This window comes from Halorubrum californiense DSM 19288, from assembly GCF_000336875.1.
GTDB classification, from domain to species: domain Archaea; phylum Halobacteriota; class Halobacteria; order Halobacteriales; family Haloferacaceae; genus Halorubrum; species Halorubrum californiense.
Genome location: NZ_AOJK01000069.1, coordinates 1 through 54,844, shown reverse-complemented (window position 1 = coordinate 54,844; position 54,844 = coordinate 1). Strand labels below are relative to the sequence as shown.

Annotated in this window: 57 protein-coding genes and 6 pseudogenes; 36 read left to right on the top strand and 27 right to left on the bottom strand. The window is 64.3% G+C overall.

The window, feature by feature from the left end:
• Positions 1 to 300: 300 nt before the first annotated feature.
• The 3 genes from C463_RS14515 to C463_RS14505 form a co-directional block, all read right to left on the bottom strand.
• Positions 301 to 999: a hypothetical protein gene (locus tag C463_RS14515; RefSeq protein WP_008445157.1), complete on the bottom strand. Its 699-nt coding sequence runs from the start codon at positions 997 to 999 to the stop codon at positions 301 to 303.
• A gap of 88 nt (positions 1,000 to 1,087) precedes the next feature.
• Positions 1,088 to 3,139, bottom strand: coding sequence for a type II secretion system F family protein (locus C463_RS14510; RefSeq protein WP_008445156.1), 2,052 nt, complete (start codon positions 3,137 to 3,139; stop codon positions 1,088 to 1,090).
• On the bottom strand, positions 3,136 to 5,547 hold the full coding sequence (locus tag C463_RS14505; RefSeq protein ID WP_008445155.1) for a type II/IV secretion system ATPase subunit: 2,412 nt from the start codon (positions 5,545 to 5,547) through the stop codon (positions 3,136 to 3,138). Before C463_RS14505 ends, C463_RS14510 begins: the two co-directional genes overlap by 4 nt.
• A 418-nt stretch (positions 5,548 to 5,965) precedes the next feature.
• Here C463_RS14505 and C463_RS14500 point away from each other — a divergent pair, with 418 nt between their 5' ends.
• The 5 genes and pseudogenes from C463_RS14500 (at position 5,966) to C463_RS14480 (ending at position 10,773) form a co-directional block, all read left to right on the top strand.
• On the top strand, positions 5,966 to 7,048 hold the full coding sequence (locus C463_RS14500) for a sulfite exporter TauE/SafE family protein (protein WP_008445154.1): 1,083 nt from the start codon (positions 5,966 to 5,968) through the stop codon (positions 7,046 to 7,048).
• Positions 7,049 to 7,166: 118 nt separating this feature from the next.
• Positions 7,167 to 7,519, top strand: a pseudogene (locus C463_RS14495) (alcohol dehydrogenase); the annotation flags it as partial.
• Between the two features lie 124 nt (positions 7,520 to 7,643).
• Positions 7,644 to 8,633: a S49 family peptidase gene (locus tag C463_RS14490; protein ID WP_152422426.1), complete on the top strand. Its 990-nt coding sequence runs from the start codon at positions 7,644 to 7,646 to the stop codon at positions 8,631 to 8,633.
• The gene (locus C463_RS14485) at positions 8,630 to 9,658 is read left to right on the top strand and encodes a DUF4350 domain-containing protein (RefSeq protein WP_008445148.1); all 1,029 of its coding nucleotides are present in this window, start codon (positions 8,630 to 8,632) and stop codon (positions 9,656 to 9,658) included. Before C463_RS14490 ends, C463_RS14485 begins: the two co-directional genes overlap by 4 nt.
• A 74-nt stretch (positions 9,659 to 9,732) precedes the next feature.
• On the top strand, positions 9,733 to 10,773 hold the full coding sequence (locus tag C463_RS14480) for a zinc-dependent alcohol dehydrogenase family protein (RefSeq protein WP_008445147.1): 1,041 nt from the start codon (positions 9,733 to 9,735) through the stop codon (positions 10,771 to 10,773).
• 132 nt (positions 10,774 to 10,905) lie between these two features.
• Here C463_RS14480 and C463_RS14475 read toward each other — a convergent pair whose 3' ends face one another.
• Positions 10,906 to 11,391, bottom strand: a complete 486-nt coding sequence (locus C463_RS14475; RefSeq protein WP_049905995.1) for a DUF7529 family protein — start codon at positions 11,389 to 11,391, stop codon at positions 10,906 to 10,908.
• 81 nt (positions 11,392 to 11,472) lie between these two features.
• Between C463_RS14475 and C463_RS14470 the strand changes: the two genes are divergently transcribed.
• The 8 genes from C463_RS14470 (at position 11,473) to C463_RS14440 (ending at position 20,719) form a co-directional block, all read left to right on the top strand.
• Positions 11,473 to 14,205 (top strand): dipeptide ABC transporter ATP-binding protein, encoded by a 2,733-nt coding sequence (locus C463_RS14470; protein ID WP_008445144.1) that lies wholly within the window; start codon positions 11,473 to 11,475, stop codon positions 14,203 to 14,205.
• A gap of 92 nt (positions 14,206 to 14,297) precedes the next feature.
• Positions 14,298 to 16,022, top strand: a complete 1,725-nt coding sequence (locus C463_RS14465) for an ABC transporter substrate-binding protein (RefSeq protein ID WP_008445141.1) — start codon at positions 14,298 to 14,300, stop codon at positions 16,020 to 16,022.
• Positions 16,023 to 16,072: 50 nt separating this feature from the next.
• The gene (locus C463_RS14460) at positions 16,073 to 17,086 is read left to right on the top strand and encodes an ABC transporter permease (protein ID WP_008445139.1); all 1,014 of its coding nucleotides are present in this window, start codon (positions 16,073 to 16,075) and stop codon (positions 17,084 to 17,086) included.
• Entirely contained in the window at positions 17,083 to 18,000 is a 918-nt protein-coding gene (locus C463_RS14455) for an ABC transporter permease (RefSeq protein WP_008445138.1), read from the top strand. Before C463_RS14460 ends, C463_RS14455 begins: the two co-directional genes overlap by 4 nt.
• A complete protein-coding gene (locus tag C463_RS14450) occupies positions 17,993 to 18,340 on the top strand; it encodes a DUF7268 family protein (RefSeq protein WP_008445132.1) in 348 nt (115 codons plus the stop codon). The genes C463_RS14455 and C463_RS14450 overlap by 8 nt, the downstream gene beginning before the upstream one ends.
• A gap of 276 nt (positions 18,341 to 18,616) precedes the next feature.
• Entirely contained in the window at positions 18,617 to 18,790 is a 174-nt protein-coding gene (locus C463_RS19300; protein WP_167539453.1) for a hypothetical protein, read from the top strand.
• 134 nt (positions 18,791 to 18,924) lie between these two features.
• Positions 18,925 to 19,959, top strand: coding sequence for a hypothetical protein (locus tag C463_RS14445; RefSeq protein WP_008445131.1), 1,035 nt, complete (start codon positions 18,925 to 18,927; stop codon positions 19,957 to 19,959).
• Positions 19,960 to 20,434: 475 nt separating this feature from the next.
• Positions 20,435 to 20,719, top strand: coding sequence for a hypothetical protein (locus C463_RS14440; protein WP_049905993.1), 285 nt, complete (start codon positions 20,435 to 20,437; stop codon positions 20,717 to 20,719).
• A gap of 25 nt (positions 20,720 to 20,744) precedes the next feature.
• Here C463_RS14440 and C463_RS14435 read toward each other — a convergent pair whose 3' ends face one another.
• Positions 20,745 to 21,113, bottom strand: coding sequence for a VOC family protein (locus C463_RS14435; RefSeq protein WP_008445129.1), 369 nt, complete (start codon positions 21,111 to 21,113; stop codon positions 20,745 to 20,747).
• A 107-nt stretch (positions 21,114 to 21,220) separates the two neighbouring features.
• On the opposite strand from C463_RS14435, the gene C463_RS14430 reads away from it, so the two are divergent.
• The 4 genes from C463_RS14430 to C463_RS14415 all read left to right on the top strand — a co-directional run bounded on the left by C463_RS14430 (position 21,221) and on the right by C463_RS14415 (position 23,405).
• Complete coding sequence (locus tag C463_RS14430; RefSeq protein WP_049905991.1) at positions 21,221 to 21,895, top strand: class I SAM-dependent methyltransferase; 675 nt, start codon at positions 21,221 to 21,223, stop codon at positions 21,893 to 21,895.
• The gene (locus C463_RS14425) at positions 21,892 to 22,158 is read left to right on the top strand and encodes a hypothetical protein (RefSeq protein ID WP_008445127.1); all 267 of its coding nucleotides are present in this window, start codon (positions 21,892 to 21,894) and stop codon (positions 22,156 to 22,158) included. Before C463_RS14430 ends, C463_RS14425 begins: the two co-directional genes overlap by 4 nt.
• 68 nt (positions 22,159 to 22,226) lie before the next feature.
• Entirely contained in the window at positions 22,227 to 22,412 is a 186-nt protein-coding gene (locus tag C463_RS14420) for a hypothetical protein (RefSeq protein WP_008445126.1), read from the top strand.
• 48 nt (positions 22,413 to 22,460) lie between these two features.
• Entirely contained in the window at positions 22,461 to 23,405 is a 945-nt protein-coding gene (locus tag C463_RS14415; RefSeq protein WP_008445124.1) for an ABC transporter substrate-binding protein, read from the top strand.
• A 6-nt stretch (positions 23,406 to 23,411) separates the two neighbouring features.
• On the opposite strand, the gene C463_RS14410 is transcribed toward C463_RS14415, so the two are convergent.
• Positions 23,412 to 23,870: a hypothetical protein gene (locus tag C463_RS14410; protein ID WP_008445122.1), complete on the bottom strand. Its 459-nt coding sequence runs from the start codon at positions 23,868 to 23,870 to the stop codon at positions 23,412 to 23,414.
• Positions 23,871 to 23,925: 55 nt separating this feature from the next.
• Here C463_RS14410 and C463_RS14405 point away from each other — a divergent pair, with 55 nt between their 5' ends.
• Together C463_RS14405 and C463_RS14400 are read left to right on the top strand one after the other, a co-directional pair.
• Positions 23,926 to 24,993 carry an ABC transporter ATP-binding protein gene (locus C463_RS14405; RefSeq protein ID WP_008445120.1) on the top strand — a complete coding sequence of 356 codons (1,068 nt, stop codon included), beginning with the start codon at positions 23,926 to 23,928 and terminating at the stop codon, positions 24,991 to 24,993.
• Positions 24,990 to 25,856 (top strand): ABC transporter permease, encoded by an 867-nt coding sequence (locus C463_RS14400; RefSeq protein ID WP_008445118.1) that lies wholly within the window; start codon positions 24,990 to 24,992, stop codon positions 25,854 to 25,856. Before C463_RS14405 ends, C463_RS14400 begins: the two co-directional genes overlap by 4 nt.
• Positions 25,857 to 25,914: 58 nt before the next feature.
• Here the strand turns inward: C463_RS14400 and C463_RS14395 are convergent.
• From C463_RS14395 to C463_RS14385, 3 genes and pseudogenes are all read right to left on the bottom strand, one after another.
• Positions 25,915 to 26,382 (bottom strand): annotated as a pseudogene (locus C463_RS14395) (HVO_A0114 family putative DNA-binding protein).
• Positions 26,363 to 26,668, bottom strand: a complete 306-nt coding sequence (locus C463_RS14390; RefSeq protein ID WP_008445116.1) for a toxin-antitoxin system TumE family protein — start codon at positions 26,666 to 26,668, stop codon at positions 26,363 to 26,365. Before C463_RS14390 ends, C463_RS14395 begins: the two are co-directional and overlap by 20 nt.
• 129 nt (positions 26,669 to 26,797) lie before the next feature.
• Positions 26,798 to 27,247, bottom strand: a complete 450-nt coding sequence (locus tag C463_RS14385; RefSeq protein WP_008445114.1) for an acyl-CoA thioesterase — start codon at positions 27,245 to 27,247, stop codon at positions 26,798 to 26,800.
• 135 nt (positions 27,248 to 27,382) lie between these two features.
• On the opposite strand from C463_RS14385, the gene C463_RS14380 reads away from it, so the two are divergent.
• The 10 genes and pseudogenes from C463_RS14380 (at position 27,383) to C463_RS14335 (ending at position 34,299) form a co-directional block, all read left to right on the top strand.
• Positions 27,383 to 28,960: a methyl-accepting chemotaxis protein gene (locus C463_RS14380; protein ID WP_008445108.1), complete on the top strand. Its 1,578-nt coding sequence runs from the start codon at positions 27,383 to 27,385 to the stop codon at positions 28,958 to 28,960.
• Complete coding sequence (locus tag C463_RS14375; RefSeq protein WP_008445107.1) at positions 28,953 to 29,693, top strand: bacteriorhodopsin; 741 nt, start codon at positions 28,953 to 28,955, stop codon at positions 29,691 to 29,693. The genes C463_RS14380 and C463_RS14375 overlap by 8 nt, the downstream gene beginning before the upstream one ends.
• Before the next feature lie 149 nt (positions 29,694 to 29,842).
• Complete coding sequence (tnpA, locus tag C463_RS14370) at positions 29,843 to 30,232, top strand: IS200/IS605 family transposase (RefSeq protein ID WP_008445104.1); 390 nt, start codon at positions 29,843 to 29,845, stop codon at positions 30,230 to 30,232.
• Positions 30,229 to 31,434: an RNA-guided endonuclease InsQ/TnpB family protein gene (locus tag C463_RS14365; protein ID WP_008445103.1), complete on the top strand. Its 1,206-nt coding sequence runs from the start codon at positions 30,229 to 30,231 to the stop codon at positions 31,432 to 31,434. The genes tnpA and C463_RS14365 overlap by 4 nt, the downstream gene beginning before the upstream one ends.
• Positions 31,435 to 31,582: 148 nt before the next feature.
• A pseudogene (locus tag C463_RS14360) lies at positions 31,583 to 31,807 on the top strand (hypothetical protein); the annotation flags it as partial.
• Between the two features lie 287 nt (positions 31,808 to 32,094).
• Entirely contained in the window at positions 32,095 to 32,355 is a 261-nt protein-coding gene (locus C463_RS14355) for an AbrB/MazE/SpoVT family DNA-binding domain-containing protein (protein WP_008445101.1), read from the top strand.
• Between the two features lie 76 nt (positions 32,356 to 32,431).
• The gene (locus C463_RS14350) at positions 32,432 to 32,779 is read left to right on the top strand and encodes a hypothetical protein (protein ID WP_008445100.1); all 348 of its coding nucleotides are present in this window, start codon (positions 32,432 to 32,434) and stop codon (positions 32,777 to 32,779) included.
• Positions 32,780 to 32,873: 94 nt separating this feature from the next.
• The gene (locus tag C463_RS14345; protein WP_008445099.1) at positions 32,874 to 33,407 is read left to right on the top strand and encodes a DUF7342 family protein; all 534 of its coding nucleotides are present in this window, start codon (positions 32,874 to 32,876) and stop codon (positions 33,405 to 33,407) included.
• On the top strand, positions 33,404 to 33,835 hold the full coding sequence (locus C463_RS14340) for a hypothetical protein (protein ID WP_008445098.1): 432 nt from the start codon (positions 33,404 to 33,406) through the stop codon (positions 33,833 to 33,835). Before C463_RS14345 ends, C463_RS14340 begins: the two co-directional genes overlap by 4 nt.
• Positions 33,836 to 34,002: 167 nt before the next feature.
• Positions 34,003 to 34,299 carry a UPF0175 family protein gene (locus C463_RS14335; RefSeq protein ID WP_008445097.1) on the top strand — a complete coding sequence of 99 codons (297 nt, stop codon included), beginning with the start codon at positions 34,003 to 34,005 and terminating at the stop codon, positions 34,297 to 34,299.
• 183 nt (positions 34,300 to 34,482) lie between these two features.
• Here C463_RS14335 and C463_RS14330 read toward each other — a convergent pair whose 3' ends face one another.
• From C463_RS14330 to C463_RS14315, 4 genes are all read right to left on the bottom strand, one after another.
• Complete coding sequence (locus C463_RS14330) at positions 34,483 to 34,746, bottom strand: hypothetical protein (RefSeq protein WP_008445095.1); 264 nt, start codon at positions 34,744 to 34,746, stop codon at positions 34,483 to 34,485.
• Between the two features lie 71 nt (positions 34,747 to 34,817).
• A complete protein-coding gene (locus tag C463_RS14325) occupies positions 34,818 to 35,183 on the bottom strand; it encodes a MarR family transcriptional regulator (protein WP_008445094.1) in 366 nt (121 codons plus the stop codon).
• 326 nt (positions 35,184 to 35,509) lie between these two features.
• The gene (locus tag C463_RS19820; RefSeq protein WP_008445091.1) at positions 35,510 to 35,989 is read right to left on the bottom strand and encodes a DUF3368 domain-containing protein; all 480 of its coding nucleotides are present in this window, start codon (positions 35,987 to 35,989) and stop codon (positions 35,510 to 35,512) included.
• Positions 35,986 to 36,234 (bottom strand): UPF0175 family protein, encoded by a 249-nt coding sequence (locus C463_RS14315; RefSeq protein WP_008445089.1) that lies wholly within the window; start codon positions 36,232 to 36,234, stop codon positions 35,986 to 35,988. Before C463_RS14315 ends, C463_RS19820 begins: the two co-directional genes overlap by 4 nt.
• Positions 36,235 to 36,364: 130 nt before the next feature.
• On the opposite strand from C463_RS14315, the gene C463_RS14310 reads away from it, so the two are divergent.
• Positions 36,365 to 36,595: a hypothetical protein gene (locus C463_RS14310; RefSeq protein WP_008445087.1), complete on the top strand. Its 231-nt coding sequence runs from the start codon at positions 36,365 to 36,367 to the stop codon at positions 36,593 to 36,595.
• Positions 36,596 to 36,680: 85 nt separating this feature from the next.
• On the opposite strand, the gene C463_RS14305 is transcribed toward C463_RS14310, so the two are convergent.
• The 5 genes from C463_RS14305 to C463_RS14285 form a co-directional block, all read right to left on the bottom strand.
• The gene (locus tag C463_RS14305) at positions 36,681 to 37,007 is read right to left on the bottom strand and encodes a DUF5615 family PIN-like protein (protein WP_008445086.1); all 327 of its coding nucleotides are present in this window, start codon (positions 37,005 to 37,007) and stop codon (positions 36,681 to 36,683) included.
• Positions 37,004 to 37,234 carry a DUF433 domain-containing protein gene (locus tag C463_RS14300; protein ID WP_008445084.1) on the bottom strand — a complete coding sequence of 77 codons (231 nt, stop codon included), beginning with the start codon at positions 37,232 to 37,234 and terminating at the stop codon, positions 37,004 to 37,006. Before C463_RS14300 ends, C463_RS14305 begins: the two co-directional genes overlap by 4 nt.
• Positions 37,235 to 37,306: 72 nt before the next feature.
• The gene (locus C463_RS14295; protein WP_008445083.1) at positions 37,307 to 38,134 is read right to left on the bottom strand and encodes an undecaprenyl-diphosphate phosphatase; all 828 of its coding nucleotides are present in this window, start codon (positions 38,132 to 38,134) and stop codon (positions 37,307 to 37,309) included.
• Positions 38,135 to 38,179: 45 nt separating this feature from the next.
• Positions 38,180 to 38,785 carry a hypothetical protein gene (locus tag C463_RS14290; RefSeq protein ID WP_008445081.1) on the bottom strand — a complete coding sequence of 202 codons (606 nt, stop codon included), beginning with the start codon at positions 38,783 to 38,785 and terminating at the stop codon, positions 38,180 to 38,182.
• 54 nt (positions 38,786 to 38,839) lie between these two features.
• On the bottom strand, positions 38,840 to 39,940 hold the full coding sequence (locus tag C463_RS14285; RefSeq protein ID WP_008445080.1) for a DUF4330 family protein: 1,101 nt from the start codon (positions 39,938 to 39,940) through the stop codon (positions 38,840 to 38,842).
• Between the two features lie 108 nt (positions 39,941 to 40,048).
• Between C463_RS14285 and C463_RS19965 the strand changes: the two genes are divergently transcribed.
• Complete coding sequence (locus tag C463_RS19965; protein ID WP_321163654.1) at positions 40,049 to 40,510, top strand: VanZ family protein; 462 nt, start codon at positions 40,049 to 40,051, stop codon at positions 40,508 to 40,510.
• A 34-nt stretch (positions 40,511 to 40,544) separates the two neighbouring features.
• Here C463_RS19965 and C463_RS19810 read toward each other — a convergent pair.
• Both C463_RS19810 and C463_RS19805 read right to left on the bottom strand, forming a co-directional pair.
• Positions 40,545 to 40,712 (bottom strand): annotated as a pseudogene (locus C463_RS19810) (UTP--glucose-1-phosphate uridylyltransferase); the annotation flags it as partial.
• Positions 40,706 to 41,166 (bottom strand): annotated as a pseudogene (locus tag C463_RS19805) (IS5/IS1182 family transposase); the annotation flags it as partial. The pseudogenes C463_RS19810 and C463_RS19805, both read right to left, overlap by 7 nt.
• A gap of 326 nt (positions 41,167 to 41,492) precedes the next feature.
• Between C463_RS19805 and C463_RS18130 the strand changes: the two are divergent.
• A complete protein-coding gene (locus tag C463_RS18130) occupies positions 41,493 to 42,626 on the top strand; it encodes a glycosyltransferase (RefSeq protein WP_080510865.1) in 1,134 nt (377 codons plus the stop codon).
• 32 nt (positions 42,627 to 42,658) lie between these two features.
• On the opposite strand, the gene C463_RS18125 is transcribed toward C463_RS18130, so the two are convergent.
• From C463_RS18125 to C463_RS14260, 3 genes are all read right to left on the bottom strand, one after another.
• Entirely contained in the window at positions 42,659 to 43,453 is a 795-nt protein-coding gene (locus C463_RS18125) for a formyltransferase family protein (protein ID WP_008445073.1), read from the bottom strand.
• Positions 43,450 to 44,385 carry a polysaccharide deacetylase family protein gene (locus tag C463_RS14270; protein ID WP_049905984.1) on the bottom strand — a complete coding sequence of 312 codons (936 nt, stop codon included), beginning with the start codon at positions 44,383 to 44,385 and terminating at the stop codon, positions 43,450 to 43,452. The genes C463_RS18125 and C463_RS14270 overlap by 4 nt, the downstream gene beginning before the upstream one ends.
• Positions 44,386 to 44,851: 466 nt before the next feature.
• A complete protein-coding gene (locus C463_RS14260; protein ID WP_080510863.1) occupies positions 44,852 to 46,114 on the bottom strand; it encodes a flippase in 1,263 nt (420 codons plus the stop codon).
• A 158-nt stretch (positions 46,115 to 46,272) separates the two neighbouring features.
• Here C463_RS14260 and C463_RS18120 point away from each other — a divergent pair, with 158 nt between their 5' ends.
• From C463_RS18120 to C463_RS14250, 3 genes are all read left to right on the top strand, one after another.
• Positions 46,273 to 47,016: a polysaccharide deacetylase family protein gene (locus tag C463_RS18120; RefSeq protein WP_080510862.1), complete on the top strand. Its 744-nt coding sequence runs from the start codon at positions 46,273 to 46,275 to the stop codon at positions 47,014 to 47,016.
• Positions 47,017 to 47,090: 74 nt separating this feature from the next.
• A complete protein-coding gene (locus tag C463_RS14255) occupies positions 47,091 to 48,065 on the top strand; it encodes a glycosyltransferase family 4 protein (protein WP_008445064.1) in 975 nt (324 codons plus the stop codon).
• The gene (locus tag C463_RS14250; RefSeq protein ID WP_008445063.1) at positions 48,062 to 48,640 is read left to right on the top strand and encodes an arsenate-mycothiol transferase ArsC; all 579 of its coding nucleotides are present in this window, start codon (positions 48,062 to 48,064) and stop codon (positions 48,638 to 48,640) included. The genes C463_RS14255 and C463_RS14250 overlap by 4 nt, the downstream gene beginning before the upstream one ends.
• On the opposite strand, the gene C463_RS14245 is transcribed toward C463_RS14250, so the two are convergent.
• A complete protein-coding gene (locus C463_RS14245) occupies positions 48,641 to 49,777 on the bottom strand; it encodes a carboxylate--amine ligase (RefSeq protein ID WP_049905979.1) in 1,137 nt (378 codons plus the stop codon).
• Positions 49,778 to 49,818: 41 nt separating this feature from the next.
• The gene (locus C463_RS18115) at positions 49,819 to 51,171 is read right to left on the bottom strand and encodes a sulfatase-like hydrolase/transferase (RefSeq protein WP_080510861.1); all 1,353 of its coding nucleotides are present in this window, start codon (positions 51,169 to 51,171) and stop codon (positions 49,819 to 49,821) included.
• Positions 51,172 to 51,261: 90 nt separating this feature from the next.
• Here C463_RS18115 and C463_RS18110 point away from each other — a divergent pair, with 90 nt between their 5' ends.
• Entirely contained in the window at positions 51,262 to 52,362 is a 1,101-nt protein-coding gene (locus C463_RS18110; protein ID WP_008445060.1) for a glycosyltransferase, read from the top strand.
• A 162-nt stretch (positions 52,363 to 52,524) separates the two neighbouring features.
• Here the strand turns inward: C463_RS18110 and C463_RS14235 are convergent, their stop codons facing one another.
• The gene (locus C463_RS14235) at positions 52,525 to 53,445 is read right to left on the bottom strand and encodes an IS5 family transposase (protein WP_008445059.1); all 921 of its coding nucleotides are present in this window, start codon (positions 53,443 to 53,445) and stop codon (positions 52,525 to 52,527) included.
• Positions 53,446 to 53,890: 445 nt separating this feature from the next.
• Positions 53,891 to 54,771 (bottom strand): annotated as a pseudogene (locus tag C463_RS14230) (transposase).
• Positions 54,772 to 54,844: the final 73 nt, after the last annotated feature.

The following is a 54,844-nucleotide window of genomic DNA, read 5'->3' as shown; positions in this document are numbered from 1 at the left end:
TCCTCGCTGAGGTGACGGACGATCTCTTTACGGCGATCCCCAGACATAGCTACACATCAAACTCTACCTTCATAACTTCTACTAGGCACTAAGCTCTCGTGAGCCAATCAGAACGCTCCGCGTTCTGATAACGACGCAAGCACCGCAGGGAGCGAACGGAGTGAGCGACCGAGGAGCGCAGCGAGCGTACGTCGCCCTCGCGGCTGGGGCTTTGGGAGTGTTGACCGTCGATCCGCTATCAGCTATTTATAAGCAAGCATCCGGAACTTTGGCGGTGTTCGCCGATCCGCCGTCGGATATTTATAAAGAAACGTCCGTTTCGATATCTTCGGTCGCCTCGCGGAGGCCGTCCTCGCGGGCGTCACTCGCGAGCGACCCCTCGATGTCGGCGTCGGTGAGGAGGTCGCGGAACGCGTCGCGGAAGCGGTCGTTCGCCTGCGTCGCCGTGAGGTCGACGCGCGCGACGGCGGCGTACTTCGCGACTACGTCCGGCTCCGCCCCCAACTCCTCGGCACACTCGACGATGGAGTTCCCGGCGGCGGTGAGCTGCTTCAGATCGGCGTACGCGAACGGCGGGTCGGCGTCGTCGTCGGTCTCGACTTCGCGGTCCGTCTCCCGCACGAGGTGGAGGTCGAGGCGCGCCCTGCGGACGGTCGCGGCGTCGACGCCGTCGGGATCGACTGCGGAGTCCTCCTCGTCTTCGCGCTCGTCGTCCCCGTCGGCCGCCTCTGTTTCCTCCCGGATCGCCGCCGCGATCGCGGCGTCGTCCGCGCCGTCGAACCGGCCGCGGGCGACCAGCGCGTAGGCGGCGTCGTCGAGCGGCGTTGAGAAGCCGTACCGGTCGCGCATCGCGGCGACGAGATCGCGGACCGCGTCGTCGACCGCCTCGTCGTCGCGGTCGACGATGGTCCCCGGCTCCTCGGCCTGCCGCTCGGTGACCGACTCCGATCCGGTCGCGTCGACGAACAGGTCGCGGAGGTCGGCGGTCTTCTCGTCCATGGGTCGAGTTACGCGGGCACGGCAGAAAAGGCTCGTGTCGGCGCGCCGCTCGCTCAGGCGTCGGCCTTCGTCCCCTCGCAGACGAACTTCACACCAGCCCGCCGACGGTGAACACCACGTAACAGCACGCCACCAGCGCGCCCGAGTGGAGCAGCGCGGCGTACCGCCCGCGGGCGGCGGTGCCGGCGAACCACCCGGACGCCAGCACGGTCGCCTGCGTGACGACGTACAGCCGGAACCGCTCCAACTCGGGATACACTCCTTCCGGCTCCGTCACGGCCTCCGACGCGGCGGCTATCTCCGCGAGCCGCGCGGCGTCGACCACCTGCGTGTTCACGACCGCGACGGCGCCGGCGACGAGGACCGCCGCCGCCCAGCCGACCGCGATGTACGGCTGCATCGCCGAGCGGAGCGCGCGCTGCTCGCTGTACAGCCGCCCCACCTCGATCCGGAGCGTCTCGAAGACGGCGTCGGCGTCGCTGCCGGCGTCGAGCGCCCCCGTGACGAGCCCGAGCGTCCGCGCCGCGAGCGGGGTGTCGACGCGGTCGACGAACCGCTCGATGGCGGCCGCGCGGACGTCGACCGCGGCCGATTCCTCGGCAGAGCCGGCCTCCGCACGGGTCGGCCCCTCCGGGGCCGTCGTCGACCGCAGCGCGAACGCGAGATCGGCGACGTCGTCGTCGAGGACGCCGAGGTCGACGTCGCGCGCGACCGTCGCCACCGCCGATTCGAGCGGGCGCCCCTGCGCGACGTGACCGGAGACCGCGTGGACGAAGTCGGCCAGTTCCCGGTCCTTCGCGTCGTCGATCCGGGTGCGCCGCGCGGCGACCAGCCCCACCGGCACCGCGAAGGCCGCGTACCCGACGAGGACGACGTTGACGAGCGTGTAGCCCGCGAGCGCGAGCCACGCCGCGAGCGCGACGGCCGGGGCCGCCGCGACGACCGCGGTACTCGCGGGGTTGCGTCCGGCGGTCGCGAGGACCGCCCGCGGGCTCGCCGGGAGTTCGTAGCTCGCGCGCTGGCTCGGCGGGCGGAGCGTGCCGACCGCGACCGCGGCCGCCAGCCCGAACGCGACGAGGAACGCGACCGCCCCGTACAGCACCACTGCCCGCGTCGGCACCACGCCGACCGGCGTCGAGACCGGCGGGAGTAGCTCCGGGATCACCACCGACAGCGCGGTCGCGCCGATGACGAGGAGCGCCGGCAACACCAGCACGGCGACGAACAGCTCCGTGAGGAGCTCCAGAAAGCGCCGCGCCCGCTTCCGGGCGCGGTCCTGCCGGTGCGAGAGCATCCGGCGCTCGGTCGCGAGGAAATTCGAGAGCGCCTCGTCGCCGGTCGCGGCGTGCTTGCGGAACTTCAGGAGGAAGGGAGCGAGCAGCTCCCGCGAGGGCGTGTCGCGCGCGACCCGACGGAGCCCCTCGTCGAGGCTCCCCGCGAGCCGGGCGGCGTTGAGCGCCTTCCGCAGCGAGGTCGCGGTCCCGCCGTAGGTGTCGCCGTCGGTGGCTTTCCGGAGCATGGCCCGCGGCTCGTCGCTCCCCGAGGAGAGCAGTTCGAGGTACCGCACCGCCCCGGGGAGGGTGCGCTCGATGTCCGTCCTGCGGGTCGCGACCACCCACCGGAGGTGGAGCCCGGCGGCCGCGACCGTCGCCCGCTTCGCGAGGAGCGCGACCCCGAGGGCGACGAGCAGCGCGGCCCGGTCCGTCCGGAGCGGGCCCACGGAGTCCGGCGTCGGCGCGGGCGCCGCCGTCGACCCCGCGGAGAGCAGCGCCGCGCCGAACCGCGCCTCGACCGCGGCCGCGACCGCGGGCGCGGCGCCCGCCGCGACGACCAGCGCCGGGAAGAAGGCGGCGACCGCGACGACCCACGAGCAGGCGTACGCCCGCGAGAGGTACGTCTCGAACCCGACGTCGAGCGCACTCCCGCGGTACCGCTTCCGGTCGGCGTCGTGCCGGCGGTCGCTCGCGTGGCGCGCGAACAGCGCGTAGCAGACGCGGTCGAGGACCGCCAATCGGCCGCCCGCCGCGAGCGCGTCGGTCGCGTCCGTCCCGTTCGGATTCGAACCATCCGCGCTCGCTCCGACCGCACCCGGATCGTCCCCGCCCGATTCGACCGTTCTGGCCGCTCGTTGCCGACTCACGGCCGCCCCCGGTCCGCGGACTCGTCGCGGCTCCCGTCGCCGTCGGGGCTCCCGTCCCCGTCGCGGTCCATCGTTCGGGCGGCGCGCTCGACGGTCGCCGCCTCGTCGGTGCGGAGGTCGGCGAGGAACTCGAACAGTGCCTCGGGGTCGTCGACGCCGTCGCGCACGAGGTACTCCACGTACCGCCGCTTCGATTCGAACTCGGCGGCGACCGCCTCGCGGTCGCGGTCGGTGCGGTTCGCGATCCGGTCGAAGACGCGGAACTGCGGGCCGGCGCCGCTCGATATCTCTCCCCCGTTACCGCCCAGTGCGCCGGGGAACCGGAACGCCCCGTCCCCGTCGCGCCACGCGACCGTGTTGTACCGGAGGGACTCGCCGCCGGCCTCGACGGCGCCCGCGCCGCCCCGCTTCGGGTCGCCGGTCGGGCTCCGTTTCGCCTCCGGGTCGAGGCCGTCGTACGCGGCCTCGGAGAGGGGTTCGATCGCCCGGGAGACGTAGCGCTCGCCGTCGACCTGCCGCGGGAAGACGACGAGGTCGACCTCGCGGAGCAGGCGGGCGGGCAGGTCCCGCTCGCGCAGGCGGTTCGCGAGGGCCTCGACGTCCTCCGCGTGTGTCGTGCCGATCACGCCGTGGCCCGTGTTCAGGCTCTCCGCGAAGGTCGCGAAGCTCTCGGGGGTGTTGATCTCGGCGATGACTTCTACATCCGGGTTCAGATAGTTCGCCTCGGTCATCAGCTCCGCCATCCCCACCGACTTGTAGGCGTCCTCGTGGTCGCGGGTGGTGAGCGAGACGCCCGTCTCGTGCGGGAGCCTGACCTCGCGCGACCCCTCGTCGACGGAGACCGGTCGCGCGTCGAACGGGATGAACGGGGCGTGGGCGTTGAGCAGCGTCGTCTTCCCGACGCCCGTCGGGCCGGCGAAGAGGACGACGCCGCGGTGTTCGTACAGCAGCCACAGCAGCGTCACGAGGTCGACCGACAGCGTGTCGCGCTCGATCAGGTCGACCGGGGTGAGCGCGTCCGCGCGCTGCTTCCGGATCGAGACGTGCGGGCCGCCCTCGGAGATGGCGGGCAGCGCCACCGCACACCGGATCGTCTGCGGCACCCCGTCGAGTTCGAGGTTCACCTTCGCCGAGGGGGTCGAGGCGTTCAGTTCCGTGCCGTCGCGGGCGGCGATCCCGGTGACGACGTCGACGAACGTCGTCTCGTCCTCGAACGCGAGGTTCGTCGGGACCCGCGAACCGGCTTCGGGAGCGGCGTCGCGGTCGCCCGCCGGCGCGTCGCGGTCGCCACCGTCGGGACCGCCCGCGCCGCCCGCCTCGTCCCCCGCTCCCGTGAGCACCGAGGCGCGGGGGACGACCTTCACGCGCTCGCCGACGCGGTTCGCCTCCACGTCCTCCAGGTGCGGGTCGCGGATCGGGACCGTGAGCACCCCCTCGCCGACGAAGTCGCGCAACACGTAGTACGCGAGGTCGTCGAGCCGGTCTCGGGCGAACCGGGAGTCGACCGGCGGCGCGGCGAGCCCGCGGTCCGCGAGCGCGGATCGCGCCCGGTGGACCGCGGCGTCGAGCCACGCGCGGGTGTTGCGCGCGGTGAGCCGCCGCGAGAGGAACCGGCGGGCGCGGGCGGCGACGAACGACTCGCGGTCCTCGATCACGTCGCTCACGGTCGTCTCCCAGATCCGCGACTTACACTCCTCGATGAGTTCCTCGTCGCCGGGCAGCAGGTCCGGCTCCAACACCGCGTACTTCGTCTCGAACGCGTCGGAGCCGAGCAGTCGCTCGCGATAAACGACCACCTCGACCGCGATGCCGGCGAACTCGACGGCGTACTGCGCGAGCCGCTCGGCGGCCACGCGCTCGACGTAGTCGGCGTCGGCGTCGATGCCGGTCTCCAGCGGCGCGAACGTCTCGGTGTGGACGACCAGCTCGCGGTCGTCGCCCACGTCCGCGACCTCGATTCGGTCGTCGAGGGCGACCGGGGTGAGCTCCCCGAGCAGCCGGAACTCCCGCAGCGCGTGGTAGTCGATCCGGCGGCGCGCGGCCGCGCTCGCGTCGACCAGTCGGTCGATCGCCGTCGCGTACTTCGGCTCGAACCCACGCTCGGCGCGTTCGACGACTCCGACTCGGGTGAGCGGGCGGCGGTGCCGCACCGCGGAGAAGCGGTCGCGGACGCGGTCGAGCGCGCGCTCGTCGGCGGGCGACAGCGGCGGCTCGCGCACGTCGTAGCCGAACCGCCCGCCGTCGCGCTCGCGGACGGTCGCCACCACGCCGGGGGCCGCCTCGTACTGCGCGCGCACCTCCGGCGCGTACCACGCCTCCGGATCGTCCGGCGGAACCGGCGCGGGGACCGCGCCGCTGGGGTCGTCGTCCGCCTCGTCGGCGATCCGGAGGGTCGCTCCGTCGCTCACCGCCCCGACCCTCCCGACGTCCGGCGCGCGGCCCGTACCTCCCGTCTCAGCGCTTCAACCGATCGGCTCGCCGCGCTCACTCGGCGATTCGACTCCCGTATCCGCCCGCTCCCCGCTCGCACGGGCCCGCTCGGGTTCCCAGTTCGACTGCGCGCCGCTCCCGGCGCTCCGACGGGCGGGGCGCCGGCGTCTCGTCTGCCCGCCATCGTTCGATCCGCGGGTGACGGACGGCCGCATTTAAGGGTTCTTTTCTCTCAGTGTTCTTTCATTTCGAGGTTCGGAAACGTCTCCGAACCGCCCGACTGCGAGTTTTCCTCTACCACTTTGCGGGTCTGCTAAATTCGATTATAGTTCATCGAGATTATCTCGTGTAAAAACGAATTTATATCGGTCCCCGTAACTCGCGTTCCACGCCTCAATGAGTAGTTCACTGTCGAACGGTCTCCAGCGCACGTTCCTTCGCTATCAGCACGCCGTCGTGTTCCTCGCGCCGCTGTTGTTCGTCGGCGGCGTCTACGCCTTCGCGCCGACGCCGGTCGACGCCGGGGTCGATTACTGGACCGAGCACTGGTGGCTGTTCCTCGTGTTCGTCACCGGCGCGACCATCGTCAACACGGTGGGGATCAGCGGGTCGGCGCTGTTCGTGCCGTTCCTCATCTTCGTGTTCCCGCTCGTCGCGTACCCGTTAGAGCCGACGACGCTCGTGAAGATCGGCCTCATCAGCGAGTCGTTCGGGCTGTCGAGCTCGTCGCTCGCGTTCATCCAGTACGGGCTCGTCGACCGACGCCTCTCGCTGTCGCTCGTGTTGGGCGGCGTCCCCTTCGTGGTCGGCGGCGCGCTCCTCTCGTTCGTCATCCCCGAGCCGCTGTTCCACGCGCTCTTGGGTATCGCGCTCATCGCGGCCTCGTACCTGCTCTTCCGCGCCAACCTCGGGCACGGCGATCCGACGGGAGGCGACGGCGAGGAGGTCGCCACCGACGGCGGCTCGTCGGCAGACCGCCCGGACGACGCGAACAAGCTCGGGCCGGCCGGCGTCGAGACCGACGAGTCCGGCACGGTCACGCGCGTCGACCGCGACGGCGACGACTACACCTACTCCCGCGGCGGCTACCTCGAACGGTTCCTCAACTACAGCGTCGGCGGCGTGTTCCAGGGGCTCGCCGGCTTCGGCATCGGCGAACTCGGGATCATCTCGATGCTCCGCACGCAGGTCCCGGTCCGCGTCGCGATCGGCACCAACCACATCGTCGTCGCGACCACGGCCGTGCTGGCGTCCGTCGTCCACGTGTTCGGCGGCGGCCTGGTCGGCGGGCACACGATGGACCTGGCGACGACGCCGTGGAACATGGTCGTCTGGACCGTTCCCGCGACGACGCTCGGCGGCCAGATCGCGCCGTACGTCTCGACGGCGCTGAACACGCAGACGATCAAGGCGGGCGTCGGCGCCCTGTTCGCGGTCATCGCCGTCGCGCTGTTCGCGATGGCCGCCGGCGGGATCTGAGCGCGGCCGCCCTCGTCGTCGATCGGTCGAACCGCCGTCGCAGTCAGGTTCTTTTCCCTCTCGACCGGAGCGGTTCAATATGGCCGACACCATGCGAGCCGCGGTCGTACCGGAGGCGGACCCGGCCGCGCGGCTCTCCGAGCTGGGCGGCGCGAGCGTCGTCCTCACGACCCCCCCGCGAGCGACGCCATCGAGTCCGTCGTGGGCGGGCTCGGGATCGACGGCTCGGTGATCATCACCGGCATCCCGGGCGAACCCGTGTCGGTCGACGCCCAGCAGCTGGTCGGCACGCGCGGGGCCGTCGAGGGATGGGGGTCGGGGCACGCCCGCGACTCGCAGGACACCCTCGCGTTCAGCGCGCTCCGCGACATCACCCCGGAGGTCGAGACGTACGCGCTCGACGACGTGCGCGCGGCGTACGAACGGATGGCCGACAACGCGGCGCGGTTCCGCGTCGTCTTGGAGCCGTAGTCGGCGCCCGTCTCGTCGGTCGTTCGGTTCTTCCCCCGTCGTTCGGCCGTTTCGCGGGTTGCTCGTCAGCGGTATCGCCGGCTCGCATTCGTTGTTTTTATCATATAGTTCTCGCTCGTACCAGATGGCAATGTCAGCAGACAAGCCCTCCACGGCCCTCACGTCGCGACAGCAGTTGGCTGTCGTCGTGCTGGCCGCGGCTCTGGTCGGCGCCGTGCTCGCTCCGAGCGTGTACGCGGCGACCAACGAACCCAGTGATACCGTCGCCGTCGTCGAGATCGAGGGCCCCGTCACCACGTCCCTCGCCGACGACGTCGAGAGCGAACTCGCGGACGTCCGCGCCAACGAGTCCGTCGGCGCGGTCGTCCTCAAGCTGGACACGCCCGGCGGCGCGCCGGTCGCCTCCGAGCGCATGTACAAGGCGGTCCAGCGGACGAGCCGGGAGATGACCGTCATCGCGAGCGTCCAGTCGATCAGCGCCTCGGGCGGCTACTACGCGATGGCGCCCGCGGACGAGATATACGTGCTGCCGACCTCGACGGTCGGCAGCATCGGCCTGAACGCCCCCGCGCCCCGGACGACGTCGACGCCCCTCGGCCCGAGCGGCCCCGACAAGGCCGGGAGCAACCCGACGCAGACGTGGGCCCAACAGCAGACGCTCGCGGACACGTTCGTCAACGCGATGATGGCGGAGCGCGGCGACGAGTTCGAGATGCCCCGCGAGGAGGTCGCGAAGGCGGACGTCTACCTCGGCACTAAGGCCGTCCAGAACGGCTTCGCCGACGAGATCGGCTCGCTCAACGAGGCGATCCACGCCGCGGCCACCGAGGAGGAGCTCGGCGAGTACACCGTCGACACCCGCGAGACGGGCGGGATCTCCGGGATCCCCTTCCTCGTCCGGACCGACACCGGGATCGTCGCGATCCACGCGAACGACCCCGGGTACGCGGACGTGGAGCCGATGGGGTTCACCTACGTCCACTGGCCGGCCGTCCCGCACGTCGACACGATCGAGCGGTTCTCCGAGACCGACCTCCGGACCGGCGGCGCGGCTCAGTCTGGCGGCGCGACCGGCAATGCGACCGGGCGGCTCGCAGGGGGTGTCGGCGCGTGAGCCGACTCCCGACGCTCGCGGCGGCGTTCGTCGTGACGCTCGCCGCGGTCACCGGCGGCGCGGCGCTCACCGGTTACGTGACCGCCGACGGCGCAGCGCCCGCCCCGGCGATACAGAACGACCACTACCAGAACCCCGACCTGATCGCGAACGACACGCCCGGGCAGGCGACGGTCGAGATGGACGCCACGGCGCGCTCCCAGACCGTCCTCGTCGACCCCGGCGTGGAACCGACGAGCCCGGGCGGGGCGTTCCCCCTCGCCATCCTCGGCCTCGGGAGCGGCGGTGTCGCCGACCGCGACATCCGGCCGCTGGCGAACGCGCTCATCGAGAACGGCCACGAGGTCGGCGTGTACGTCCCCGGGCCGAACCAGCGGCGGCCCGCCCGGCCCGGCGCCGACACGACGACTCAGCTCGGCGAGCGGCTCGCCGATGCCGACGCGTTCGTGACGTTCCGGACCGACTACGAGCCGGACGAGCTCGACGCGATCGAGTCGTTCGTCGACTCCGGCGGCCACGTCGTGCTCGCGACCGAGCCCGACGCGGCGTACTCGGAGCCGGGCGCGGCGTCGCTCGACGCGACGCTCGATGTCACGACCGAGTCCGGTTACGTGTACAACATGGACGAGAACGACCTGAACTACCAGCGTGTCTACGCCGAGCCGACCGGCGAGACGCCGCTCACCGAGGGGGTCGACCGGGCGATGTTCCCGTCCGCGACGCCCGTCGGCACGACCGCGACCGGCGGCGACGTGCTGCGGCCGATCGCGGGTAGCGAGCTCTCGACGACGCGCGCGGCGACCGAGGCCCCGCTCGTGGTCCGCAACGACGACGTCGTCGCGATCGGCGACAGCGACTTCCTGTCGCCGGACAACGCCCGCCGCGCCGACAACGACGCGCTGATCGGCAACCTCGCCGACTTCCTCGTGACGAACGACCGGACGCCGCCCGGCTCCGGCGGGGCGTCGGGACCGACGCAGCCGCCGGGCCCCGGTCAGCCGCCCGCGAACGGAACGGCCGGCTGATCGGTCGCCCGATTCTCGCCCGAACGGGTTCCGTCACCCACTCATTTTTGCCGCGCGCGCCGGAAGCAGATGGCATGCGCGCTGCCGTGTTCAACGCTCCCGGCGAGATCGGCGTCGAGGAGCGACCCCGCCCCGAGATCGAGGCACCGACCGACGCGATCGTCCGCGTCACTCACACCGCGGTCTGCGGCTCCGACCTGTGGTTCTACCGCGGCGACAGCGACCGCGACCCCGGCTCGCCGGTCGGCCACGAGCCGATGGGGATCGTCGAGGAGGTCGGCGACGACGTCACCTCCGTCGCCCCGGGCGACCGGGTGCTCGCGCCCTTCGCGATCTCCTGCGGCGAGTGCGAGTTCTGCCGGAAGGGGCTCCACACCTCCTGCGAGAACGGCGACTCGTGGGGCGGCGACAACGGCGGTGGGCAGGGCGAGTACGTCCGGTCGACCCACGCCGACGGCACGCTCGTCCGCGTCCCCGACCGCCACGCCGACGACGAGGACACCCTCCGCTCGCTGCTCCCCCTCACCGACGTGATGGGCACCGGCCACCACGCGGCCGTGAGCGCGGGCGTCGAGGCGGGGTCGACCGTGGCCGTCATCGGCGACGGCGCGGTCGGGCTCTGCGGCGTCCTCGCGGCGCGCCGACTCGGCGCGGAGCGGATCGTCGCGGTCGGCCACCACGAGGACCGCCTCGAACTCGCCGAGGAGTTCGGCGCCACGGAGACCGTCTCCGAGCGCGGCGAGGCCGCCGTCGAGCGCATTCGAGAACTCACCTACGGCGGGCCGAACCACGTGATGGAGTGCGTCGGCGCCGCGAGCGCGATGAACACCGCTATCGATGCCGTCCGTCCCGGCGGCACGATCGGGTACGTCGGGGTCCCCTACGGCGTCGAAGACGAGGGCCTCGACGTGTTCGGCATGTTCGGCCAGAACGTGACGCTCGCGGGCGGGGTCGCCCCCGTCCGCGCGTACGCCGAGGAACTCATGGACGACGTGCTTCAGGGACCCCTCGACCCCGCGCCCGTCTTCACCGAGACGGTCGCCCTCGACGACGTCGACGAGGGGTACCGCATGATGGACGAACGCGAGGCGATCAAGGTGCTGGTCAAACCGTAGCGACGGCCGAGTCCGACCTCGTAGAACGGTTTTCCTCTCGTCGCTCCATACATGCCAACGCGGAACCCGACGCACACTCCATGGCGTCTGTGACCCTTGTCCGCTTGGCCGCCGCAACTCACGGGGCGGAGTTCACTCGATGGGTTCCGGGAGGAACGGCGCCGGATCGTCGTGAACGAACTGTACGGTGTCGTCGTTCAGTCGCCGACAGAACAGTCGGATGTCTCCCGCTTCCCTGACCGATTCGATCGTCTCCGCCGACTGGCTCGGATCGTAGTACGCGGGGATGAACACGGCCGCTTCGCTCTCCGGGGCGAGTTCGACGACGAGCACGTACACCAACTCGTCGCCCTCCGCCCGGAACACCTCGACGTTTTGAAACCCGCGACTGTCGACGTGCGATTCGAGTTCCTCGAACTCTGGACCGGGGAGGACGACATCGAGACCGGTCCGGCGCTCCGAGTCAACGAGGACCGAATCCCCCGGATGGAGTTCGAGCGTCGTCCATCCCCGCTCTCGGTACTCCGCCGCGGTCGCTTCCATATCTTCCATGACTGCTGACCACCCCTCTCCGACCTGTACGTTCGCGGGTGCGTCGTCACCTGTCGGGTCGCTCATACGGGGAGACGCTCCGGTAGCGGGATAAAAGGTTCCACTGCCCCCAAAGATATTTCTTCGTAAGGCGCGGTACCGCCGGTAGTGACTGACCTCCTCTCGCTATCGGCGCTCCGGACCCAGTTCGGGACCGAACGGGGCGCGGTCAAAGCCGTCGACGGGATCGACCTCTCAATCGAACACGGCGAGACCGTCGGCCTCGTGGGCGAGTCCGGGTCGGGCAAGAGCGTTACCGCCCTCTCGGCGATGGACCTCGTCGACGATCCCGGCGAAATCGCCGGCGGTCGGATTACCCTCGCTGACCCGGCGCTCGCCGCCTCTCTCCTCGACGAATTCGACGACGCGTACGTCCCGTACCCGTCCGAACTGATCGACGCGGTGGCGGCCGTGAGCAGCGACCTCCGTGCCGGCCGACGCGTCTCCGACACGCCGGCGGAGCTTCGGGGGATGGCCGACGACCTCTCTGCCGAAGCGGACCCCGGCGACCTCGCGAGCGATCTCGGGGCTGCGGCCAGTCGCCTCGCGGACAACACCGACCCCGAGACCGTTGGGGACGACCTCGAGGCGGCGCTCGCCGACGCCGTGGACGGCTTCGTCTTCCTCGATGCCGACGCGCGCGAACGGATCCGCGGCGGTGCGGACCCGACCGATGTCGAGATCGACGAAGGGCTCGTCGACGTGACAGCAGCTCCCGAGTCGGCCGTCCGTCGGGTTCGCGGGGGCGAAATGGGGATGATATTCCAAGACCCGATGACCTCGCTCAATCCGGCGGTTACCGTCGGGGAACAGATCGCCGAGTCGCTGCGGCTCCACCGGTACGGTGATCAGAAGACGGACTCGTGGGGCAACGGAATCCGCGAGATCCTCCCGAAGCTCGGGGGCCGCGACGGCGACGACGAGGTGATGGACGAGGTCGTGAGAATGCTTCAGGCGGTCGGCATCCCGGAGGCGAAACAGCGCGTGAACGACTATCCGCATGAGTTCTCCGGCGGGATGCGCCAGCGCGTGCTCGTGGCCATCGCGCTCGCCTGTCGGCCGAACCTCCTCATCGCCGACGAGCCGACAACTGCGCTCGACGTGACCATTCAGGCGCAGATCCTCGATCTGATTGACGACCTACAGGCGGAGTTCGGGATGTCCGTCCTGATGATCACACACGACTTGGGTGTCGTGGCCGAGACCTGCGACCGCGTGGCCGTGATGTACGCGGGCGAGATCGTCGAGGAGGGCCCGGTAGAGGAGATATTCTCCAACCCCAGTCATCCCTACACGTACACCCTGTTGGAGTCGATCCCCACCGAGGAGAAGGAGCGGCTGACCCCGATCGAGGGGAACGTCCCCGACCTGATCGACATGCCCGAAGGGTGCCATTTCGCGCCGCGCTGTCCGTGGGCCGAGCCGCGGTGCCGCGAGGGGGAGATTCCGTACCTCCAGCACGGATCGGACGACATCGACCACCGGTCGAAATGCGTCCACGAGGAGTTCGACAAGGCCGCGTACGGTACCGAAGGCGTCGAGGCCGGCGCGAGGTCCGCCATCGGTGATCCCCTCGTCGAGGTCCGCGGGATGCGGAAGTATTACCAGCAGGAGGACGGCGCCTTCGACCGGCTGTTCGGCGGGGGCGCCCCGAGCGTGAAGGCCGTCGACGGGATCGACCTCGACGTCCGCGAACAGGAGACGTTGGGGCTCGTCGGTGAGTCCGGTTGCGGGAAGTCAACGGCGGGGCGAGCGATCCTCCACTTGGACCCGCCGACCGATGGAACGGTGGTGTTCGCAGGCGAGGACCTCGGGTCGCTCTCGAAGTCGGACCTCCGCAAACGTCGGAAGGACATGCAGATGGTGTTCCAGGATCCGATGTCGAGTCTCGATCCGCGGATGACCGCCGGCCAGACGATCATGGAGCCGCTGAAGATCCACGACCTCGCTGAGGGGCGCCGACGCGAGCGCGCCTTCGAGCTGATGGACGCGGTCGGGCTGGAGCGTGGGCAGTTCGGTCGCTACCCGCACGAACTCTCCGGCGGCCAGCGCCAGCGGGTCGGCATCGCGCGGGCGCTGGCGGTCGACCCCGACTTCATCGTCGCCGACGAGCCGGTGTCCGCGCTCGACGTGTCCGTCCAGGCGCAGATCATCAATCTCTTGGAGGACCTCCAAGAGGAGTTCGGGCTCACCTTCCTGTTCATCGCTCACGACCTAAGCGTCGTCCGCCACATCTCCGACCGGGTTGCTGTGATGTACCTCGGAGAGATCGTTGAGGTCGCCGAGACGGATGAACTGTTCGAGACGCCAAAACCCCCCTATTCCAAGGCGCTCCTGTCCGCGATTCCCGAGCCGGACCCTCTCGCCGACACCGACGATCGGACGATCCTCAAGGGGGACGTTCCGTCCCCGATCGACCCGCCCTCCGGCTGTCGGTTCCGCACCCGGTGTCCGTCGATCATCCCGCCGGCCGACCTGGACATCGAGCAAGAGCGGTACCGCGAGGTGATGTTCTACCGACAGCGGCTGGAATCCGGAGACATCGACGTTGACGCCATCGAGTCTGAGGTCCGGATCGAGAACGACTCTGCCCCGACCGCCGTCGCCGACGGCGGTGCCCACGCGGCGCTCTTCGAGTACTTCTTCGACGGACCGCTCTCTGAAGAGGTGCGTGCGGTCGTCTCCGACTCCTTCGAACACCTAAAGAACGACCGCTGGGAGGAAGCCGAGGCCATCCTACGCGGGACGTTCGAGAGCGTCTGTGAGCGAGAGAACCCCGCGCTCGGTGAGAGCAGTCACCCCGCCGCATGTCATCTTCACGACGAACGGTCGAATAGATAATCAAACACACGACTATTCGAGCGCTACTCGCCCTGCGGATTGTCCTGTCGCTCCACCAGTATTATTTACATCGCCTATATATGCCTCGGTGTATGTCTCCTGACACCACGGAAACATCTCGGCGTAGCTTCCTACAACGGGCAGGCGGCGCGACGGTCGCAACGGCGTCCGTCGCCTCGCTCGCCGGTTGCGGCGGCGACGCTGGTGACGGTAGCGACGGCAGCGACGGCAGCGACGGCAGCGACGGTAGTGACGGCAGCGATGGTAGCGACGGCGACGACGGCAGCGACGGTACCACGACCACGCTCCGCTACGGCCGCGGCGCACACTCCAGCACCCTCGACCCGCAGAACACGACCAGCGGCGAGGTCGCCAAGGTCACGAATCAGGCGTACGAGGGTCTGATCGCGTTCCAGCCCGGAGAGGCCTCGCTCACCGAGTCGCTCGCCACCGACTGGTCGCTCGACGGCGATTCGGTGACGCTCACGCTGCGGGAGGGAGTGAGCTTCCACGACGGATCGGAGTTCACCGCCGACGACTTCATCGCCACGTATCGACGGTTCGTCGACGACGACTACGAGTACAACTTCGAGGACGCCTCCGTGTACGGGCCGTTCACCCTCGGCAACTGGATCGACAGCATCGAGGCGCCGAGCGACTACGAACTCTCGATCACGCTCACCCAGACGTACGCGCCGTTCCTCCGCAACCTCGCGATGTTCGCGGCCGTCGTCATTTCGCAGGACGCGATCGAAGGCGACACGAACCTCGGAGAAGAGATGGTCGGGACCGGACCGTTCCAGCTTGAGACGCTCGACGACGCCAACAACCGAATCCAGCTCACCGCATTCGACGACTACTGGGGAGAGGCCCCGAACGTGGACGAGGTGCTGTTCCTCACTCGCGGCCAGAACTCCACGCGCGCCCAAGCGCTCGTCGAGGAAGAGCTCGACATCATCGACGGGCTCGACCCCGACAGCATGCAGATCATCGAGGGATCTGGCACCGCCGAGAACCGGACGGCGACGGGGATCAACATCGGGTATATGGCGTTTAACCTCTCGCGCATCGAGGCATTCCGGGACCGGCGAGTCCGCCGCGCGATCAGCTACGCCATCGACACCCAAGCGATCGTCGAGAACATCTACTCGGGGATCGCCACGCAGGCCGACCAGCCGATCCCACCCGCGCTGTTCGGCCACAACGAAGACGTTAGTCCCTACGAGCACGACCCCGAACAGGCACAGAGTCTGCTCGAGGAGGCGGGCTACGGCGACGGGTTCTCGTTCTCGCTGACCACATTCCAGAACCCCCGCGGGTACAACCCGGCGCCGCTCCCGACTGCCCAGACGATCCGATCGAACCTCTCGGAGGTCGGGATCGATGTTTCGATCGACGACCGACAGTTCTCCGACTACCTCACATACACCAGTCAGGGAAACCACGACGCGACGCTTGCCGGCTGGGACACTGACAACGCTGACCCGGACAACTTCTGCTACGTCCTCCTCCACCCGCAGACCGACGTGCCGGACGGACAGGACTGGGTCTCGTGGGACACCGAGGGATTCAACACCTCGAACAACGCCGCGTGGGCCAACAGCGAGTATATGGGCGTCGTCGAAGAGGCCCAACAGACGACGAACCAGGAGGCCCGCGCGGAGTTGTACCGCGAGGCCGCTCAGATCGCACACGACGAGGCACCTTGGGTGTTCATCGATTACGCCGACGAGGTCCGCGGCGTGTCCAACGGCGTGAGCAACTACACCGTCGCTGCGATCGGCGGACCGTACCTCGAAGCGGTCGAAGTCGAGTAGCCCGCACCGAGCACAGATTTTTTCAACTTCCCACACGCTCCTTCCCCTGAATGGTCTCCAAGCGGTTCGTGTTGAAACGGCTGCTTATGTTGTTCCCCGTTTTGTTCGGGGTCGCGACGGTCGTGTTCGCCATTCTCCACCTTTCGCCCGGCGATCCCGCAGTGGTTATCGCTGGCGAGCGAGCGAGCCAAGAGTTCGTCAATCAGGTCCGCGCCGACTTAGGACTCGACGACCCGCTCTGGCAGCAGTACGTTCGATTCCTTGGCGAGGTCGCGACGTTCGACTTTGGCCAGTCATACCAGGTGAACCGGGGCGTCGCGGTGAGTCAGATCCTCACGGATCGCCTCCCGATCACGATCGAACTCGCGCTGCTCGGACAGTTCGCCGGCCTCCTGTTCGGACTCCCGCTGGGGATCCTCAGCGCGGTCAAACAGGATACGTGGACCGACCACCTTTCGCGCGTCGGCGCCTTGAGCGGGATCAGCATCCCGATCTACTGGAGCGGTCCGCTTCTCATCCTGCTCTTCGCGCAGTTTCTCGGGGTCCTGCCGACCAGCGGTCGAATCGGGTCCGCGTACTTCGTCGAGCCGGTCACGGGGCTCATTCTCGTCGATACGCTGCTGGCGGGGAACCTCGCGGCGTTCCAGTCCGCGGTCATTCACCTGCTCCTACCGGTGGTCGTCCTCGGGATCTACCAGATGGCGCTGCTCTCGCGGATGATGCGCTCGTCGATGGTGGAGGTGATCCGGCAAGACTACATGCGGACCGCTCGGGCGAAGGGGCAGGGTTCGAAGATCACCGTGATGAAACACGGGCTCCGCAACGCCTTCATCCCCGTCATCACCGTGATCGGCATCCAGTTCGGATCGCTGCTCGGCGGCGCGGTGCTCACGGAGACCGTCTTCGAGATCAACGGCATCGGAACACTGCTCGTCGACGCGATCAACCGCAGCGACTACCCCGTCGTACAGGGAACCGTTCTCGTCTTCGCCGTGCTGTACACGCTGGTTAACCTCGGCGTCGACCTCACCTACTCGGTCCTCGACCCTCGCATCGAACAATGAGCACGGAGACACAGACCGGAACCGTCGACCGAGGCATCGTCGAGCGGCTGCGCGCGAGCCCGTTCCTCTCGCAGCTCCTCTCGAACCGACTCGCGATCACCGGGATCGTCCTCATTCTCGGGGTCGTTCTGATCGCGATCTACGCCCGAATCACCTACGACCTCAGTGACCTCCTGGCAACCCAGTTCGGTACGAACCCGTCCGAGGCCGCCCCCAGCTCGGAGTACCTCTTCGGGACGGACGGGCAGGCCCGAGATATCTTCCCGCGCGTGCTGTACGGGGCGTGGTACGCGGTCCTTTACGGCACGGTTACCGTCATCGCATCGACGTTCCTCGGGGTGGGTCTGGGGATCGTCGCGGCGTACTACGGCGACCTGACGGACAACGTCATCATGCGGACGATGGACGTCCTGCTGTCGTTCCCGTCGCTACTGTTGGCGCTCGCGCTCGTCACCATTTTTCCGGAGGAGTTGGGGCTGTGGCGAGCCGTTGGGGCACTGACGCTCGTCTACACTCCGCGGTTCGCCCGCGTCGTCCGAGGAGCCGCGCTGAAGGTGCTCGAGGACGAGTACACCGAAGCCACGAAAGCGCTCGGCGCGACCGACCCCCGACTGCTCATCCGGCACGTCCTCCCGAACTGTCTCGCGCCGATCACGGTCCAGTCGACGCTCAACTACGGCCTCGCGATCATCGACATCGCCGCGCTGTCGTTCCTCGGCTTCGGTGCCAGTCCGGGAGAGCCGACGTGGGGAATGATGCTCTCGAACGGCGTCGAGTTCGGGCTGTTCTCCGGCGCGTGGTGGTGGTCGTTCTTCCCCGGTCTGCTGCTCGCGTTAACCGTGCTCGGATTCAACCTCCTCGGTGACGGGATGCGCGACGCGCTCGACCCGCGAATGCGAGAGACCGTTGACTGACCGCGATATCCGACCGTCCGGACGAACGGTCGGGCGGTGGATCGGCCTCGGCGGCCTTCTCGGGCTCGTCGTTGCGGGCGTCCTCTTCCCGGTTACCGGGGCGAAGCAGTCGACCGATACTTCGTTCGCGCTCGGTGTGCTCCTGTTCGGCTTCGGCGTCGCTACGTGGGGCGGTGCGGTCGGCTTCGGCGACTCCATGTCGACGGTCCAGAACCACCTCGGTGGCGAGTCGGAGTGGAGCCGCGAGGGGGCACGACAGGCGTTCGCCGTATTGACTTGGATCGGCGCAGGCTGGGCGGGGACCGCGGTCGTGGCTTCGATACTGCTCGTCGGAATCTAAGCGACGATGTCGCCGGCGATTCGAGGCGTGCGAACCGTGTCACCGCCGCACGCTCTGCGTCGTCGTTCAACGCGGTTCGATCAGTTCGGCCGCGTGGCTGTCGCGGTCCTTCGCGAAGGCGGTTCGCGTCTCCCGCCTCCAGCTGGTCGTCCGCGACCGCCGCCTCGGCACCCGAGACGATCTGCCCGTATCGTCGATACTCCCGCTGTGAGGGCGCTCTAACCCGAGGTAGCCGACGTAACGCTTATCAGCGAACGGCCATTGTTAATAGTTGTCATGTGCCATCATTACGACGAGGCGATGACCTGGGAGGAGGTCCAGGCGCGTCACCGGTCCGAGGAGGCGGAGGAACTCGACGACTCCCCCGACGTCGACGCGGTCGACGAGCCGGCGGGCGAGACGGAGGAGCCCGAGCCCCCGGCGGAGCCGCGCGCCCCGGCCGACGACTGACGCGGTCGGGCACGACCCCGCCCCGAACCCCGATTTTCTATCGCACGCTCAGCGTCGAAGAGCGGCGGCGCCGTCTCGCCTCCTCTGGATCCACAAACCACAATTTTACAACCGCTTTTCATCTACTCCGGTCCGTGCCGCCCTCCACCCGAACTCTCGCGCTCCTCGCGCTCCTCGTCGTCGGCGTCGGGCTCAGTTTCTCCTTCCACGCCGCGGCGGGCGACACGCAGATCACCTACGAAGCCACGGCCGTCGAGCCCGGCGAGAATCCGGCGCTGGTTGCGGGCGCGTCGCCGAACGTCACCGACCTCGACGAGACCCTTGCCGACACGCCGGAGGGGTATCGGGAGCCGATCCGGACCGCCGCCGCGGACGCGTCGTTCGACGGGTCGCTATCCCCCGAACTGTACACCGCGATACGCGACGTAGAAGCGCCGTACGTCGCGTACGACGGCGCCTACTACGAGTGGTCGCTCTCGACCCGCGGCGAGACGACGAACGCGACGATCGAGATGCGCGAGACCGACCCCGAAACGGTCTTCGACGCGGTCGCGTGCTCGGCATCCGAGGCGCCGGCCGGCGTCCGGACGGCCATCGACGAAGGCACCGCGAACGCCTCCGGCGCCCGGCCGGGGCTGTACCGACAGAGCGGGGCGTACTACGTCGTCGCGCTCGAAAACGAGGCCGCGGTGTTCGCCCAGTTCGCGGGCGCCCTCGTCGGCTTCGTCCTCACGCCGGTCGGGCGCGGGTACACGGCGGTCGCGGTCGGCCTCCTCGCGTACCGGTACCGGGAGCCGACGCGCGACCGCCTCCTCACCCCGCGTCGGGCCGCCGCGGTCGCCGCGCTCGCGCTCCCCGTCGCGCTCGCCGGCACCGCCGTATTCGAGACCGGTTCGCTCTCCCGGTTCGTCACCGGCCCCGCGAGCGCGACGGTCGTCGCGTCGGGCGTCCTCGCCGGCGTGTTCGCCGCTCAGCGGCGCTGGGCCCTGCTCGCCGCCGCGACGATCGGGATCGGGCTGCTCGCCACGGCGGCGATCGCGGGCGCGCTCGGCGTCGCGGGGCTCTTCTTCGGGCCGCTCGCGATCTGTGTCGGCGTCGTCGCCGGCGTCGTGCCGTTCGGCTACGGCTACTGGTTCGCGCCGACCGCGTCGCGGGAGTCACCCGAATAGCGCGACCCGAATCGGATACTGGAATATGAAACGCCTTCCGTCAGTTTCAGGCTCGTCCTGAACGCCCTTCAGGCGAGAGCCGAAGCGGTTCACAGTGATTTCGAGGGCGGAAGCCCACGAGTTCAGTCGTGGGAGGAAGCCCGACGACATAACTAGTTGGGTACCTTCGGTATGAATTACCACTTCTATGCGGGCAAACGAGCGCCACCACCGTTGCTCCTCAACTGGCCACGGGGGGTTCTCTCATAGAAGAGGCCGCCCGTCAGTCGGCCCGCAACGCTCGGAACTGCCGACCCCAAAGCGAGACAGGAACTCCCTCTCTCGATCTGCGGGCGAAGAACACGAGCAATTACATTGCTGCTTCCGTTTGGCCCTGCGGAACGCCAGCCCACGATTTTAATCGTGGGTAACTGACGCATGAGTCCACTACGCTGCCGCACCGAACCGACGACGTACGCGGGGCCGTGATCACCAGATGAGACGAGCCTCGACCCGTGCCTCAACGCTCGCGGTGGTCCTCGCGCTGCTGCTCGGTGTTGGCGCCGGGTCCACCGAAAGCCCGCTCGCACAGGACGACGGCCACGGAACCGGCGCGTTCCTCGACGAAAGCGGCGTCCCGATCGCCGCCGACCGGCCGATCGACGGCGCTGTCGTAACCGCCGAGCCGGCATTGGTCTCGCTCCAGACGCTCGGTGCGGTCGCGCTCGCGGTCGTCGTCGCGCTGCTCATCGTCGCCGCGGTCCGTCGCGCCGACGGCTAAGCTCCGTGTCACCCTCGTGGCCGGCTCAGAGCGGCTCGATCACCTCGACCACGTGCCCGTCGGGGTCCTCGACGAACGCGACGCGCGCTCCGGCCTCCGGATGGTCGGTCGGCGGCTCCACGACGCCGTGATGGTCGATCTCGTCGAACGCCGCGTCCACGTCGTCGACGCCGACGGCGACGTGGTCGTAGCGGTCGCCGTCCGCGCTCGGCGTCTCGCCCTCCGCGTCCGACAGCTGGAACTCGACGCCGTTCTCGTCGGCGACGTACACGTTTCGCGCGTCGCCGCCCGCGGTCGTGAACTCCCAGGACCGCTCGAACCCGAGCTCGTCGACGTACCAGTCGGCGGCCCGGTCCGCGTCCGCCACGTTCAGGCAGGTGTGGAGAATCTCCATACCGTCTCGTCTCCCGCGGTCGACATAAATCTCGCCGGCCGGTGAGCGTCGCGTCCGCGGCGGCTGCCGGCGGCACAGTCATGAATCTCGCGACCGGATCGATCGATATGGACCGCAACGCGGTGCGCCGCGCGTGGGACGAGGTCGCCGAGACGTACGCCGCCCGCCGCGACCCAGACGGCTCGGACGCGGCGCTGATCGACGACCTGCTCGACTCGCTGGGGGACGACGCCGCAGGTACCGGGGGCGACCCGCTCGTCCTCGACGTAGGCTGCGGCGACGGCGCGCGGACTCTCGCGAACCTCCCGCCGGGCAGCGTCGGGCTCGACCTCTCCCGCCGCGGGCTCGACCTCGCGCGCGAGACGGTGCCCGACGCCCGGCTCGTCCACGGAGAGATGTCGGCGCTTCCGTTCGCGGCCGACCGCTTCGACGCGATAACCGCGTACCACGCGGTGTTTCACGTCGAGCGCGAGCGCCACCCCGCGGTGTACGCGGAGTTCGCCCGCGTCCTCCGGCCCGGCGGCCACCTCCTGCTGACGCTGCCGAGCGGCCGCTTCGAGACGGTCCGCCGCGGCTGGATGGGCGGCCGGATGTTCTTCTCCGCGCCCGGTCGCGAGCAGACGCTCGGCCAGCTGCGCGCGGCGGGGTTCGCGACCGTCGAGACGATGACCGCGACCGACCCGCTGGGGAGCAGCACCGAGTTCGCGTTCGCGACGCTGGACGAGGGGGCGAACGGGGGGACCGACTCGCGGGCGACCGACGCGAAGCCGGACGGTCCGTGACCGACCCCGACGAGGTCCCCCACGACGTTCGCGCGAGCCTCGAACAGCTGCTCGCCGCGGCCGCGACCGCGGCGGCCGAGGGCGACGAGCCGACCGCGCGGGCCGCCCTCGACACGGCCGAGACGGTGGCGACGAACAAGCTCCCGGCCGGCGAGCGTCGCGACCGCGTCCGATGGGGGTGCGCGGCCGCACTCGACGCGCTGCCGAACGGCGACCTCGCGGCCGCGTACGCGACGGCGACCGCGGACGCCGTCGCGGAGTAGCCGCCGCTTCTGCCGAGCCGAATCCCGAAACCACAGCCGGTTTTAGCTGTCACTTTCCATCCCCGGTCATGGACCAGCGCGACGCGCGGTTCATCTTGCTAAGCACGCTGCTCGCCGTCACGCTGTTGAACACGCTCGACGCCCCGATCGCGCCGTGGTTCCAGACGGCGTCGTTCGCGCTGGCGGCCGCGACGCTACTGTACGCCGGCTACGTCGTCTCGAAGCCCCTCCTCGCGTGGCTCCCCGCGCGGTAGCGCGGGTCGGCCCACTCGTTTTTGCCCGTCGAGCGCCTCACTCCGGGCATGCGCGTCGCCTCCCTCCTCCCGTCCGCGACCGAGACCCTGTTCGCGCTCGGCGTCGAGCCGGTCGGCGTCTCCCACAGCTGTGACCACCCGCCCGCGGCTCGCGAGCTGCCGACCCTGACGAGCACGGTCGTCGACCACGCGGACCGCTCGGCCGCCGACATCGACGAACAGATGCGCGAGGTCGACGGCGCGGTGTACGACCTCGACGAGGAGCGCCTCGCGGCGCTGGAGCCCGACCTGCTCGTCACGCAGGCGACCTGCGACGTCTGCGCGGTCGACGCGAGCGAGGTTCGCGCGGCCGCCGAGCGGCTCGACCCCGCGCCCGACGTGCTGGCGTGTGACCCGCACTCCTTCGCCGACGCGCTCGACGACGTGGTCCGGATCGGCGAGGCGGTCGGCGAGACCGACGCCGCGACCGCGCTCCGGGCCGACTTGCGCGAGCGCGTCGACGCGGTCCGCGAGCGCGCCGAGCGAGCGGTCACCGCCGAGGGCCGCCCGCGAACCGCCGTCCTCGACTGGACCGACCCGCCGATCCGCGCGGGCCACTGGGTGCGCGACATGGTCGAGATCGCCGGCGGCGACCCGTCGTTCCAACCTGACGGCCCCTCCGAGCCGGTCGCGTGGGCGGACGTGCGCGAGTTCGACCCCGAGGCGCTCGTCGTCGCGCCCTGCGGGTTCGACCGCGACCGCGCCGTCGACGCGGTGGGCGACCTCGCCGCCCGCTCGGGGTTCGACGACTTGGCCGCGGTCGCCGACGACCGTGTCTACGCGGTCGACGGCAACGGCCTCTTCAACCGCCCGAGCCACCGGCTCGTCGACTCGCTGGAGGCGCTGTTCGCCTGCCTCCACCCCGAGTACGCGGCGACCGAGCCCGGAGAGCTGGACGCCGTCGCCCGCGTCGACGCGGCCGCGACGGCCTCGGTCCGCGCCGACGGCGGGTGAGCCGAGCTACGTCTCGGCCGACTCGCGCAGCCCCGACAGCGTCGTCGCTTCGCGGAGGTTGGCGACAGTACAGTACCACGCGCCGCGCACGCCGTTCAGGTCGTTCTCGACCGGGCTATCGAGCGGCACGAGCTCGTCGAACTCGAAGACGACCGCGACGCGCTCCTCGGAGAACGGCTCGATGAGCGCCGCCCAGTCTGCTTCGTCCATCGGGCCCGGCTCGCCGCGCGTCTGTTCGGTGCGGGCGTCGACGCGGGCGTAGTGAGTGATCGCCGACACCGGCGCGGTCCGGTAGAAGGCCATGTACGCGAACTCGGTGCGAGTGCGGTCGTACGAGCGCGGCGCGGGGTAGAAGCCGGCCCGGCAGCGCTCGAACGTGTCCGGTTGCGTCGCGACGACGCAGACGCGGGCGTCGCCGGGCGCGTCGTCCGCGGGGGCGTCCGTCGCGAACCGGTCGAGGTCCATGCGTTTCGTGGATGTCGAGCGCGGATATATCCCCGCTCGGCCCCTATCGAACCCAATGGCACGGAGCGCGACGAGCGCGCGTGGCGGTCCCCGCGAGCGCGGCGACACGCGGGAAGAACCCGACGACGTATCGCCAGACGAGACGACCGGCCCGCCCGCCCTCGCGGTCGAGGACCTCACGAAGCGGTTCGGCGACGGCGACGACGCGGTGGTCGCGGTCGACGACGTGAGTCTCACCGTCGAGCGCGGGTCGGTCGTCGGCCTGCTCGGCCCGAACGGCGCGGGGAAGACGACGCTGATCAAGTGCGCGCTGGGGATCGTCATCCCCGACGCGGGGTCGGTGCGGGTGTTCGGCAACGACGTGCGCGACGGCCGCCGGGCGGCGTACGCGGACGTGGACGCGATGCTGGAGGGCGCGCGCAACGACTACTGGCGGCTCACGGTCCGCGAGAACCTGCGCTACTTCGCGACGATCAGCGGCGTCGACCCCGACTCCGTGGCGGCGCGTCACGACCGGCTGCTCGACCGCCTCGACCTCGCCGACAAGGCTGACACGCCGGTGCGGGACCTCTCGCGGGGAATGAAACAGAAGGTGTCGCTGGCGAGCGTGCTGGCGGGCGGCGCCGAGCTCGTCTTCCTCGACGAGCCGACGCTGGGGCTCGACGTGGAGAGCGCGCGGACGCTCCGGGCCGAGCTCCGCCGCCTCGCGGTCGAGGAGGGGCTCACCATCGTCGTCAGCAGTCACGACATGACGACGATCGAGGCGGTGTGCGACCGCGTCGTCATGCTGTCGAACGGGCGGATCGTCGCGGACGACACCGTCGAGGCGCTGCTCGGCGCGGCCGCGAGCGACGCGGTGCGCGTGGCGAGCCCGGACCTCGACGCGGAGACAATTTCCGAACTCCGCGAACGGTTCGAGGTCGTCGACGTCGACCGCGACGCGCGCCCGCCCGCGATGACGGTCGCGGCGGGCGGCGACCGCCTCTACGAGATCATGGACGCGCTTCGCGCGGCCGGGGTCACCGTCTCGGACGTCCGCACGGTCCAGCCCGACCTCGAAGAGGTGTTCCTCGAACGTACGGGGAGCGACCTCGGCGCCGGTCGCGGGGGTGACCCGCGGTGAGCGCGGACGCGACTTCCCCGGGAACATCGGGGACCGCGGCCGAATCGAGTGCGCCCACCGACACAGCACGGGCCGAGGACGAGCCGCGGCCGGCCACCTACTACCATCTCGCCCGGGCGGTGCTGTACCGCGAGTTCCTGATATTCGTGCGGTACCCGGCCAACGCGATCGGCGGGATCGTGGTGTCGCTGTTCTTCTTCGCGGCGCTGTTCCTCGGCGGGCAGCTGCTCGCCGGACAAGCGCTGACGGACTCGATCGAGGGGATCGTCGTCGGCTACTTCCTGTGGACGCTGTCGGTGGGCGCGTACTCGTCGGTGTCGAACGACATCGGCAGCGAGGTGCAGTGGGGGACCCTCGAACGCCACATCACCACGCCGTTCGGCTTCGCGCCCGTCGCGCTGCTGAAGGGGGTCGCGAAGGTGGTGCGGACGTTCCTCACGAGCGCGGTGATCCTCGCGGTCATGCTCCTCGCGACCGGAACGCGGCTCAGCCTCGCCCCGGTGACGGTGGTCGCCGTCGCGGGGCTGTCGATCGTCTCGGTGCTGGGACTCGGCTTCGCCGCGGGCGGGGTGACGGTGCTGTACAAGCGGATCGGCAACTGGCTCAACCTCCTCCAGTTCGGGTTCGTCGCGCTGATCTCGGCGCCCGTCTTCGACCTCCCGTGGACGCGCTTCCTCCCCCTGGCGCACGGCAGCGCCATGCTCCAGCGCGCGATGGTCGACGGGATCCGGCTGTGGGAGTTCCCGGTCGCCGACCTGGCGCTGCTCGTCGCGGTCGCGGTCGGCTACCTGCTCGGCGGCTACCTCGTCTTCCAGTTCGCCACGGGGCGGGCGCGGCGGCTCGGCGTGCTCGGCGACTACTGACCGCACGGCGTCGCGTCGCCGCGGCTGGCGGCCTCGAACCCCGCAAACGCCGCGGGTCTCACGCGGACGCGGTCGACTCCGATTCGTCGCCGCGGGGGAGTCCGAACTCCACTTCGATCCGAACCGTCTCGTATGGCACGTACGGCCTCTCCGCGCGGCCGTCGGTCTCGAAGTGGACGATGTCGTAGTCGGCCAGCAGCGACAGGTCGTCGTGGACGGTGTGGACGTCTCGGTCGAGCCGCTCCGCCAGCGCGCGGATGCTCTCGGGCGGCCGTTCCATCACGGCTTCCAAGAGTTCCATCCGCCGGTCGGTGAGCAGGCGACGGAGCCGCGCTCGGTCCTCGAAGTTGACCACGTGGGGGACCGCCTCGCCGTCCTCTCAGCGTTCGGCGCGTTCGATCGCCGCCGCCTGTGCCCGGTCCGCCGGAAGCGACGTGATACGCAGCGTCGACGGGTACTCGGCGTCGCTCGGGTCCGGAATAAACTCGTCGTGGGCGGGGTCGGTGTCAGTCGGTTCGTCTGGCATAGATGTCGTTTACCTCCGATTGGAAGTCGTCGATTAGCGCTGTGAGACCGGTGAAGTCCAGTTTCGTGACTTCTCCCGCCTCGTGCCGATAGTATCTGCCGACGTCCCGGTGGTGCGGCGCGTTGTCGTACCGGAGGAGCGTGTCGCCGTCAGCGTCCATGTACTGGAAGCTGTACTTCAGCCCCTCCGGGTACTCTTCGCTTTCCGGGACCTGCCACGCGACCATCTCGTACCGACTGTCGTCCGATTTTTCGGATTCGTCACGGTACACGACCGTGGCGGGCACCTGTCTTGTATGTTGTGGTGAAGACTCAACAATAATAACGCTTTGCGTTGTGATCTGACTACACCGAACTCCGGAGACATCGGGCTCGCCACGGGGTCGTCGCTATGTTTTCCCGATGGTGGTCGCGGATTATCTGTCCTCGTCCGGCTCCGCGGCGAGCGCCTCGTCGCGGAGTTCGCGGCAGCGCTCGCCCGTAATCTCGAGTTCCGGGACCGGCGTCGGGTTCCCGTCGGCGTCGACGGCGACGAACACGAAGTACGACTCCGTGGTGAGTTCGCGCTCGCCCGTGCGCGGCGACTCGCGGTACGCGCGGATCCGCGTCCGGAGGCTCGTGCGCCCGACCGCGTACACGTACGACTCGATGACGCAGGTGTCGCCCTGCGGCACGGGGCGCTTGAAGTCGAGCCCGTCGATCTTGGCCGTGACGCAGGTCTCGCCGGCGGCGCGCATCGCCGACATGGCGCCGATCTCGTCCATCCACTTGACGACGTTCCCCCCGTGCGCGGAGGCGTAGTTGTTCGTGTGGGTCGGTTGGACGCGCTGGCGGTTCTCGATGTACGTGTCGCTGACGCTGGGCATGCCCGTCCGTGGCGCGGCCGGGGGAAAAACACCAGTCCCGATCCGCCGAAACGCTCGCACCACGTCCGTTTTCGAATCTGGTAATTTGGAGTTCACTCCTAAATAGGGCATCGCGTTCCTCCTGGACGAGAACATATGTTGAACGCGATCACCGCGCGGTACGGCCGCCGGGTCGGCGCGGCCGTCCTCCTGACGCTCGCCGTGACGCTCGGCTTCGTCGCGCTCTTCGCGGGCCACGTCGCGACGGTCGGAACGGCGGACGCCGCGACGGCGGCGCTGGCGTCGGTCGGCGTCGTCGTCACGCTGAACCTCGGGCTGCTGGGAATCGTGCTGATCGGCAACGTCGCGGTCGAGCTCCGGCGGCTGACGGAGACGGCCGAGGCGGTCGGGCGCGGCGAGTTCGACGCGAGCGCCACGTCCGACCGCGGCGACGAGATCGGGCGGCTGTTCGACGCCTTCGACGAGACGCGGCGGTCGCTCCGGGACGCGGTCGCCGAGTCCGAGCGGGCGCAGTCGGAGGCGGAGGCGGCCCGCGAGGAGGCCGAACAGCTGTCGGACACCCTGTTGGAGCGCGCCGAGGAAATCGGCGGCGCCATGGAGGACGCCGCCGAGGGCGACCTCACGCGCCGGCTCCCCGAGGAGAGCGAGGTCGACGCGGTCGAGCGCATCACGGCCGCGTACAACGAGATGACCGGCGGACTCTCGACGACCATCGAGGACATCCAGGCCTTCGCGGGCGACGTGGAGGCGACGAGCGAGGAGATGGCAGCGGAGGCGGACGCGGTCGCCGAGATGAACGCGGAGGTGGCCGACGAGATGCGCGAGCTGGCCGACGAACTGGACGAGCAGACCGACCGGCTGCGCGAGACGGCCGCCGACACCGACGACTTCTCCGCGACCGTCGAGGAGATCGCGTCGACGACCGACGAGGTGGCCGGCGACGCGAGCGCCGCGGCTGACCTCGGTAAAGAGGGCGAAGCGCGGGCGACCGAGGCGGTGGAGGCGATCGTCGAGATCGGCGATCTGTTGGACGACCTCGACGGGCTCGTGGCCGGACTCGACGACCGGATGGACGGCGTCGCGGAGACGACCGACGTGATCGCCGACATCGCCGAGCAGACCAACATCCTCGCGCTGAACGCCTCGATCGAGGCGTCGCGGGCGGGCGGCGACGGCGACGGGTTCGCGGTCGTCGCCGACGAGGTGAAGGGGCTCGCCGAGGAGACACGAGAGTCGACGACGCAGATCGAGGCGACGATCGGCGAGGTGACCGAGGACGTGTCGGCGGTCGCCGGCGAGATGGACCGGACGATGATGGAGCTCGACGAGACGACCGCCGCGGTCCGAGCGGCGGGCGACGCGATCGAGGAGCTGACGGGGACCGTCGAGGACGTCGACGTCGCGATGGGCGACATCGCGCGGGCGACCGACGAGGGCGCCGAGGGGATCGAGTCGGTCGCCGCGCGCGTCGAGGCGGTCCACGGCTCGGCCACCGACGCCGCGGACCGCGCGCGGTCGCTCGCCGAAACCGCGGACGAGACGGCCGAGACGGTCGGCGACCTCGCGCAGACGGCGACGGCGCTCTCCGAGCGGACCGCGTCGCTCACCGAGCGGCTCGCGCAGTTCGAGACGCCGGCGGACTCCGGCGATGCCGGCTCCGCGGCCGCTCCAGCACCGACCGCCGGCGACGCGGAGGTGAGCGCCGATGATTGAGCCCTTCGTGGTCCGGTTCGCCTCTGCCGGGATCTACGCGGTCTCCGCGGTCGTACTGTTGGCGCTGGCGCGGCGCAAGCCGCCGGCCCTCCGAAAGTACTGCTACCCGTTCGTCGCGGTGGTCGTGGCGAGCGGCCTCGGCGTGGGGCTGTGGGGCGCCGGGATCGGCACCTTCCCCGTCGCGAACGGGACGCTGGAGGGGGGCCAGCTGCTCACCGACTACGTGGCGTACCCGTTCCTGTTCGGGTTCGCGGCGTTCGTCTCCGGCGCCGCCCGGCGCTCCGTGGGCGGCGTGATCGCGCTCATCGTCGTCATGCGGCTGGGGTACGACTTCGCCGCGGTGTTCGAGGGGCCGCTGGCGCTCGCTGGCACCGGCGCGATCCTCGTCGGCTACCTCATCTTACTCGGGCTGTTCTTCGGGCCGCTTGCGAGCGCGGCGGCCGCGCAGCCGCCCGCCCGCGAGCTGTTCTACAAGAAGACGCGGAACCTCGCGCTGTTCGCGTTCGGCGTGTTGATCGCGTGGGCGATGATCCAGATTGCCGGGCTGCTCGATACGTTCACCGCGACGGTGACCCTGGAGTATCTCGACCTCCTGCTTCGGGTCGGCTTCGCCGGCTTCGTGTTCGCGAACGTGGAAACGCTGTCTGCCGAGGTGGACGCCGAGAGTGACGGGACTCCCGGCAGCGCCGTGGGACAACGCGCGGCTCCTGCGATGGACACGAGTGCGGATTGAGAGGATATAAATATACGAACGCATACCCCCGTCTTTAGTCGCGGGTCAAGCGAACCATAGCTTACACACCCATCGACGACGTTATGGATGGATTTCCCACATTCTGCCGGTAGTATTAACACGCAAACAATACATAGTGTACGACACAGATGAAGACCACGCGGCACGCGACTTACAACCTCAACTACCACATAGTGTGGGTGCCGAAGTACCACAACTCGGTACTCACAGGCGAGGTCGCCAGCCGTGTCCGGTCCATCCTCCAGGAAATAGCCGACGACAAAGGCGTCGAAATACTCGATCTCACCGTCCAGCCCGATCACGTTCACCTGTTCGTTAGTAGCCCACCAAAGAACGAACCAGCACTCCTCGCTAACTGGTTCAAAGGCATCAGTTCGCGGAAGTACAACCACCGATATACCGACCACGACGGCGAAAAAATCGGATGGGCGCGAGGCTACTACGCAGGGACCGCCGGGCAAGTTTCGAATGAGACAATCGAGAAATACATTCACCGACACACGGAGGGCGATTCGTGACTGAACTCACGAAGACGCTCGAACTGAAACTAGTGGACCCGAACGCGCACAAGCGACGGAAACTTCGTAAGACACGCGAGGCGTACCAGCAAGCGCTTCACGACGCCTTCGACGCCCGATGTACCACCCAGACCGAAGCGAACGACATAGTGGTCGACTATGACCTGAGCGGGTACGCAAAGAACGCGCTCAAACAGTACGTCCCGCAGCTCACGACGACGTACAACGCGAGCGAACTTCACGACGATCACCCCGTCCGCTTCACCAACGAGGGGCTCCGGCTTGACCACAAGCCCGAGAACGCCATCGAATGGTACGTCAAAATCCCGCATCACGAGGACTACCACCTCTGGATGCCCACCCAACCAACTCCCGAACAGCGGAACTGGTTAGAAGCGTTGAACGCGGGTGACGCGGAAATGGGCGAGAGTCGACTGTTCGAACGGAACGAAACGTGGTATCTCCACGTTACCGCCACCCGTAGCGTAGCGGAACGCTCCGAGGTGTCCGTGGACGAACGGACGCCCATCGGGGTGGATATTGGGGAAGCGTCACTCGTCACGGTGTGTCACCGCGACGACAACGGTTCTCCGACCGTGCCAAAACTCTGGGCCGACGAGGGCAAAACTGTTCGTCGGCTTCGCAAGACCTACTTCACCGCCACGCGCCGACTCCAGACGCGCGAAAGCGAGCGTATCGCTGGCTCGTTCGGTGACGACTTGTGGAATCAGATCGACGATATATTCCACACGGTTACACGCGAGGTCGTGGAGTATGCCGAATCCGTCGAGAATCCCGTTCTCGTCTTAGAAGACCTGACAGACATCCGGGAGTCGATGGACTACGATGAATACATGAATCGACGGCTCCACGGCTGGGGATTCGCCAAACTCCACGCGCAGATACGCTACAAGGCCATCGAAAAGGGGATTCCCGTCGAGACGGTGAACCCGCACAACACGTCAAAAGAGTGTCATGCGTGCGGTGACGTGGGGTCACGTCCGCGACAGGCGACGTTCACGTGTACAAATGACGACTGCTGGATAAACGAGTACCAAGCGGACGTGAACGGCGCGATAAACATCGCAGACCGCTACCTCAGTGGAGAGAGCCAGCCAAGAGAACACACGGATGGCAATGACTCGGCTGAGGATGGGGGGCGTTTGACCGCTCCGCAAGACACCCAAGCCGATGCTACCTAGCAAGAGACGCTTGGGACGTATGCGTCTTGAAACCAAAGGGCTGGGCGTACGCTCTGCCTGAAATCCTATGGTGGGATTCCCGCGTCTTCAGGCGCGGGAGGAGGTCAATGAGCCGTCGACGGTGCGGTTCGTCTCCGCCGGCATTTACGTGTTGATCGCGTGGACGGTGATCCAGATCGCCGGGCTCCTCGATCAGTTCACCGCGACGGTGACCTTGGAGTACCTCGACCTCCTGCTTCGGGTCGGGTTCGCTGGCTTCGTGTTCGCGAACGAGGAGACGCTAACGGCTGAGGTGGACGCTGGAAGCGATGGAACTACCGGCAGCGACGTGGGGAAACGGACGGCTCCTGCGGTGGACACGGGCACCGACTGAGGGTCACAGTCGTCGCTGTTTTTGATCTTGATTGGACCATCTCCGGTCGGGGCTGTGTCCAAGCCGGTGTGAAATCCTGTCCCAGTGAACTGGTGTCGTTCGGTGCCGCTCTCGTCGGTACTGAACTCTCTGATTGGACGCGCTGTTTCCTCCGCGAGGTTTTTTGCCGGTGTCCTTCGTGCTGTCTGAGTCAGTCATATTAATTGCCGCTAAACCACTGTACACGCTTGAATGGCGGCAGCCTGTCCTCCCACAAGCCTAAGGTATTACAGAAGGTATTACTGAATATGAGCAAGTCCACACGTATCACGGAGAAGGGACAGGCGACGATCCCGCACGAACTCCGCGAAAAGTACGACCTTGAGCCCGGTGACGAGGTCGTCTGGGTGGACACCGACGAGGGGATCGTCGTAAAGAAGCGCACCCGTACTGGTGGCCGTGGGATGCTCGTTCCCGACGGCACCTCGGCGGAGAAGCGCGAAGAGATCGCAGCGGAGCTGGGTCAGCGCGTCCGCGACCGCCGCGACCGTAACTACGAGGACGCGTGAGATGGCGACGTACACCGCCGACGCCGTCTCGCTACTGGCGTATCTCGTCGATGCGCCCCCGCAAGGGGCCGACTAGGTGTTCGCCGAGGCAGAGGCCGGGGAAACGGTTATCGAGGCACCGAGCACGGCTCTCTTTGCGGTGTTGTACTCGGTCTCCCGCGACACGGACGTCCGAGGGATCACACTCACCGGGACGCCCGAGGACGCCCGGCAGGCGTTGGTCGGAAACGGCCCGGTCTCGGTCGCTCCCGTCGACGAGCCGGAGCTGGCAGCGTACGCGCAACTGCTGGACGAGTTCAGCATCCACGACGGGCTGATCGTCGCCAGCCACCGCGCACGGGAGACGGATGCGATCCTCACGACTGACGGTGTCATCCGCGACGCCGGGTACGAAACGATCTGGGAGTCAGTGACCCACGACTGAAGTCGTGGGCTACAGGACACACGACGGTCCGCCGACATTGACTAAATAAATCTTCGACACCAGAATTATATAGTCATATCGGCTATCTGTCGGTATGACGGACGACGGTCCAGCCGGAGAGTTCGGACTCGCCGAGGGGTTCGGTGCGGACCTCGACGCCGAACCCGCCGACGAGCGGGTGTATCGGATCGCGCTCCAGCTGTACGATCCCGCGGGCGTGTCCGCGATCGCCGAGCGCGCCTCGTGCGCCCCGGACACCGCCCGGCGGCACCTCAAGCGGCTGGCCGATATCGGCGTCGTCGAACGCGTCTCGGCGTCGCCGCTCACGTTCGTCCGCAACGAGTCGTACTTCGAGTGGCGGCTTCGAAACCGGCTCGAAGCGCTGTCGCGCGACGAGCTTCACGACAGGCTCGCCGACCTCACCGAGCGCGAGCGCGAGTTCCGCGAGCGGTTCGACGCGGACTCACCGACCGACGTGGACGCGCTCAAACACGCCGACTACGACGACGTCGAGACCGTCTGGCTCGCCCTGAGCGAGTGGCGGACCGTCAGAGACCGGATCGACCGGCTGGAGGCCGTCAGACGCGACCGCGGTCCGGACCCGTCCGCCGGGGAGAACGCGGCGTGATCGGTCCCGACCGGACCGTCGACGAGGCGACCCTTCAGTATCTCGCGCAGGCCTTCGGCCGCCGCCCCGAGGTACGGCGCACGTCGCTGTTCCCGACGAACAAGCCCGAGAGCCTCGTCGTGACGCTCGATACCGACTACTATCCCGAGCGCATCGACGACGTCTCGCTCGAACTCCGCGCGTACACGAACGGCGATTTCCACGTTTCGTACCGTGAGATCCGCGCCGGCGACCGGCGACGGTGCCGATGGGGCCGCCACGATCAGCCGCACAACGCCCGGGATCACTATCCCCCGCTCCCGGACGCGGAGACGGCCGCCGCCGTCAACCGGAGCTTCGTGACGGACCTCACGCGGGTCATCGAGGAAACTGTACTCCCGTGGGTCGACGAGCGAGTCGGGACGCTGTGGGAGTCGGATACAAACTAGTTGGTATGTGTACGATAATATTATCACGCTCATAATCGATTTTCGGGGCAGCGCTGACGATCCCCCCCGTTTCAGCCCGAGACCGCCGTCCACAAGCTGTTCTGGCAACGAGGCTGCCGATCGGGTGGGGCAGAGTATTTATCCGTAGTTCGGACGTCGTGGCGCGTATGTCCGGACTCGGAGCGGACCTCGATGTAATCGCGGCCGCCGGCGGCTACGACGATACCGACGCCGTCGTCGAGGAGGCCGTCCGCGAGCTGTTGCGTCGGCGTCCGGAGCTCCGGCTCTCGCTCGCGGTCGAAAAGTACCGGACCGGAACGGTGAGCCTCAATCGGGGTGCTGAACTGGCCGGTGTTTCGACGGAATCGTTCAAGCGCGAACTCGCGGATCGAGGGATCGACCGGGAAGCCGGATTCCTGAGCGAGTCTGCCCGCGAGGACCGCTTGGAGACGTTCCGCGAATAGGTCGACGGATGGCGCTCGTCGACAACAACGTCCTGAGTTCTCTCGCCAAGATCGACCGGCTGGAACTGCTCCCGTCGGTGTTTGGAACCGTCGAGAGGGACAGACGAATCCGCAGACCCACGGTACCCTTTCGCAGCGATCCGAGACAGTCGAATAATACGGACGCATCCACTGTGGGTCCTGTCACGTCTCGGTGGGATGTGGCGTGTATCGATGGAGCGCGTCGACGGTCTCTCGGACCACTTCCGGCGACAGTTCGCCCTGCTGGTCGTCGAAGTCGCGATACTTGATCGTGGTCACGTACCACGGCGAGACGTACGCTGTAACGTCTGACCCACCTCGAATCCAGTCCTCGTCGGTGACGGCGATACCGTCCGAGCGTTCGGTCGTCGTCATCCCCACGGTGAGACACTCGACGGCCGAGAAGGGGTGGGCGTCCCCACTCACGATAAGCCACGGTCGGTACGCCGGATCCGACTTATGTGGTGCCGGTCCCCCACCAGACCTCGCCTTGCCGGTCACTCATTCGTCCGCTCGGCGTCGGATTCGACGCCGGGGCCCCACTCGTCGGGGTCTTCGGGACCGAGGCGCTCCGACAGCGCGCGCGACCCGGCGAGCGCGGTGAGCGTCGTCTCGACGTCTTCGGCGTCGCCGACGGCCCAGTACTCGCCGCGATGGCGGACGAGCCCTCGGTCCTCCAGTCGGGAGAGGACGACGCCGACGCTCCCGCGAGCGACGCCCGTCGCCTCGTGGATCTCCTTCGGCGTGTACGCCTTCTCGGGCGACCCGGCCAGGAAGGTGAGAATCGTCTCCGCGTTCGTCCGCCCGTCCGCCCGGAGGTCGCGGCTCGAACCCTCTTCGAACCGTTCGATGTCGATAGGCACGCGCGTCGGTACGTTCGCAGATGTAATAGCTGTAACGGCTGTACCCGAGACGCGGTAGCTGACGATTCGTCGTACCAGACTCTCCGACTGCTCGACGCCTACCACGAACGGATCGAGGCCGAGTACGAGGAGACCGCCACCGAGCGGGAGCGGGACCGCCGAGAGTTCGTCGATCGGCTCGCGAAGGGAGATATCTCCGAGCGGGGATACACCCTGTCAGCGTGTGTTGATTTCAGCCGAACCTGAACGACGGGGTCAACACCTCCATCGGTACGACGACGGCAGGTGAGGCTACTGACAAGCACGCGACCTCGTTCGTGGGTCGCTCACTCCTCGTCCATCTCGAGAGCGCGTTCGTACAGCGCGTCCGAGATCCAAAACCCCGCCTCGCGGAGCGCATCGAGCTCCGCTTCGAGGTCGATCGCTCCCCGACTCGACGCTCGGAGGAGAATCCCAACGACCCCGGTCACCGGCACGTCGTGACGCGTGGCCGTCGCACGGCCCTCACGCTCGTCGATGAGGACCCGGTCCGCGTCGATGTCGATGGCGTACGCGATGGCTGCGGCCTCCCCGCGGTCAAGTTCACGTTCAAACTCCGTTCGCAGCTCCGTCGGCTCCGGCGATACGACCCGAATCCCGCCTCGATCGCGGAACGCCTCGATGCGGTCGCGACCGTCGAACCCGGCCGTGAGTTCGTCCCAGACCGCCGTCGGAGCGACAACCTCGCCGAACTGGGCGTCGATCAGTTCGAGCCGCTCGATCAGCGCCAGGTTCAGCAGCGGCGACGTGTTCGAGACGACCGTCATTCACGGGCGTACTCGACGTCGAGCGCGAGGTCTTCGTCGGTGTAGTGGCGCTCGACTTCCCGCTCGCCGAGCAGCCGGTGGAACTCCGCCTTCGAGAGGCCGGCCAGCTCACGTGCCTTCCCGAAAGAGAGGTACTCCTCACGGTACAGCGACACGGCAAGCTCCTGCCGAACGATGGGTTCGCGGTCCGCCGGCGGTGCCGCGATCGCGTCCAGCACCCCGGCGGGCAGATCGATGCTACTCATATCCCGCAGTTCGACGCCGCGGAACTTAATATCGCCGCTCGGGAGGGAAATCTGACCGCTGCCGTGGCGAACTCAAAAAACGCGAGCCGCACCGAAAAACACAGTATTCTGTGCGAACATAGATTCTCGTATGCCCAGTATCACGGTCAACGTGGACGACGACCTCAAAACGCGCATGGAGAACCACCCCGAGATCAACTGGAGCGAGGTGACGCGACAGGCCATCCGCGAGAAGATAGAGACGCTCGAAGTGATGGACGAACTCGCCGCGGAAAGCGAACTCACCGAGAGCGACGTTCGGGAGATCGCCGACAGGATCAACGAGAGTGGGCGCGAGCGCGTGAACGAGGAATCGCCGTAGCACCGACGACGGGGCAGGTCATAGAAATCATGGCGAATTCTCGCACCGTGAGAGATAGTCAATAGCCGACGGTTCCTACCGGCCGTTACAGATACTGGATCGACACATTGTCTTCCGAGCGGTTCTGTAGGTGTTCGTCGACGACTTTCACGACGTCACCGATCTGTCGCCCGGCCTGTCGGACGTATATTAGTCCCCTGTGGGGCAGTTCCCGGCCCTTGACGAGTGAGAGAAAATCGTCGTCGAAGGTCAGCAGGATCCAATCGTTCTCCACCGTGTATCGCAGCTGCTCGCGATCGGCTGTGCCCAAGGTGTCCTCGTCTCTGGCGGTGTGGACGGTCCAGCCGCGCCGACGGAGTCCGTCGGCGACTGGAATCCAGATACTCTCGTCGCAGTACAGCGGTCGCGTCATGCGGAGGCCGGCTCGGAGGACGACGATCGGAAGTCGTCGATGTGATCGTAGTAGTACGCCAGCGCTCGGTGAACGTCACCCAGCGTCAGGTCCGGGTACAGCTGCGTGATCTCGTCGGGACTGTACCCGCTGTGTTCGTACGCGGACGCGATATCTTTCACACGAATTCCGGTCTCTCCGACGGTCGGTGCCCCGTCGCTGTGGTCGCTGTCCCGAACGATTCCCATACCGGAGAATCGACTCGTACCGACTTGAAACGCATGGTCCGACCGATCCGGACGGTGGATCCAACCGAGTGCTCACACGACGAGCGCGATGCCGCCCCCGCCAATAATCGCGATTGCCCCGAGTGCGTAACACACGGTTGCGAACGGAACCCGTTCGACGACCCGCATGAGCGCGTCGATCGTGAGGTACCCCACAACGGCGCTCACGCCGAGCGCGATGAGTGCTGGCACAGGATTGATCCCCGGGAGTCCGCCGGTGCCCGCGAGGGTGAGAAGCGCGGCCCCGATGCTCGCGGGAATGGACAGCAGGAAAGAGAGCCGAAACGCGCTCGGCGGGTCGTAACTACGGAACAGCAGGGTGCTTGCCGTCACGCCAGACCGCGAGATACCGGGCAGGATGGCGAACCCTTGGGCGCTGCCAATAAGCACTGAGTCGACAAGCGAGGGTGTCTCTCGCCCGCCCATACTAACGGTGTTCGAGAGGCGTTGGAGCAGCCCGGTGACGATGAGCAACACGCCGATGACTGCGATGAACACGCCACCCGTGAGTTGCCCGGCGAGATCGACGGCGAACACGTACAGCGGAATGCCGACAATCCCCGTGAAGAGTGACGCTACCACGATGTACGAGACGAGCGCGTGTTCGCCCTCATATGCCGTGGCCGGCCGCCAGCTGGGGGTCGCGTGGAGCGCCGTGGCGAGTTCGTCGCGGTAGTAGGCCGCGGCCGACAGCGTTGTGCCGACTTGGAGGAACAAGGCGAGCTGGACCGCGACCGCGGGATCCATGCCGACTAGGGTGAGTACGAGCGAGAGGTTGCCCTGGCTCGACACGGGGAGCCACTCGACGACGCCCTGAACGATTCCGGCGAGGACGGCAATCAACAGCTCGGTGGTGGTCACTATGGGATTCGGGCGCGGGCAGTCACTTAAGCGGCGCCGTTTGGGTTAGGATGATTTGTCGTTGGTCGCAGGGTCTGCGGTATCGGTTGGCGACTCGGTGTCTGTGGCCGAGTCCGAGGTTGAGGTTTCTTCTGGTGGCTCCGGCGGTTCGAGCGCGGCGATAAGCAGCTCGACCGGGCGTGTCTCGCGCAGCTTTGCCCAGCTACGCCGCTCACGCGTGGCGACCCCCCCAGCGACGATGAGGGCAGCTGCGAGGCCGAGACGGCCCGTCCCTACGCTTTGCGTAGCGACGCTTGTGAGGGCCACGAGAAGCCCGCCGACGAGCAGCGTAACCCCGGCGATAACCATCGGGGCCGCCAGCGTGTGTTGGACACCCGTTCGCGCCGTGCTCGCGACTCGCGAGTTATCGAGCGCGGGGAAGACGCGGTCGAGTACAGCGTCGAGAAGCCGGATGAACGGCCCAACGGTCCACGTCTCCCGCAGGTCGATCACGATCACCTCCGGGTCGGGCTCGGCGGTCAGCCAGCGGTAGAGGAACGAGTGTCTGATGGCTGTGCCCGCGCGACGCCACAGGCGGCCAAGGGACGACTCGCGGGCTGCCCGCTGTATCGGGGGTGTCACCGACTCGCTCGCCTCCGTTTCGTCACCCATTCGCGTGCCACTTTGGGTGCGGACGCATGTGTGTTGCGCTCGGTGGCCGGGGAGTCACTGGCCCACGGAAACGACCGTCGCCTCCACGGTGACTGTCCCGAGGTCGAGCGTGACGGTCGATCCCTGTCGGATCTGGTCGCCTTTGAACGCGAGCCCGCTTGGCGTCTCACGGAGCTGGAGGCGGGTCGTGACCGTCACGTCGCGGTTGACCGGGTGATCAACCACGTTGACGCTGCCGTTCTCGCCGGTGGTGATGATGAGCGACGGCTCCGTTTCGACGCGGGTTACGCGGGCGACGGTCGTGTCGCCGGCGCGTTCGACCATGCCGGGCTCGATGGCGGCCGCGAAGTCCTCGCGCACCTCCTCCATCCGGAGCGTGACGGTTCGGGTCGTGGTCGCGCCCAACGTAATGTCGCCACCAATCTGTTCGATCTGGCCGCTGAGGGTGTACTCGCTCGTCGGCAGGGTGAGTGTCTGCCCACGGCGCACGGGAGTGCCGCCGAACCGGAGGCGGTCCTGCTGGCGGTGCGCCGTGAGTGTCGTCTCGACGAGCAGTTGGCGCTGGTCCGGTTGGTCAGTTGTGTAGGTCGTTACGTTGTTGATGCGTGCGACCGTTCGCCCGCTGAGCCGGATTTCGTCGCCGGGGGTGACCGCTTGGGCGGTGGCCGCATCGACCTGGCTCGTCACGAGGACCTGTTGCTGTTCGGTTGTGAGCGCGCCGCTGTCGCCCACGTCACGAACCTGACCGTTGATCTGGTAGCGGTCGGTGGTGATATCGAGCGTCCGACCAAGCCGGGGGGGTGCGCCCCCGTAGATGAGGCTGTCCTGGTTGTTGAGTTCGCCTTCGAGAGCCACTCGAAGCGTCACCCGGGTGGTGTCGCCTTGCGGCGTGAGATGGACATCCGTGATCCGGAGGTTCGATGAACCGTCGGGACTGTGGGTGTCTCCCTCCTCGATTGCGTCGACGATGTACGGCGAGACGGTGCCGACATCGAGTGTTACGTAGGTGGTGTCCGTCTCTGGGGCGGGTGAGGGATCGTCCGTGAGGACGAATGCGGCGCCCGCAACGACGACGGCGGCGATCAGCAGGACGACGAGCGCGTCGATAACGTTGACGCGGCCAAAGAGTTCCCCCTCGTCGTCGATCAGTTCCATTCAGATCCCTCCGAGCGCGGCATTACTGTCACTGACCAGAGCGCGGGTAAAAAGCGTATTCGTTCGGGGATCTGGACAACCCGAACGCGTAGGCTTTTGCGTGGCGCGATGGTGAATCTTGGTACGATGCGTCGTGTTCGGCTCCCACTCGTGCCGCAATGGCTTCGGCTTGGCGGCGTTGGGCTCGTTGCGGCGACAATCCTCTATTATTCGGTGTTAACACCGCCTGGAAGTGGTGTGATCCGCACTGGGCCGCTCGGTGTGTTCCCATATAGTACGTGGCTTCACGGATTGGCATACGCCGGGCTCGCAGTGATGCTCGCGTACGCGCTTCAGGATCGCCCATGGCGTGACCGGACAGTCTTGTTTGTTGTCTTTATCATTGCTGTGGGGTACGGCGGGAGCATTGAGCTGCTCCAATCCACGCTGGATGCGCGGACAGCTGACTTTGGGGACCTGCTCGTCAATGCGATTGGCGCTGCCGTTGCGGCTGTGAGTTGGCGCGTGCTTGCGCGGCGGGTGCGATTCTATCGGGTGCGCCGAGCAGGAGATTTTGAACGCCCAGTGTAAACAGCTGTCAAGAAGGCGGTCTTGAGTGCTTCAACTAGACGTCTGATTCAACGGTTCCCCGCGTGTCGTCAGCATCCTCTCCGGCCTCGGTAAGGCGGCGCTCCACCTCGTCGCGATCCTCCGGATATCCAACGTTGATTCACCACCCGCCAAGGCCGATGGCATCGATGGTCCGTCCCGATTGGATGAACAGGTCAACTGCGAGAAACCCGGTTCACTCATCCAGCACTGGTTGTAACCCTCGTTCATTCAGCCACTGTGAGCCTTCCAACGGCGTCTGTTCTCGGTGTTTGATCAGCGGTCGGTTGAGTTGGAGCGACACTCCTCAAGGAGGTCGCTCTAGGGTTTGATTGCGCTGGAAGCCACTCGCATCAATTGCCGGCTTGACCACTCCAGTCCGCCTGCTCCGCCGAAGCGCAGAGCAGGCGGTGGAGTTCACTCATTCGATACTTGTCTTTCTACCGATAAAATGAGCTGTAATGAGGCGACTCATCGAGATCACACACGGCAAGAACACCGAGCATCTCGTTAAGATCATCTTCTGCCTCTTGGAGGCTCTATTCAAATTCGACACGGAACAAAATCAACACGATCTGAGTCCGTTGGGCGTCCCCGCCCGCGCCGGACGGCGCGGCGGGTACGTCTGAGTCATCAATGTGCTATTTGGCAAGGTCTCGACACATCCACGCAAGCTGTTGAGCGATGCCAGATCGCCAGACTGGTCTATTTCTCGGTTGATCTGATTGAATATGGACAATAAAGCGGTAGAGGCTGCCATTTGCCGACAGTAATACAAGATCTTTTGTTATATTCCAAGAAATATGAATTGTTTATCATTGATCAGACTACTCGGCTCTCTGTCCGTGAATTATGCTTAAGTTAACGCGATAAAAATAAGATTATTATGATAGAAGCTCTCAATATATTACATCTTTGGATCAACAACGTAAACAACATTACCATTCATGATCTATATTAAACTGTGAACCTACTCGTCCTTGCCGAAGACTTCTACCCAAACACCAGTGGTGGCGCTCACGTCAGGTGGGAATTCTGTCGGCAGGCTGCCCAGCGGGGCCACGACGTGACGGTCGTGACGCCGCGTCGTGACGAGACACCCCCGACCGAGGAGGTTGACGGTGTCAAAATTCACCGGCCGTTCGGCGCGCAACCGGACTCACTTCCCGCGTACGTACCCCTTGCATTCCTTTTTAGACTCCTTTTTTCAATCAGGCTTCTTATTTTTCTCATCCGCGAGCACGACCTCTCCACGGTCACCGGTGTCCACTCGGCGTCAAATACGCTTCACTGGGTCGGACGGGTAGTTTCTACGTACGCAGGAGTAACACATGTTTCGTTCGTCGGATATACACCCAGCTTGGCATCAGGCTCAACAAACCCAGTAAAGATTCTGTTAGAGCGGTTAACATTCCGTTTTGGGTTCGGCGGTCCCACGTTCTGCCGTAGCCCCGAAACCAAAGTGCTGATTGAGGAGCTATCAGACACGAATGTCGAATTAGTCCACGGGATACTTGATCAGTCAGCTATCTACGAGACCTTCGAGGCGTGTTCCCCTGTATCTGTCAGAGAGGAGTTCGGAGTTACATCGGACGACACGTTGCTTGTGTTTGTGGGTCGGCTCACACCGACAAAGAACCCTGGCGGTGCAATTGATATCATGTCTACACTCCCTAAAGAGTACCAACTGGTAGTCGTAGGGGACGGTGAACAACGGAGGGCGCTGGAACGAATCGTACATGGCTCTTCTCTAGAGGAGCAGGTTCAATTTACGGGAGTTCTTAATCATCAAGAGGCGCTTTCGATCATCGCCAGTGCCGACGGATTGCTTGTCACGTCCCATGTAGAGTCGTACTCGGCGGTTACACTCGAGGCGCTTGCACTTGGGACGCCAGTATTCGGAACCTCCGTTGGCGTCCTCCAGTATATGGACCACGAACGGCTTTACACTGGTGAAATGGACGATATTCCCGGTATAATTAAAAATTCAAATTTCACCGGCGAGTTTTCAATCGACAAGGAAATTGTCGAACAATATGGGATGTCGACGTACACGGAAACCATACTCAACGGATTCCAACAATCCGATCCCGCTTAAGCGGACCGGGAAGCTCAGATCTTACTTCACAATTATAGTAAACGCTCTAATCTTACTTTCCAGTACTTAATCATATCCGTGCTTGTGGGAGTTGTATACAGGTCGCCGAGTTCCTCAGGCTGGGGAGGGAGACCCCCAGCCACGACTGCCCGCACGGCTTCTGGTAAAAGCGGGGGAGAAGCTGAGAACTGTCTGTCGTGTACCTCCTGTAATGAGCCAGCGTCACTGATGTCACACTGTGTCGTCGCAGCGACTGTACCTGCATCAAGCTCATCCGACAGTTGCTGTACGGTGACTCCCGCCTCTGTCTGACGGTGGATCAGTTCATAAAATCCTGCCGGACGGCCCCTGTACTCGGAGAGATCTCCATGATGGTAGCTGAACACTCCATAAGTTGGAGCGTCCAGCGCATCTCCACGGAGTATTCCGAATCCGAACCGGACGGCAAGGTCCGTCTGTGACAGTCTGTTTACTACGTCGTCCGACAGTTCGTTTCCGAAGTCGTCTGCTGGCACCGGGTCACAGAACACGATTTCGGTCTCTAGTGTGTTGACCGCATCGTTCAGGTCAGTTCGGATCCGGAACCATGCCGGGGTAACTATCTGGGCTTTAATTACTCGTAGCAGGGTGCTACACTTCCAGAGTGAGAACTCGTCTAAGAATTTGAGAGCCCTCGTTGAAGTTGACGCATCCCTTTTATTCCCGTTTACGACCACTAAAGAGAGACTCACGTCAAGGTCCTCGGAGTCAAGGAGGGCCGAGACCGCTTGGCGCTCCCACTCTTGGAGGGAGCAGTTGTCTACCAGCAGAGCAACGTCCAGACTCATTCCACCACCTCCCGAAGGTCACACATTCGGAGGATTTCAGCATCTCCTTGCTCTTGACAGCGGCCGAGGTCATCCAACGTTGGCTTGATTGCTCTCCATTGTGAGTCGTTCGCAATGTTGTGGAGGTGGGTCCACAGGTGTACGTGCTCGTCTTCCTCGGCAGCGAGTCCTATCGCGTCCCGCAAGTACCTTCGGTGTAGACGTTCCCTGACAGGTCGTGGTAGAAGGCGGAAGTACGGGGAGGGCCGCCTCTGCCCTGAGGGAAGGATCGTGCTGGACAAAGACGGATGTGGTGTACACGTTGTTTCGAGAAGCCCCTGTGATAGACGTATCTCACACGGCGGGTGGTTCCTCGTCGCTATCCACCAGTACTTCTGAAACGGGTTCTTAATCTCCGGATTGTATTTTTTGATCGGGGTGCGTATCACGTCGATCCCGTGGTCAGAAAGTATAGAGTAATCAACTTCGCGGTGCCGAGGCATAACAATCGACTCGGGTGAAGGCAGTCCCTGCTCCTCGTGGGCTGCTCTCGCCGCCGTCAAGTCACGGTTCAACGTTTTGTCGGACACCTCGTCGGCAAGAACGTGGGAGTAGGTGTGTGTACAGATCTCGTGATCGATGCTGTCGGACCGTATCTTCTCTACCAGATCAGGCGCGTAAAACAACGGGTGCTCCCGTCGGGACGTTCCAGGGTCGTTCTTCCACCACCCGGTCGGGTATGGGCCGGGGTGGACACCATCACACGACTCCTCAAGCAGATGCCCGACTACATCAAACGTGACTTGTATCCCGTTTCTCCTACATGCCTGGAGCAGATCTGACAACACCCGCTCCTCGGCAGCTCTGTCCCTGGACAGATGAGAAAAGGTTTCAAGATCGTGCATCCCCCAACCAAGTTCGATTTCGATGCTGATCGTAACCGTGCCAACCACGTTTCTGATCAACTTGTTGGGGCTGATATAAAAGTACCTGACGGTGTGACCGTGGTTTTACTTAATGAGCTCAGGCTGATAGTTAGACTGTACTATCAGCCATCGAGTGAGAGTCACCAGTCCTATATAGAACTAAAATCCAACTTGGTGAGGGCGTCGGAGATAAGCGACCGGTCTAGTTCGTCGAGGCTACCCAGCAGGTACACTGACGCGAAGTGACTGGCTACGATGGCTGTCCACACTCCAAGCAACGTGGACACCCCAATTTGTTCCCCCCAGAACCATCCGCGCAGACTCACAGCCACGAAACCGGAAAAAAACAGGGGCTTGTATGTCTCCACTGAGAAGGGAAGAGCACCGACCGTTCGGTGTATCACTACGACCTCAGCGACGTTGTACACCGCGTACCCTGAGACGGTCGCCAAGGCGGCACCGACTGTCCCAAACGGTGGGATCAACAGTACATTTAATCCAATATTCGTAAGGAATCCTGTCGTTGCGCTGTACAGTTCGCCGCGGGTCTCACCAATCGCTNACCGACTGTCCCAAACGGTGGGATCAACAGTACATTTAATCCAATATTCGTAAGGAATCCTGTCGTTGCGCTGTACAGTTCGCCGCGGGTCTCACCAATCGCTTTCATTACATCTCCGTTGTCTCCGAAAATCGACCTGACAAACATTCCAGCCAAGAGAACAGAGAGTGGGGCAGCAGCAGGTGCGTATTTGCTCCCAAAAAGAATCTGAACGATACCAGGTGAAAAACAGACGAGGAAGATGACGACCGGAAACGTCAGGAACACAACCCACTTTGTCGACCGTTTGTACAAAGAGTCAATAAATTCGTATTCTCCGTCAGCGTAATGCTCCGACAGCATCGGCAACAGGAGAAACGAAATCGCCGTGAAAACGAACGTCGGAACGCGCCGGAGCGGTTGGATCGCCCGGTAGTATCCAACATCCTCTGACTGCATGAAATAGCCGATCATGACTACGTCGAAGTTGGCCATCACGACAAACAAGCCCGAGCTAACGGCGAGTGGCCACGAAAATGACCAAACTTCTCTGATTCGCTCACGGGGAGGGAGGAACCCGAGCGGTACCGGAACCTCATACCTACGAAGAAAATACGCCACAGAAACAAGAAGCACGAGTGGAACAGATAGCCAGTACCCGACAGCACCCAACACTGGAGCCCCTAAGATGAGTGCGATGGCGAACACCGCAAGGGCAACTGCCCGGGGGAGTAAATCACGGGAGACGGACGCCGCAAATGACTTCTCCTCGGACCGGAGAATTGAGAGGACCACCCTACCGAGAGGTAACAGGATAAGGTACGGAAGGAACAACCGCAGGAACTGTTCGACGCTGGCGTCCTTCGCAGCACGTGCGATGTCGGCAGCAAAGAAATACATGAGAACTGAAGCTACCACGGATACGACCGAGACGATGAACAACCCGGCAGCGGTCACCTCACGTTGTCGGTCCGGATCCCCTGTAGCTGACGAGCGAAGTTTCACCACACCGTCGGGAACGCCCGAGAGAGTTAGTATGCCAACCGACGAGACAATCGTGTACGCGAGTGCGACACTACCGAATAACGCCGGTGTGAGTTCCCTGGCAATCCACACCTGTCCAACAAGGGCGAGGACATTGCCCACAACAGTACCAAAAAAGACCACTGCGGCACTGTGTGCGAGTTTTTCAACGTTCTCCAGTGGTGACCCCATCCACCTCTCGCTATCGCGTACCAGAGATTGAAACTGTCGGAATCTCGTGATCGGTTTCCGGAAACTGAGTCGCCAACGATCCAGCGGGGAGGGGGGCGTGACACCCGTTCCAGAGCATTTATCTCTGGACTCGCCTAGTCATGTGTAAGATTGAGTGAATGGCAGGCACAACTATCGACTCCGCACTCACCGTCGACGTTGAGGGACGCAGGGACCAGCGACGGTACGACACGATTGACCATCTGGACGCCTTCCTAGAAACCGTCGGTCCCCCCTCGACTCTGTTCGTAACTCCGGATGTCGTGGAAAATCGAGAGGAGACGGTCAAAGGCTGGAAGGACGCTGGTCACGAACTCGGTCTCCACGTTCATCCCGAACGCCACGCAGACGGGCACTCGAACTACCTGTCAGACCACTCACCGGACGAAATTCGGCGAATAATCGAGTCAGGTATCGAGACGTTCGAACACTTCCTAGGAACGGTTCCGGTTGCTTTTCGTGCGGGGCGGTGGTCGTACTCACCGGAGTTATTAAGTGTACTTGATACGGTAGGAATCGATACCGATTCGTCGCTCCGTCCCGAAACGGAGATGCTCCCTTACGAGGGGTTCGGTGTGCGGGAAGTTCCGCTCACAGTCTACTCGAACCAACTCCTACGGCCATTTCTAGGCCAATTCGACGTCAATATCGTTCCGTTCGCAATCGATGCAACGCTTCGGAATCGATGGAGGGAACTACTTTTTCATCTGCTAACAAATTATATGCTTGCGAACGACCGGGAGTACATTATGCTCGGATTTCACGATTACGACCTCCTTGGTGCGGGCCTATTCTCTCGACTGACGAGGTACATTAGATTGCTCCGAATTAAGACCTGCCCAACAATGGTGACCAACCTGTGAACACAACTGTCGCGGTTCACCTTGGTGACTTCGATTCATTTAATGTTCGATCGACGGTTCGAAGTCTCGGAACGATGCTTAGCGACGAGTTCGACCTCGTCGCAATCAGCACTAATCCTGAGGCATTCGACGACCGAACACACGAGACGTTTCGATTCGTCGGGGGATCATTTCCGAACTCAAAAGTTGGCGGCTTTCGTGCATTGCGAGACTTTGTGAGGGAGAATGATCCGGCAGCAATAATGCAGATCGGGGATGTTCCCGTGTACGGCAATAGCATCGCAATGACCGTCGGAGCAGACATGAAGTTCTTCTGCCGGTTTAGTGGTGACCTATATCAAGAGTACCGGCTTGAGTCCGGGTCACGGAGAGCAAAGTTGTTCCTGATAAAAAACATCCTAGGCCGCATACCACTAAGGGTCGCCGATCATGTCATTACTATGGGGCCACGGATGAAGCGTGATCTCGTCAATCGCGGCCGAGATCCGGAAGACGTGACTATCCTCCCGCCACCTATCGACGAATCCCGATTCGACCGGACGTCGGTACCCGAAGAGATCAGTTCACTTCCCGAAGGACCGATTGCGCTCTTTGTCGGTCGCGTATCGAGGCTGAAAGGGGCTGAGACGCTAGAGACGGCCATTCCAAAGGTACTCTACGAGAAACCGAACTTTCAGTTCGTTTTGATTGGGGGTGTTGAGCACGAACTTAGTTTGCCGGACGAGTTTGATGACAACGTCCACGTGCTGGGACCGGTTCCACCGTCGAAGGTGCCAGACTTCATGACTGCTGCAGACGTATATGTCCACCCGTCGTTAACCGAGGGTGTGAGCCGGTCAGTACTGGAAGCCCTCGCGTGCGATACACCGGTCATCGTTCGAGATGTAGGTGACCTCGCTTCGGTGACCTCGAATATTTTTACCACGACTGACGAGTTTATACGGTTGATACTTCGACATAATAGTCTACCTGTCGAATCCGCCGAACGGTTCACCGTCTCCAAGTTGCGGGACCGTTACGTAACGATGTTCAAGCGTGAGATAAGATGACTCTCGCCGATTCGATCCGTGGCCGGAGTAAAAACGAACTCAAACGGATTCTCGCTAATGGAATCCAGCACATTGACGATCTCGGAGACGGTCATCTACTCTCCATTCGGTGGGATGAGAGAACCTTCGACCGTGAGGAATTCAACATCTTATTTCTCTGTTACGGGAACATCTGTCGGAGTCCGTTCGCAGAACGATACGCAAAGCAACAACTCAGCAATTCAGTTACCGTCAGATCTTCTGGATTTTATACCGAAGTAGACCGCCCCAGCCCCCCAGCCGCGGTCAAGGCTGCAAGTGAATTCGGCGTCAACCTCGGAAACCACCGATCCAGCGTCGTCGATTCACCACAGATCCAGTCGGCCGACCTGGTCGTGGTGATGGATTACGAGAACGTGGTCGATCTCCTGCGGGAGCGACCTCGTTCATTGTCAGACGTGACCCTCCTTGGGTCGGTTCCAGAGTCGCAATCGACTGTGATTCGTGACCCGTACGGCGGATCAGTTACACAGTTCCGAGAGACGTACCAGGAGATCACCAAAGCTACGGATGCTCTCATTCGGGCGCTATTTTGATCATAGCCTGTCGAGCAAAGCAGTGACGGATTTATACACGTCATAGACGAAGGGAAGAGGGTCGTCCGCGTCGAGAAGATCGTGTTCGCTGGTCGGAGCAGATCGGAGTTGAGAGAGAACTGTCTCTACAACACCGGGACGCGGGACGAAGGACGGGCCGCGCTCAAAACAGACACTCCCGAAGTGCTGGAGTTCCGCACGGATGTAGCTCGCCTGTACATGCGTGTTGTACCCCATGTCGGAGACACCATCGTCAGAGTAGCCCGATGCGAGTTGATAGTACAGCCACGGAAAATCAACTCCCGCCGCAATTCCCAGGGCGAGTGATCCCCAAAATCGGGGGTTGATTTCCATCAGTCTAAATGTACCGTCTCGACTATCCCGTCTGAACTCGACCATCGCGGGGCCGTGCCAGTCAAGCTTGTCTAAGAGTCGACGCCCAAGTCGGTCGATCTCGGGAATTCGCACAGCCTCGCGGTGGGCACTCGCTCCGCCAGAGTAACTCGTACTTCGGATCCGTCTGTGTTGGAACGTCGCCACAGGAGAGCCCTGGTCATACACGGCGAAAAAGCCGTACTCTCCTGTACTCGGAACGTACTCCTGAATGATCGGTTCGTGGGACATCCGTTCGATGACGGCTTCTTGATCGACGCTATTGTTCCCATCTATCAACTCAACGCCAGGATAGGACAGTTCATTGTCACTCTCAATGATCGAATACCTCGACTTGATGACGGCCCGGTCTGGGGCCTTGCTCCGGTCGGACAAGAGATCAGTCTCTGGTGTAGGAATATTACACGACTGGGCCATCATGACTGTTCGGTACCTATCCCACGCCGCCTCGTAGCTCTCGATGCTCGGAATAATTAGACTCACGTCGTCTTGTATCTCCTCGGTGTTTCGGACCGTGTAAATCCCGTATCCGTTCATAGGGAGGATTGTTTGGACTTCGTCTCGCTGGGTGACAGTACGTAGGTCATGGACGAACTGGTCGTACTGGTCTCGCGGGGAGGTAACGAGGTGGGCCTCCGTACAATATTTGCTGTGGAGGAGCGGATGTCGTTTATCGAAGGCCACACCGTGGACTGGAACGCCCTTCTTTCCAAGCGATCTGGCTGCAGCGATACTACTAGCCATCGACCCACCACAAACGACAGCCCCATTACCCGAGCGATCCGTCATCTATATCCAAGACTTGCCAAACGCGATTCTATACTTTCCGGTACGTTCCGATTGGTTGCTCCACTTGTGGTCGTCGGCAGCTCCGACCTGAGTTGGGCTACTGCTTGCTGGAGTTCATCCCGGTATTCGGGCCGTTCTTCCTTCCAGTCTGTTGAAATGACACGCTCCCCGTCTTTGTCGCTCACGAATAGCGCGTCGTCTGTTGCGTACATGTAGTGCGGATCGCTCCACGAGCGAGGGATCTTCTCGTCGAAGCCGGATGCGCCGGGTGTCGCCCTGTAGTTCCCCACGCTTTCGGCGTACACGTGATCTCGTATAGGATCGCCACTGAGAAGGGACTCGCCTCGACCAGTCTCCGCGTCTGAAAGGTCCATCAGGTCCAGCAGCGTTGCGTGTATGTCGACGAGGCTGGTGAGTGTCTCCGTAGTGCCTGCCGGTATTTCCGACCCGAACGCGAGTGTGGGAACGTGAATGAGTTCTTCGTAGACGCCGTACTGATGTTGCCTGAGACCGTGTTCCCCGAACAGTTCGCCGTGATCTCCCACGATGAACAACGCATCCCAGTCGACGATATCGATGACTGTCTGTAGGGCGTCGTCCAAATAGCGTGCGCAGGCCTCGTAGCTCTCGACGTGTCGTCTGTGTTCTCTGTCCGTGACAGGGTCCGACCGAAGCGTCAGCTCGAACGGATCGACGGTATATGGCTCCACCGTCCGATACTCGTCCGGAGGTACATACGGAGAGTGACACGTCATCAGGTTTACCGTGAGGAAAGTGTCACCCCTACTACCAGCGATGTCCGATTTGAACGGGTCAAGAAACCAGTCAATAGACTCCTCTGACTGCCCTCCAGAAGACAGCATCATGCTGATTCCTTCACGTATTGTCGAAACGGTCGGAGCATCACTCCGTACAATCCGAGCCAGTGTCTTCGGGTATCTTGAAAGACCTGAACCGAGTTCGTTAAACAGTGTGGTCCAGTCGAATCCGCTCGAATCAGCGGGGCGGCCACGTAGGTTCGGTCCTCGAACGAGCGAATCGAAGCCTCGGTCGAAGCCAAAGAACGAGTCGATATAAACATTATTACTGAACAGATGTGTGTCAAACCCCGCTTCACGTGCGTACTCCGCCGTTGTTGGGATTGACTCGGTCAACTGGAGATTTCTCGAGTGTGTCCCGACTTCAGTCGGATACTGTCCCGTAAACAGTGATGCATGGGCAGGCACCGTCCACCGGGACGTTGAGTACATACGTTCGTAGGTGTGATCTGCCCTCCGTCGGAGCCTCTCCATCTCGCTGTTGAGAGTATCGTACCGGAGTGTGTCGATCACTACAACTCCGACGTTCATATCAGATCTAGAGTCAGGCTAGGTAAATAACTCGTCGGTACGCATCGTGCCATCACAACACTTAGACGCAGATCAAACCAATAATCGGTGATGCGCGTCCTACAAACGTGTCGCTACTACCCTCCACACACCGGTGGAGTCGAACGGGTCGTCGAGAATATCGCCGAGGGCCTCCAAGACGAGTTTGACTTCGATGTCCTCTGTGCAAACCACGACGGCAGGGGCCGGCGGGAGCGTATCGATGGAGTTGACATAACGCGAGCGACCAGTCTCGGTGAACTATACTCTGTCCCAATCAGTCCAACCTATCCAGTCCAGTTCGTTCGCCTAGCAAGGCACGCCGATATCGTCCACCACCATCTTCCGAACCCCCTCGGCGTATTCAGTTCGTTACTTTCGGTGGGTGGCGATCACGCGACAGTAATTACATACCACAGCGACATCGTCAGACAGGACGAATTAATGACGATTTATCGGCCGTTGCTTTATTCTGCGCTCTCAAATGCCGATAGAATATTCGTGACATCTCCGCGACTGATCGAGACATCCGAACATCTCAAAGAATTCAAATCAAAGTGTCTCACCGTCCCGCTTTCTGTCGATGTCGAACGAAACCGCCCTAATAACTCAGAAAGATTCAATATCCCGTTCGATAACGATCTTCCGCTAGTTCTATTCGTTGGCCGTCTTAATTACTACAAAGGAGTCGAGTACCTAATCGACGCGTTCGAAAATGTTGACGCAAACCTCTTGATCGCTGGCGATGGCAAACATCGATCGAACATAGAACATCAAGTTCGAGAACTGGATATTGGTGACAAAGTCGAAGTTGTAGGGTATGTCCCAGACGAGCGCTTACAGTTCTATTACAGAGCTGCCGACGTTTTCGTTCTCCCATCTATTGAACCCAGTGAGGCATTCGGCATCGTCCAACTGGAGGCAATGTTGCGCGGTACGCCGGTTATAAACACGAACCTCTCGAGTGGCGTTCCCTGGGTAAGCAAGCACGAGGAGACGGGACTAACTGTCCCACCACGGGACTCAACGGCGCTTGCCGAGGCGATCAGAACACTCGTCGAAGACAAGGCGCGTAGACGCAAGTACGGAGCGAACGCAGTCGAACGCGTTAAGTCAACGTTCGGTCGACGCGATCGTCTCAATTCGATTACAGAAATCTACCGAGATCTCTAATTCGACGGACGTTCTTCGAGTTTTGCTCTTCTTTAGACTACAGAAAAGTGTGTTAATGAGACCATAACACCGGTCATCACCGCCTGAGGCACCGAAATAGCGAAAAACACGATCTATTGTGGGTTTATAAAGCTGTGTTGAATCGCTGTAATGCGGAGGGATTCACTGTTTGACGAAGCGTTTGATGTTATAGACGACACACATCAGCGCGATTTCGCGGAACTCACGGAACCATGACCGCGCTCGCACGGCGAAGCCGAGCGAGCGCTTGACAGCCGAGTTCACAGTTTCGGTCATAGAGCGCTGATTGTAGCGGTTATCGTCGATTCTGGCGTTGTGTGCGTGGTCGTACGGAGCGAAGATGCGGTGCTTGATCAGCGGTCTGATCCCGAGCTCACGCAGACCTTCGCGGAGCGATTGCTTGTCGTATCCCTTATCGGCCGCAAGAGACCGCAGATCGCCCGCGTTCCGGCGGGCGATCTGCTCAACGAGGTCTGCGTCGCTTCCTTCCCGGTTCGTTGAGCAGTGAACGTCGATGACGGCCTGCGACGCTGTATCGACGAGTTTTGTGACTTTGAGTTTTTGCACGCGGTAGCTGATTCGCTGGCAGTAGTGGCGGCTCGCTGGTGAGCGGTCGTAGAACGTGGCGTCGATCGCAGCGTGTTCGGAGAGATCGTGCAGCTGCGCCGACTGGCGCAGCAGCACTCGACAGACGCTCATGCTGATCCGGTCGAATGCCTTACACAACGTGGACGGCGCGGGGAGATCGGCCACAGTGAGGCCGATCTCCCCGGTTATTTGTGGCATCTCTTTGAGCAAGTCGATTGTCATACTGTACGACGTATCGAGGTAAATCCGGAGACAATGGAGGGAAACGAGTGCGTAGTCGGCGAATCCGCCGCCACCGTCCGGGGCGGCGGATTCGCCTCCNGTATCGAGGTAAATCCGGAGACAATGGAGGGAAACGAGTGCGTAGTCGGCGAATCCGCCGCCACCGTCCGGGGCGGCGGATTCGCCTCCGTCGCCAGTAACTCTTTGAGCAACCGGCACAACTTCCCCAATGAAGCGGGAGATTTGCGTCATGATCAACGGAACTCTCCCGCTTCAACTCCTTTGATTTAGCGGCCTACCTCGCTGCCGTATGGCGATTCAACACGGCCGTTTATAAACACCATTCTTACTGCGTTATCGAAGAGTGCCGAGTTTTCGAGAGGCTAAAACGGGTCACAACATCTATCGTGGAATTGTTAAAATAGTGGCTTGTGACCCGAACCGTGTTTGTCAGACTGGCTCGATCGACGATGTATTTGTTTGCGGCCAGTCTTCCATCCGCAGGGTTCAGCACATCAGCTGGGTTTGTGACGCTTTCGCCAACAAACGTTCTCCTCGTCGGAAGAGCACCATTTATTATCTTACACGTTTTGTCTCCGGCCGCGCAACTATTTCTGTTCGGCAGGTTGTCTTTTGTTCGCCGCGTGTTTTAATTATTCATGATTCTGCTTTGTTGAATCCGATGATGGCGTGGGGATCACTGTTTGAGAGCCCGTTCGAGGTTGTGGACTGTGGCGGTCACCACGAGTTCGCGGAACTCGCGGTACCAAGCGCGAGGGNCGAAAAGGCAGTCTCGGCCATCCAGCGTTGGCCGTATAATTCGCTGTCCAACCGTGCGTTGTGGGCGTGATCGTACGCAGCGAACAATCGGTGTCGCAGCAAGGGCCGGACGCCCTCTGAACGGAGGGCGTCCCGGAGAGATTGGTCGTCATAGCCTTTGTCACCGGCGAGACTCTCTATTTTCTCGGTGTTGCGAAGAGCGACTCGACGGCCAGTTTGTGTGTCGTGAGGCCAGTGTGCCGAGCAGTGGAGATCGAGGATGGCACANATTTTCTCGGTGTTGCGAAGAGCGACTCGACGGCCAGTTTGTGTGTCGTGAGGCCAGTGTGCCGAGCAGTGGAGATCGAGGATGGCACACGAGTCTGTATCGACGAGTGCCGTCGTTTTGAGCGTGCGTATGTGGCGATCCGAGCGGTGTTGGTAGTGTCTCGATGCCGTTTCACGGTCGAAGAACGTGGCATCGATGGCACCGTGCGAGCCCGGATCGCAGATGGTCGCGGACTCCCGAAGGAAGCTGCGCCACACGGACATGGGCACCCTCTCAAACGACCGGTACAGCGTTGAGGGTGCGGGAAATGCCGTTCGAGCGAGNCCACGAACGCGATCCATCTCGCTCGCCCAATCGACGATCTCGCGGTACGTCGCGTCCATGTGAACCCGCAAAAGATGGAGCGTCACATGCTTCCAGCCGGGAAATCCGTGGCCAGTCGGATCACTCACCGCCGTTGGACTGGCGGCACAGCGCTTTTGAGCCAGCGACGCAGCTTGCTTAACGAAGCGGAAGAGTAGGTTAGTCACATTCGACTCTTCCGCTTCGCTACTCCCTTTACAGCGACGCTATCCCGCCGCCTTCTGCGGATTCAACAGAGCA

What these genes read in the sequence shown, in the direction of transcription:
- C463_RS14515 (WP_008445157.1), bottom strand. Translation starts at nt 999, where the DNA reads ATGGACGAGAAGACCGCCGACCTCCGCGACCTGTTCGTCGACGCGACC.
- C463_RS14500 (WP_008445154.1), top strand. Translation starts at nt 5,966, where the DNA reads ATGAGTAGTTCACTGTCGAACGGTCTCCAGCGCACGTTCCTTCGCTAT.
- C463_RS14490 (WP_152422426.1), top strand. Translation starts at nt 7,644, where the DNA reads ATGGCAATGTCAGCAGACAAGCCCTCCACGGCCCTCACGTCGCGACAG.
- C463_RS14480 (WP_008445147.1), top strand. Translation starts at nt 9,733, where the DNA reads ATGCGCGCTGCCGTGTTCAACGCTCCCGGCGAGATCGGCGTCGAGGAG.
- C463_RS14475 (WP_049905995.1), bottom strand. Translation starts at nt 11,391, where the DNA reads ATGAGCGACCCGACAGGTGACGACGCACCCGCGAACGTACAGGTCGGA.
- C463_RS14465 (WP_008445141.1), top strand. Translation starts at nt 14,298, where the DNA reads ATGTCTCCTGACACCACGGAAACATCTCGGCGTAGCTTCCTACAACGG.
- C463_RS14460 (WP_008445139.1), top strand. Translation starts at nt 16,073, where the DNA reads ATGGTCTCCAAGCGGTTCGTGTTGAAACGGCTGCTTATGTTGTTCCCC.
- C463_RS14455 (WP_008445138.1), top strand. Translation starts at nt 17,083, where the DNA reads ATGAGCACGGAGACACAGACCGGAACCGTCGACCGAGGCATCGTCGAG.
- C463_RS19300 (WP_167539453.1), top strand. Translation starts at nt 18,617, where the DNA reads ATGTGCCATCATTACGACGAGGCGATGACCTGGGAGGAGGTCCAGGCG.
- C463_RS14440 (WP_049905993.1), top strand. Translation starts at nt 20,435, where the DNA reads ATGAGACGAGCCTCGACCCGTGCCTCAACGCTCGCGGTGGTCCTCGCG.
- C463_RS14435 (WP_008445129.1), bottom strand. Translation starts at nt 21,113, where the DNA reads ATGGAGATTCTCCACACCTGCCTGAACGTGGCGGACGCGGACCGGGCC.
- C463_RS14430 (WP_049905991.1), top strand. Translation starts at nt 21,221, where the DNA reads ATGGACCGCAACGCGGTGCGCCGCGCGTGGGACGAGGTCGCCGAGACG.
- C463_RS14420 (WP_008445126.1), top strand. Translation starts at nt 22,227, where the DNA reads ATGGACCAGCGCGACGCGCGGTTCATCTTGCTAAGCACGCTGCTCGCC.
- C463_RS14415 (WP_008445124.1), top strand. Translation starts at nt 22,461, where the DNA reads ATGCGCGTCGCCTCCCTCCTCCCGTCCGCGACCGAGACCCTGTTCGCG.
- C463_RS14410 (WP_008445122.1), bottom strand. Translation starts at nt 23,870, where the DNA reads ATGGACCTCGACCGGTTCGCGACGGACGCCCCCGCGGACGACGCGCCC.
- C463_RS14405 (WP_008445120.1), top strand. Translation starts at nt 23,926, where the DNA reads ATGGCACGGAGCGCGACGAGCGCGCGTGGCGGTCCCCGCGAGCGCGGC.
- C463_RS14385 (WP_008445114.1), bottom strand. Translation starts at nt 27,247, where the DNA reads ATGCCCAGCGTCAGCGACACGTACATCGAGAACCGCCAGCGCGTCCAA.
- C463_RS14380 (WP_008445108.1), top strand. Translation starts at nt 27,383, where the DNA reads ATGTTGAACGCGATCACCGCGCGGTACGGCCGCCGGGTCGGCGCGGCC.
- C463_RS14375 (WP_008445107.1), top strand. Translation starts at nt 28,953, where the DNA reads ATGATTGAGCCCTTCGTGGTCCGGTTCGCCTCTGCCGGGATCTACGCG.
- tnpA (WP_008445104.1), top strand. Translation starts at nt 29,843, where the DNA reads ATGAAGACCACGCGGCACGCGACTTACAACCTCAACTACCACATAGTG.
- C463_RS14355 (WP_008445101.1), top strand. Translation starts at nt 32,095, where the DNA reads ATGAGCAAGTCCACACGTATCACGGAGAAGGGACAGGCGACGATCCCG.
- C463_RS14345 (WP_008445099.1), top strand. Translation starts at nt 32,874, where the DNA reads ATGACGGACGACGGTCCAGCCGGAGAGTTCGGACTCGCCGAGGGGTTC.
- C463_RS14335 (WP_008445097.1), top strand. Translation starts at nt 34,003, where the DNA reads ATGTCCGGACTCGGAGCGGACCTCGATGTAATCGCGGCCGCCGGCGGC.
- C463_RS19820 (WP_008445091.1), bottom strand. Translation starts at nt 35,989, where the DNA reads ATGACGGTCGTCTCGAACACGTCGCCGCTGCTGAACCTGGCGCTGATC.
- C463_RS14315 (WP_008445089.1), bottom strand. Translation starts at nt 36,234, where the DNA reads ATGAGTAGCATCGATCTGCCCGCCGGGGTGCTGGACGCGATCGCGGCA.
- C463_RS14310 (WP_008445087.1), top strand. Translation starts at nt 36,365, where the DNA reads ATGCCCAGTATCACGGTCAACGTGGACGACGACCTCAAAACGCGCATG.
- C463_RS14305 (WP_008445086.1), bottom strand. Translation starts at nt 37,007, where the DNA reads ATGACGCGACCGCTGTACTGCGACGAGAGTATCTGGATTCCAGTCGCC.
- C463_RS14300 (WP_008445084.1), bottom strand. Translation starts at nt 37,234, where the DNA reads ATGGGAATCGTTCGGGACAGCGACCACAGCGACGGGGCACCGACCGTC.
- C463_RS14290 (WP_008445081.1), bottom strand. Translation starts at nt 38,785, where the DNA reads ATGGGTGACGAAACGGAGGCGAGCGAGTCGGTGACACCCCCGATACAG.
- C463_RS14285 (WP_008445080.1), bottom strand. Translation starts at nt 39,940, where the DNA reads ATGGAACTGATCGACGACGAGGGGGAACTCTTTGGCCGCGTCAACGTT.
- C463_RS19965 (WP_321163654.1), top strand. Translation starts at nt 40,049, where the DNA reads ATGGTGAATCTTGGTACGATGCGTCGTGTTCGGCTCCCACTCGTGCCG.
- C463_RS18125 (WP_008445073.1), bottom strand. Translation starts at nt 43,453, where the DNA reads ATGAGTCTGGACGTTGCTCTGCTGGTAGACAACTGCTCCCTCCAAGAG.
- C463_RS18120 (WP_080510862.1), top strand. Translation starts at nt 46,273, where the DNA reads ATGGCAGGCACAACTATCGACTCCGCACTCACCGTCGACGTTGAGGGA.
- C463_RS14255 (WP_008445064.1), top strand. Translation starts at nt 47,091, where the DNA reads ATGCTTAGCGACGAGTTCGACCTCGTCGCAATCAGCACTAATCCTGAG.
- C463_RS14250 (WP_008445063.1), top strand. Translation starts at nt 48,062, where the DNA reads ATGACTCTCGCCGATTCGATCCGTGGCCGGAGTAAAAACGAACTCAAA.
- C463_RS14245 (WP_049905979.1), bottom strand. Translation starts at nt 49,777, where the DNA reads ATGGCTAGTAGTATCGCTGCAGCCAGATCGCTTGGAAAGAAGGGCGTT.
- C463_RS18115 (WP_080510861.1), bottom strand. Translation starts at nt 51,171, where the DNA reads ATGAACGTCGGAGTTGTAGTGATCGACACACTCCGGTACGATACTCTC.
- C463_RS18110 (WP_008445060.1), top strand. Translation starts at nt 51,262, where the DNA reads ATGCGCGTCCTACAAACGTGTCGCTACTACCCTCCACACACCGGTGGA.